The 56,885-nt window shown below is 71.0% G+C and carries 58 protein-coding genes and 1 pseudogene (2 of these 59 only partly in view); 48 read left to right on the plus strand and 11 right to left on the minus strand.

Annotated elements, in window-relative coordinates:
- From leuC to OG927_RS23685, 4 genes are all read left to right on the plus strand, one after another.
- On the plus strand, positions 1-219 hold the 3' portion of the coding sequence (leuC, locus tag OG927_RS23670; protein WP_056790997.1) for a 3-isopropylmalate dehydratase large subunit. 1,206 nt of this gene lie to the left of the window's left edge; the window shows 219 of its 1,425 coding nt (coding positions 1,207-1,425); the start codon falls outside the window, past its left edge; its stop codon occupies positions 217-219.
- A 5-nt stretch (positions 220-224) separates the two neighbouring features.
- Positions 225-818: a 3-isopropylmalate dehydratase small subunit gene (leuD, locus tag OG927_RS23675; RefSeq protein ID WP_124281083.1), complete on the plus strand. Its 594-nt coding sequence runs from the start codon at positions 225-227 to the stop codon at positions 816-818.
- 104 nt (positions 819-922) lie between these two features.
- Positions 923-1,150 carry an SCO5555 family protein gene (locus tag OG927_RS23680; RefSeq protein ID WP_056791003.1) on the plus strand — a complete coding sequence of 76 codons (228 nt, stop codon included), beginning with the start codon at positions 923-925 and terminating at the stop codon, positions 1,148-1,150.
- Positions 1,151-1,292: 142 nt separating this feature from the next.
- On the plus strand, positions 1,293-1,955 hold the full coding sequence (locus OG927_RS23685; protein ID WP_056791006.1) for an HU family DNA-binding protein: 663 nt from the start codon (positions 1,293-1,295) through the stop codon (positions 1,953-1,955).
- Positions 1,956-2,045: 90 nt separating this feature from the next.
- On the opposite strand, the gene OG927_RS23690 is transcribed toward OG927_RS23685, so the two are convergent.
- Together OG927_RS23690 and cofC are read right to left on the minus strand one after the other, a co-directional pair.
- Positions 2,046-2,249: a hypothetical protein gene (locus OG927_RS23690; protein ID WP_056791009.1), complete on the minus strand. Its 204-nt coding sequence runs from the start codon at positions 2,247-2,249 to the stop codon at positions 2,046-2,048.
- Between the two features lie 10 nt (positions 2,250-2,259).
- Positions 2,260-2,946 (minus strand): 2-phospho-L-lactate guanylyltransferase, encoded by a 687-nt coding sequence (cofC, locus tag OG927_RS23695; RefSeq protein ID WP_330321347.1) that lies wholly within the window; start codon positions 2,944-2,946, stop codon positions 2,260-2,262.
- Between the two features lie 145 nt (positions 2,947-3,091).
- Between cofC and OG927_RS23700 the strand changes: the two genes are divergently transcribed.
- The 3 genes from OG927_RS23700 to OG927_RS23710 are packed head-to-tail and all read left to right on the plus strand — an operon-like array spanning position 3,092 to position 6,055.
- Positions 3,092-3,844 (plus strand): lysophospholipid acyltransferase family protein, encoded by a 753-nt coding sequence (locus tag OG927_RS23700; protein ID WP_056791016.1) that lies wholly within the window; start codon positions 3,092-3,094, stop codon positions 3,842-3,844.
- Positions 3,841-4,851 (plus strand): NAD(P)H-dependent glycerol-3-phosphate dehydrogenase, encoded by a 1,011-nt coding sequence (locus OG927_RS23705; protein WP_056791019.1) that lies wholly within the window; start codon positions 3,841-3,843, stop codon positions 4,849-4,851. The genes OG927_RS23700 and OG927_RS23705 overlap by 4 nt, the downstream gene beginning before the upstream one ends.
- Before the next feature lie 34 nt (positions 4,852-4,885).
- Entirely contained in the window at positions 4,886-6,055 is a 1,170-nt protein-coding gene (locus OG927_RS23710; protein WP_056791022.1) for a D-alanine--D-alanine ligase family protein, read from the plus strand.
- Between the two features lie 46 nt (positions 6,056-6,101).
- Here OG927_RS23710 and OG927_RS23715 read toward each other — a convergent pair whose 3' ends face one another.
- Positions 6,102-6,590, minus strand: a complete 489-nt coding sequence (locus OG927_RS23715) for a DUF3515 domain-containing protein (protein ID WP_330320741.1) — start codon at positions 6,588-6,590, stop codon at positions 6,102-6,104.
- A gap of 20 nt (positions 6,591-6,610) precedes the next feature.
- Positions 6,611-6,844, minus strand: coding sequence for an Lrp/AsnC family transcriptional regulator (locus OG927_RS23720; protein ID WP_056791028.1), 234 nt, complete (start codon positions 6,842-6,844; stop codon positions 6,611-6,613).
- A gap of 319 nt (positions 6,845-7,163) precedes the next feature.
- On the opposite strand from OG927_RS23720, the gene OG927_RS23725 reads away from it, so the two are divergent.
- The gene (locus OG927_RS23725) at positions 7,164-8,135 is read left to right on the plus strand and encodes a thiamine-phosphate kinase (RefSeq protein ID WP_056791031.1); all 972 of its coding nucleotides are present in this window, start codon (positions 7,164-7,166) and stop codon (positions 8,133-8,135) included.
- 10 nt (positions 8,136-8,145) lie between these two features.
- Complete coding sequence (gene thiD / locus OG927_RS23730) at positions 8,146-8,952, plus strand: bifunctional hydroxymethylpyrimidine kinase/phosphomethylpyrimidine kinase (protein WP_056791034.1); 807 nt, start codon at positions 8,146-8,148, stop codon at positions 8,950-8,952.
- Positions 8,953-9,034: 82 nt separating this feature from the next.
- Here thiD and rpmB read toward each other — a convergent pair whose 3' ends face one another.
- Positions 9,035-9,220 carry a 50S ribosomal protein L28 gene (gene rpmB / locus OG927_RS23735; protein ID WP_003965989.1) on the minus strand — a complete coding sequence of 62 codons (186 nt, stop codon included), beginning with the start codon at positions 9,218-9,220 and terminating at the stop codon, positions 9,035-9,037.
- Positions 9,221-9,474: 254 nt separating this feature from the next.
- Between rpmB and OG927_RS23740 the strand changes: the two genes are divergently transcribed.
- From OG927_RS23740 to mutM, 9 genes are all read left to right on the plus strand, one after another.
- Positions 9,475-11,097, plus strand: a complete 1,623-nt coding sequence (locus OG927_RS23740) for a DAK2 domain-containing protein (protein WP_056791037.1) — start codon at positions 9,475-9,477, stop codon at positions 11,095-11,097.
- Positions 11,098-11,146: 49 nt separating this feature from the next.
- Entirely contained in the window at positions 11,147-13,360 is a 2,214-nt protein-coding gene (gene recG / locus OG927_RS23745) for an ATP-dependent DNA helicase RecG (RefSeq protein ID WP_330320742.1), read from the plus strand.
- Positions 13,361-13,450: 90 nt separating this feature from the next.
- Complete coding sequence (gene rsmD, locus OG927_RS23750) at positions 13,451-14,035, plus strand: 16S rRNA (guanine(966)-N(2))-methyltransferase RsmD (RefSeq protein WP_056791044.1); 585 nt, start codon at positions 13,451-13,453, stop codon at positions 14,033-14,035.
- 26 nt (positions 14,036-14,061) lie between these two features.
- Entirely contained in the window at positions 14,062-14,541 is a 480-nt protein-coding gene (gene coaD, locus OG927_RS23755) for a pantetheine-phosphate adenylyltransferase (protein ID WP_056791047.1), read from the plus strand.
- A 97-nt stretch (positions 14,542-14,638) separates the two neighbouring features.
- Positions 14,639-15,799: an ATP synthase subunit B family protein gene (locus OG927_RS23760; protein ID WP_330320743.1), complete on the plus strand. Its 1,161-nt coding sequence runs from the start codon at positions 14,639-14,641 to the stop codon at positions 15,797-15,799.
- Positions 15,800-15,959: 160 nt separating this feature from the next.
- On the plus strand, positions 15,960-16,625 hold the full coding sequence (locus tag OG927_RS23765; protein ID WP_330320744.1) for a YceD family protein: 666 nt from the start codon (positions 15,960-15,962) through the stop codon (positions 16,623-16,625).
- 2 nt (positions 16,626-16,627) lie between these two features.
- A complete protein-coding gene (gene rpmF, locus OG927_RS23770; RefSeq protein ID WP_003965982.1) occupies positions 16,628-16,801 on the plus strand; it encodes a 50S ribosomal protein L32 in 174 nt (57 codons plus the stop codon).
- Between the two features lie 19 nt (positions 16,802-16,820).
- Positions 16,821-17,645, plus strand: coding sequence for a ribonuclease III (gene rnc / locus OG927_RS23775; RefSeq protein ID WP_056791057.1), 825 nt, complete (start codon positions 16,821-16,823; stop codon positions 17,643-17,645).
- A gap of 78 nt (positions 17,646-17,723) precedes the next feature.
- Complete coding sequence (gene mutM, locus OG927_RS23780) at positions 17,724-18,581, plus strand: bifunctional DNA-formamidopyrimidine glycosylase/DNA-(apurinic or apyrimidinic site) lyase (RefSeq protein ID WP_056791060.1); 858 nt, start codon at positions 17,724-17,726, stop codon at positions 18,579-18,581.
- Between the two features lie 23 nt (positions 18,582-18,604).
- Here mutM and OG927_RS23785 read toward each other — a convergent pair whose 3' ends face one another.
- A complete protein-coding gene (locus OG927_RS23785; protein WP_124281078.1) occupies positions 18,605-19,015 on the minus strand; it encodes a winged helix-turn-helix transcriptional regulator in 411 nt (136 codons plus the stop codon).
- 462 nt (positions 19,016-19,477) lie between these two features.
- The gene (locus OG927_RS23790) at positions 19,478-20,401 is read right to left on the minus strand and encodes a CAP domain-containing protein (RefSeq protein ID WP_056791066.1); all 924 of its coding nucleotides are present in this window, start codon (positions 20,399-20,401) and stop codon (positions 19,478-19,480) included.
- A gap of 156 nt (positions 20,402-20,557) precedes the next feature.
- Here OG927_RS23790 and OG927_RS23795 point away from each other — a divergent pair, with 156 nt between their 5' ends.
- The 4 genes from OG927_RS23795 (at position 20,558) to OG927_RS23810 (ending at position 27,152) form a co-directional block, all read left to right on the plus strand.
- On the plus strand, positions 20,558-20,839 hold the full coding sequence (locus OG927_RS23795) for an acylphosphatase (RefSeq protein ID WP_330320745.1): 282 nt from the start codon (positions 20,558-20,560) through the stop codon (positions 20,837-20,839).
- A 438-nt stretch (positions 20,840-21,277) separates the two neighbouring features.
- On the plus strand, positions 21,278-21,490 hold the full coding sequence (locus OG927_RS23800; protein ID WP_056791072.1) for a hypothetical protein: 213 nt from the start codon (positions 21,278-21,280) through the stop codon (positions 21,488-21,490).
- Positions 21,491-21,793: 303 nt separating this feature from the next.
- Positions 21,794-25,480 (plus strand): AAA family ATPase, encoded by a 3,687-nt coding sequence (locus OG927_RS23805; RefSeq protein WP_056791075.1) that lies wholly within the window; start codon positions 21,794-21,796, stop codon positions 25,478-25,480.
- A 253-nt stretch (positions 25,481-25,733) separates the two neighbouring features.
- A complete protein-coding gene (locus OG927_RS23810) occupies positions 25,734-27,152 on the plus strand; it encodes a sugar porter family MFS transporter (RefSeq protein ID WP_056791077.1) in 1,419 nt (472 codons plus the stop codon).
- Between the two features lie 118 nt (positions 27,153-27,270).
- On the opposite strand, the gene OG927_RS23815 is transcribed toward OG927_RS23810, so the two are convergent.
- A complete protein-coding gene (locus OG927_RS23815; RefSeq protein WP_330320746.1) occupies positions 27,271-28,662 on the minus strand; it encodes a purine-cytosine permease family protein in 1,392 nt (463 codons plus the stop codon).
- A gap of 460 nt (positions 28,663-29,122) precedes the next feature.
- On the opposite strand from OG927_RS23815, the gene OG927_RS23820 reads away from it, so the two are divergent.
- Positions 29,123-29,890, plus strand: a complete 768-nt coding sequence (locus tag OG927_RS23820) for a dienelactone hydrolase family protein (protein WP_124281074.1) — start codon at positions 29,123-29,125, stop codon at positions 29,888-29,890.
- A gap of 943 nt (positions 29,891-30,833) precedes the next feature.
- A complete protein-coding gene (gene ftsY, locus OG927_RS23825) occupies positions 30,834-32,024 on the plus strand; it encodes a signal recognition particle-docking protein FtsY (RefSeq protein ID WP_124281073.1) in 1,191 nt (396 codons plus the stop codon).
- Between the two features lie 63 nt (positions 32,025-32,087).
- On the opposite strand, the gene OG927_RS23830 is transcribed toward ftsY, so the two are convergent.
- Positions 32,088-32,738 (minus strand): bifunctional DNA primase/polymerase, encoded by a 651-nt coding sequence (locus OG927_RS23830; protein WP_330320747.1) that lies wholly within the window; start codon positions 32,736-32,738, stop codon positions 32,088-32,090.
- Positions 32,739-33,166: 428 nt separating this feature from the next.
- Here OG927_RS23830 and nsdA point away from each other — a divergent pair, with 428 nt between their 5' ends.
- From nsdA to ffh, 5 genes are all read left to right on the plus strand, one after another.
- A complete protein-coding gene (nsdA, locus tag OG927_RS23835) occupies positions 33,167-34,642 on the plus strand; it encodes a transcriptional repressor NsdA (RefSeq protein WP_056791093.1) in 1,476 nt (491 codons plus the stop codon).
- Between the two features lie 337 nt (positions 34,643-34,979).
- A complete protein-coding gene (locus tag OG927_RS23840; protein WP_330320748.1) occupies positions 34,980-36,329 on the plus strand; it encodes an ammonium transporter in 1,350 nt (449 codons plus the stop codon).
- Positions 36,326-36,664: a P-II family nitrogen regulator gene (locus OG927_RS23845; RefSeq protein WP_014048583.1), complete on the plus strand. Its 339-nt coding sequence runs from the start codon at positions 36,326-36,328 to the stop codon at positions 36,662-36,664. Before OG927_RS23840 ends, OG927_RS23845 begins: the two co-directional genes overlap by 4 nt.
- Positions 36,665-36,696: 32 nt before the next feature.
- Positions 36,697-39,150 (plus strand): [protein-PII] uridylyltransferase, encoded by a 2,454-nt coding sequence (locus tag OG927_RS23850; protein ID WP_330320749.1) that lies wholly within the window; start codon positions 36,697-36,699, stop codon positions 39,148-39,150.
- Positions 39,151-39,338: 188 nt separating this feature from the next.
- Complete coding sequence (gene ffh, locus OG927_RS23855) at positions 39,339-40,889, plus strand: signal recognition particle protein (RefSeq protein WP_056791101.1); 1,551 nt, start codon at positions 39,339-39,341, stop codon at positions 40,887-40,889.
- Between the two features lie 68 nt (positions 40,890-40,957).
- Here the strand turns inward: ffh and OG927_RS23860 are convergent, their stop codons facing one another.
- On the minus strand, positions 40,958-41,827 hold the full coding sequence (locus OG927_RS23860; RefSeq protein WP_319099228.1) for a methyltransferase domain-containing protein: 870 nt from the start codon (positions 41,825-41,827) through the stop codon (positions 40,958-40,960).
- A 564-nt stretch (positions 41,828-42,391) separates the two neighbouring features.
- On the opposite strand from OG927_RS23860, the gene OG927_RS23865 reads away from it, so the two are divergent.
- From OG927_RS23865 to OG927_RS23950, 18 genes are all read left to right on the plus strand, one after another.
- A complete protein-coding gene (locus OG927_RS23865; protein ID WP_056791107.1) occupies positions 42,392-42,985 on the plus strand; it encodes a hypothetical protein in 594 nt (197 codons plus the stop codon).
- A gap of 157 nt (positions 42,986-43,142) precedes the next feature.
- A complete protein-coding gene (gene rpsP / locus OG927_RS23870) occupies positions 43,143-43,583 on the plus strand; it encodes a 30S ribosomal protein S16 (RefSeq protein ID WP_056791109.1) in 441 nt (146 codons plus the stop codon).
- Between the two features lie 2 nt (positions 43,584-43,585).
- Positions 43,586-43,825 carry an RNA-binding protein gene (locus OG927_RS23875; protein WP_014153811.1) on the plus strand — a complete coding sequence of 80 codons (240 nt, stop codon included), beginning with the start codon at positions 43,586-43,588 and terminating at the stop codon, positions 43,823-43,825.
- An 86-nt stretch (positions 43,826-43,911) separates the two neighbouring features.
- The gene (gene rimM, locus OG927_RS23880) at positions 43,912-44,541 is read left to right on the plus strand and encodes a ribosome maturation factor RimM (protein ID WP_056791114.1); all 630 of its coding nucleotides are present in this window, start codon (positions 43,912-43,914) and stop codon (positions 44,539-44,541) included.
- Complete coding sequence (trmD, locus tag OG927_RS23885; RefSeq protein WP_330321348.1) at positions 44,541-45,362, plus strand: tRNA (guanosine(37)-N1)-methyltransferase TrmD; 822 nt, start codon at positions 44,541-44,543, stop codon at positions 45,360-45,362. The genes rimM and trmD overlap by 1 nt, the downstream gene beginning before the upstream one ends.
- Positions 45,363-45,486: 124 nt before the next feature.
- Positions 45,487-45,837 carry a 50S ribosomal protein L19 gene (gene rplS, locus OG927_RS23890; RefSeq protein WP_056791121.1) on the plus strand — a complete coding sequence of 117 codons (351 nt, stop codon included), beginning with the start codon at positions 45,487-45,489 and terminating at the stop codon, positions 45,835-45,837.
- A gap of 45 nt (positions 45,838-45,882) precedes the next feature.
- Entirely contained in the window at positions 45,883-46,653 is a 771-nt protein-coding gene (lepB, locus tag OG927_RS23895) for a signal peptidase I (RefSeq protein ID WP_124281069.1), read from the plus strand.
- Positions 46,646-47,704, plus strand: coding sequence for a signal peptidase I (gene lepB / locus OG927_RS23900; protein WP_056791127.1), 1,059 nt, complete (start codon positions 46,646-46,648; stop codon positions 47,702-47,704). Before lepB (OG927_RS23895) ends, lepB (OG927_RS23900) begins: the two co-directional genes overlap by 8 nt.
- A complete protein-coding gene (lepB, locus tag OG927_RS23905; protein WP_056791130.1) occupies positions 47,622-48,497 on the plus strand; it encodes a signal peptidase I in 876 nt (291 codons plus the stop codon). The genes lepB (OG927_RS23900) and lepB (OG927_RS23905) overlap by 83 nt, the downstream gene beginning before the upstream one ends.
- 50 nt (positions 48,498-48,547) lie before the next feature.
- Entirely contained in the window at positions 48,548-49,321 is a 774-nt protein-coding gene (lepB, locus tag OG927_RS23910; protein ID WP_124281068.1) for a signal peptidase I, read from the plus strand.
- Positions 49,311-49,799: an NUDIX hydrolase gene (locus OG927_RS23915; protein ID WP_056791135.1), complete on the plus strand. Its 489-nt coding sequence runs from the start codon at positions 49,311-49,313 to the stop codon at positions 49,797-49,799. The genes lepB (OG927_RS23910) and OG927_RS23915 overlap by 11 nt, the downstream gene beginning before the upstream one ends.
- 63 nt (positions 49,800-49,862) lie before the next feature.
- Complete coding sequence (locus OG927_RS23920) at positions 49,863-50,171, plus strand: DUF2469 domain-containing protein (RefSeq protein ID WP_056791138.1); 309 nt, start codon at positions 49,863-49,865, stop codon at positions 50,169-50,171.
- Between the two features lie 302 nt (positions 50,172-50,473).
- Positions 50,474-50,833 carry a YraN family protein gene (locus tag OG927_RS23925; RefSeq protein WP_056791141.1) on the plus strand — a complete coding sequence of 120 codons (360 nt, stop codon included), beginning with the start codon at positions 50,474-50,476 and terminating at the stop codon, positions 50,831-50,833.
- Positions 50,833-52,455, plus strand: coding sequence for a YifB family Mg chelatase-like AAA ATPase (locus OG927_RS23930; RefSeq protein ID WP_056791144.1), 1,623 nt, complete (start codon positions 50,833-50,835; stop codon positions 52,453-52,455). The genes OG927_RS23925 and OG927_RS23930 overlap by 1 nt, the downstream gene beginning before the upstream one ends.
- Before the next feature lie 191 nt (positions 52,456-52,646).
- Positions 52,647-53,783, plus strand: a complete 1,137-nt coding sequence (gene dprA / locus OG927_RS23935; protein WP_330321349.1) for a DNA-processing protein DprA — start codon at positions 52,647-52,649, stop codon at positions 53,781-53,783.
- A 249-nt stretch (positions 53,784-54,032) separates the two neighbouring features.
- The gene (gene whiG, locus OG927_RS23940; RefSeq protein WP_056791147.1) at positions 54,033-54,869 is read left to right on the plus strand and encodes an RNA polymerase sigma factor WhiG; all 837 of its coding nucleotides are present in this window, start codon (positions 54,033-54,035) and stop codon (positions 54,867-54,869) included.
- 97 nt (positions 54,870-54,966) lie between these two features.
- Positions 54,967-55,521, plus strand: a complete 555-nt coding sequence (locus OG927_RS23945) for a TetR/AcrR family transcriptional regulator (RefSeq protein WP_330321350.1) — start codon at positions 54,967-54,969, stop codon at positions 55,519-55,521.
- Between the two features lie 29 nt (positions 55,522-55,550).
- A complete protein-coding gene (locus OG927_RS23950) occupies positions 55,551-55,682 on the plus strand; it encodes a hypothetical protein (RefSeq protein WP_274922806.1) in 132 nt (43 codons plus the stop codon).
- A 194-nt stretch (positions 55,683-55,876) separates the two neighbouring features.
- Here the strand turns inward: OG927_RS23950 and OG927_RS23955 are convergent.
- Positions 55,877-56,410, minus strand: a pseudogene (locus tag OG927_RS23955) (peptidoglycan DD-metalloendopeptidase family protein); the annotation flags it as partial.
- Between the two features lie 199 nt (positions 56,411-56,609).
- Here OG927_RS23955 and rpsB point away from each other — a divergent pair.
- Positions 56,610-56,885, plus strand: partial view of a 30S ribosomal protein S2 gene (gene rpsB, locus OG927_RS23960; RefSeq protein WP_056791153.1) — the 5' portion only. Its footprint extends 672 nt past the window's final position; the window shows 276 of its 948 coding nt (coding positions 1-276); it begins with the start codon at positions 56,610-56,612; its stop codon lies beyond the right edge, outside the window.

Below are 56,885 nucleotides of genomic sequence, written 5' to 3' on the forward strand. Positions count from 1 at the left end.
CGGCACGCGGGCTGCTCGATGTGTCTCGGCATGAACCCCGACCAGCTCGCCCCCGGTGAGCGCTCCGCCTCCACCTCGAACCGTAACTTCGAGGGCCGGCAGGGCAAGGGCGGACGCACCCACCTGGTCTCCCCGCAGGTCGCCGCCGCCACCGCCGTGCTGGGCCATCTGGCCTCGCCGGCCGACCTGTCCGACGTCCGTACGCCCGCCGGAGTCTAAGAGCCATGGAAGCATTCACCGCACACACCGGCCGGGCCGTCCCGCTGCGCCGCAGCAACGTCGACACCGACCAGATCATCCCCGCGCACTGGCTGAAGAAGGTCACCCGCGACGGCTTCGAGGACGGGCTCTTCGAGGCCTGGCGCAAGGACGAGAACTTCGTCCTCAACCGCCCGGAGCGCAAGGGCGCCTCGGTCCTGGTGGCCGGTCCCGACTTCGGCACGGGCTCGTCCCGTGAGCACGCGGTCTGGGCCCTGCAGAACTTCGGCTTCAAGACGGTCATCTCCTCCCGGTTCGCCGACATCTTCCGCGGTAACTCGCTGAAGAACGGTCTGTTGACCGTCGTCCTCGACCAGCAGGTCGTCGACGCGCTGTGGGACCTCGCCGAGGCCGATCCGACGGCCGAGATCACCGTCGACCTGGAGAAGCGGCAGGTCCTCGCCGAGGGAATCACCGCCGACTTCGAGCTCGACGAGAACGCCCGCTGGCGACTGCTGAACGGTCTCGACGACATCAGCCTCACCCTTCAGAACGAAGCGGACATTGCGACTTACGAGGCGGCCCGGCCGTCCCACAAGCCGCGCACCATTAACGCCTGAGCAGCGCTTTTCCCGAACTGCGCCCCCTGCCTTCCGGCAGGGGGCGCAGTCGCTTGTTGAGACCCCCTCGGGCGACAACTCGCCCCAGATGGCACAATCGGTGCATGGAACGCGACAGCCAACTCGAGCTCTATGGCCTCGTCGCCGACCGATTGAAGGAAGCGCACGCAAGGGTGCGCACACTGCAAGTCCCGGAGGGCGTAAGGATGGCGCTGTCCCGGAAGCTGCTGGTCGTCACGGCCGCGGCTAAGCACGATCTCCCTGACGCGGCAAGGCGTCTGGACCGGTTGATGAAGGACCTCGACGAGGGCCGATTCCCCGAAGGTGACTGACTCTGCGGAACAGCGCAGCGGTCGACTTCGTTGCGGCACTAGGGTGATTAGCCCGTTTCGTGTTTGATTTGCGGTATATATCTGCCTAACGTGCGAAAAGCCTGAACAGTATCGTTCCGGCAATGTCTCCGAAGGGGAAGACGTGAACAAGGCGCAGCTCGTAGAAGCGATTGCAGACAAGGTCGGCGGCCGTCAGCAGGCCGCGGACGCTGTCGATGTGGTGCTCGACGCGATCGTCCGTGCGGTTGTCGCGGGGGATCGTGTATCGGTCACCGGCTTCGGCTCGTTCGAGAAGGTCGACCGCCCCGCCCGGTACGCCCGCAACCCGCAGACGGGTGAGCGCGTCCGGGTCAAGAAGACGTCCGTGCCCCGTTTCCGTGCGGGACAGGGCTTCAAGGACCTGGTGAGCGGCTCGAAGAAGCTCCCCAAGAACGATGTCGCGGTGAAGAAGGCGCCCAAGGGCAGCCTCTCCGGCGGATCTTCCACGCGCACGACGGCGAAGGCGGCCGCCAAGAAGGCCACCGCCAAGAAGGCCACGGCGCGCAGGACCACGGCGGCGGCGGCGAAGAAGACCACGGCTGCTGCCGCGGCGAAGAAGACCACGGCGAAGAAGACCACCGCCACGGCGAAGAAGGCCACGGCGACGGCGAAGAAGGCGGCGCCGGCGAAGAAGGCGGCGACCACCAAGAAGGCGGTCGCCACCAAGACGGCGCCCGCCAAGAAGACCACGGCGAAGAAGGCGCCCGCGAAGAAGACCACGGCACGCACGACCACCGCCAAGAAGGTCACCGCACGTAAGAAGTGAGACCGGGCACCGCTCGTTCCTCACACGCGCCGGGCCGGGCTCCCCGAGGGGAGCCCGGCCCGCGGGCTGTCAGGGCACCGGGGGAGCGGCTCAGAACGTCTGCAGCGTCACCAGGGTGATGCGCATCGACGCGCCCGTGCCCTCGGTCTCGATCCGCACCCGCTGTCCCGGGCGCAACAGCCGCAGGCCGCCCGCGTCGAAGGCGGGGGCGTCGAAGTCCACCGGGGTGCCGTCGTCGAGCAGGACACTGCCGGTGCGGTTCTCGGAGTCGTACGTGAACGAGGTCGCCTGCATGGGCGGAACCCTATCGGTCCGCGGCGGGCGCCATCGAGGCGCTCAGCCCCGCGGTGTACGGCCCCACACCCAGCGTCAGCGCCTCCCGCAGATCGTCACCCGTGTCCACGTCCCTGCGGACCGAGTCGAGACCGGGAGCCGTGATCTCCACCGCGCCCGACGCGAGATGCCCGGCACGGGACGGCCCGCCGAAAACCGGCCGCAATTCCGTACCCGGCGCCGCCGAAAGGAAAGTGGTGCCGATTCCCTGTGCATCGGAGACGAATGCGCGAGGGAATGCGGAGGAGAAATCGAGCACGCGCGCCAATTCCTCCGGGCGCAGCGCCGGGAGATCCGCGTTGAGAGCGGCCACCGCGGCGCCGGGACGACGGGCGCGCACCGAGCGGACGCCGTGCTCCAGAGCCGCGTTGAGCCCGGCGGCCGGCGCGTCCGCCACCGTGCGCGCACCGAGCGCGGCCAGCGCCGCACCGGCCGCCGGGTCATCCGTGACGACCACCACATCCCGCACCGCCCGGCAGTACAGGGCGGCGGACACCGTGTCCTGGGCGAACGCCAGGGCGAGTCGCGGACGCAGATCCTCGCCCGCCGCCCGCCCCAACCTGCTCTTGGCCCGTGCGAGCGGTTTCAGCGGGACGACCAGGGACCAGGAACCGGTCGGGTCGGTGTTCGTGGCGATCTCCCCCTCCGTACGCGTCAGGACTTATTCTCGCCTGCCGGTGCGACAACCCGGAGGTCCGCCCCCGCACGTGAGGCGTACGGTGTTCTCCACACAGCAGGGCCTGGGGGCGCGAGATCGCCGCGGTAAGCCGGGCAGAGGTCAGTTCCTAGAGAAAGGCATCCGAGTGTCCCGCCGTAGAATCGGCTTCTGGTACCGGCTGGCGGCCGTCATCGCAAAACCCCCCCTGGTGGTTCTGTTCAAGCGCGACTGGCGCGGAATGGAGCACATTCCCGCCGACGGCGGATTCATCACCGCGGTCAATCACAACTCGTATCTGGACCCGCTTTCGTATGGGCACTTCCAGTACAACACCGGCCGTGTCCCGCGGCTCCTCGCGAAGGCCGGACTGTTCAGGACGCCCTTCGTCGGAATGATCCTCCGCGGCACGGGACAGATCCCCGTCTACCGCGAGACGACCAATGCGCTGGACGCTTTCCGCGCCGCCGTCGCCGCCATCGAGCGGGGTGAATGCGTCGCCTTCTACCCGGAGGGCACCCTGACCCGCGACCCCGACATGTGGCCGATGGCCGGCAAGACCGGCGCCGCCCGTGTCGCGCTGTTGACCAAGGCGCCCGTCATTCCCGTCGCGCAGTGGGGCGCCAACCTCGCGATGCCGCCGTACGCCAGGGAGGAGAAGCTCCGGCTGTTCCCCCGCAAGACCCTCCAGGTGCAGGCGGGACCCCCGGTCGACCTCTCCCGTTTCCACGGGATCGAGCCGACGCCCGAGGTGCTGCGCGAGGCGACCGAGGTCATCATGGCCGCGATCACCGCCCAGCTGGAAGAGGTGCGCGGCGAGAAGGCACCCGTGGCGCTCTACGATCACCGCAAGGCCCGTGCTGAACAGCGGCGCAAGGCAGAGGGAAAGGGACCCACGTGACGCACCCCGCAAAAGCGGCCGTCTTCGGAACCGGCTCATGGGGTACGGCATTCGCCATGATCCTCGGTGACGCCGGATGCGAGGTCACCCTCTGGGGCCGCCGCGCCGAGGTCGCCGACGCCATCAACACGACCCGTACCAACCCGGACTACCTGCCGGGAATTGAGCTTCCGGACTCCGTCCGGGCCACCACCGACGCCGCCGAGGCGCTGCGCGGTGCCGACTTCGCGGTCCTGGCCGTGCCCTCGCAGACGTTGCGCGCCAACCTCGCGGACTGGGCACCGCACCTGGAGTCCCGCACCGTGCTCGTCTCCCTGATGAAGGGCGTCGAACTCGGCACGGCCAAGCGGATGAGCGAGGTCATCCAGGACGTCACCGGGGTCGCCCCGGACCGCATCGCCGTCGTCACCGGTCCCAACCTGGCCAAGGAGATCGCCGAGCGGCGCCCCGCCGCGGCCGTCGTGGCCTGCTCGGACGAGTCCGTGGCGCAGCGCCTCCAGGCCGCCTGCCACACCCCGTACTTCCGGCCCTACACCAACACCGACGTGGTCGGCTGCGAACTCGGCGGCGCCGTCAAGAACGTCATCGGCCTCGCCGTGGGCATCGCCGACGGCATGGGCCTCGGCGACAACACCAAGGGCTCGCTCATCACCCGCGGCCTCGCCGAGACCACCCGCCTGGGCGTCGCCATGGGCGCCGACCCGCTGACCTTCTCCGGACTCGCCGGTCTAGGCGACCTGGTGGCGACCTGCTCGTCCCCGCTGTCGCGCAACCACACCTTCGGCACCAACCTCGGCCGCGGGATGACGCTCCAGGAGACCGTCGCCGTCACCAAGCAGACCGCCGAGGGCGTCAAGTCCTGCGAATCCGTGCTGGATCTGGCGCGCAGGCACGGCGTCGACATGCCCCTCACCGAGACCGTCGTCGGCATCGTCCACGAGGGCAAGCCGCCGATGGTCGCGCTCAAGGAACTGATGGCGCGCAGCGCCAAGCCCGAGCGGCGCTGACTCCGCCCTTACCAGCAGGTACGCTCGTCGCGATATGAGCAGCCAGAACCTCCCCCAGAGCCCTGAGAGCGCCGTGAGCCCCGAGCAGCGCCGCAAGCCGCGCGTGGCGGTCGTGTTCGGCGGCCGGAGCTCCGAACACGGAATCTCGGTCGTCACCGCCGGTGCCGTGATGAGCGCCATCGACCGGACGAAGTACGACGTCCTGCCGATCGGCATCACCACGGACGGCCGTTGGGCCCTCACGGCCGACGATCCGGCCCGCATGGCCATCGCGGACCGCCGGGTACCGAACGTGGACCAGCTGGCCGACTCCGCAGGAGCCGTGGCGCTCTCCGTGGACCCCGGCAACCGCGAGGTCGTGTACAGCGAACCGGGCGCGGTTCCCACGGTGCTCGGCGAGGTCGACGTCGTCTTCCCCGTGCTGCACGGCCCGTACGGCGAGGACGGCACGCTCCAGGGATTCCTGGAGCTGTCCGGTGTGCCGTACGTCGGCGCCGGCGTCCTCGCCTCGGCGGTCGGCCAGGACAAGGAGTACATGAAGCGGGTGTTCATCTCCTTCGGGCTGCCGGTCGGCCCGTACGAGGTCGTCCGTCCCCGTGAATGGGAGTCGGACCGCCCCGCCGCCCGTAAGCGCATCATGGAGTTCGCGGCCGAACACGGCTGGCCGCTCTTCGTGAAGCCCGCCCGGGGTGGCTCCTCCGTCGGCATCACCAAGGTCGACGACGCCGCCGGACTCGACGAGGCGATCGAGGAGGCCCGCAGGCACGACCCGAAGTTCCTCGTGGAGTCCCTGCTGCGCGGCCGCGAGATCGAGTGCGGTGTCCTGGAGTTCGAGCACGGTCCGCGCGCCAGCGTGCCCGCCGAGATCCCGCCGGTCACCGCGCACGACTTCTACGACTTCGAGGCCAAGTACATCGACTCGGCGGCCGGCCTGGTGCCCGCGCCGCTCACCGAGGAGCAGACCGCCGAGGTCCAGCGCCTCGCCGTCGAGGCCTTCGAGGCCACCTCCTGCGAGGGCCTGGTGCGCGCCGACTTCTTCCTCACCGAGGACGGCACGTTCGTCATCAACGAGATCAACACCATGCCCGGCTTCACGCCCATCTCGATGTACCCGCGCATGTGGCAGGAGAGCGGCGTGAGCTACCAGGAGCTGGTGGACCGGCTCATCCAGGCGGCTCTCGGCCGCTCCACCGGGCTCCGCTGACCCGGACTCCCGTGCCCCTCTCCCCGCACACCGGCGGGGAGAGGCACTAGAGACTCTCGGGAATCGTCTTTCCGACGGGTACGGCGAACGCGGACAGCGGAGTGATGTCATGGGCGTACTCCACCCCGAGCGTCACCTCGACATACGCCTTGCGGTACGTGGTCGTGAACCGCGGACCGGCGCCATCCCGCTGCTCCAGCAGCCAGTTGACGCCGTCCGCGTCGATCCCCTTGGACTGGGCATCGTCCATCTTCGCGGGCCGGGGGACGCCGCAGCGCAGTACGATCGCCCCGTCCCCCCAGCCGGCTGTCAGCACCGAATCCGGTCCGGGATCACTCCGTTCCAGACCAGTGATGGTCTTCGGCAGCTCCATGTGCAGCTCCCCGCAGTACGCGGCGGCCTCCGACGACGGTGTGGGAACCGTGACCGAGGGCTGCGCACCGGCGAGGGAGCAGCCCGCCGCGGTCAGGGCGACCAGGGCGGCGGACGGACCGAGAAGTGCGGAGCGGCGGGACCGGGGGCGGGTGTGCGTCACCGGACCAGCGTAGACGGGGGTCAGAGGTGAACGACCGGGCAGGTCAGGGTCCGTGTGATGCCGTCCACCTGCTGGACCTTGGCGACCACCATGCGGCCGAGCGCGTCGACCGTGTCGGCCTGCGCGCGCACGATCACGTCGTAGGGGCCTGTGACGTCCTCTGCCTGGATGACTCCCGGAAGCTTGGCGATGGTCTCGGCGACGATCGACGCCTTGCCCACCTCGGTCTGGATAAGGATGTACGCCTGTACCACGGAACCTCCAGGGCGGCCACGAGGATCATGTGGGGGAAAGGGACGCCACGTTATCGCGTCGCCGAGGGCCGCGGGGAGACCTGCGGGCCGGTTGACGCCCCAGCGTGGCGCTCGCACCACAGAAGTTGACGTATCTCTTGACGGTACCGACAGCAGTGAGGGCTCGCGACCGCAAGCCCGCCGGAGCGGAAGAGGGACAGCGATGCCCGTACGTCCCGGGGCTGCCGGCTCCCGTCGTCGGCCTGTCGGCGGTCCGGACCTCCGGCCGCTGAAGCAGCCCGGACAGGTGTCCGGTGCGATAAATGAGAGGTGAGACTCGGTGAAGGGAACCGTGGGCGAGTTGGGGGAGTTCGGGCTCATCAGAGAGCTCACTTCCCGGCTCACCACCACTCCGGCGGTACGGCTGGGACCCGGCGACGACGCCGCGGTCGTGGCCGCTCCCGACCGCAGGGTCGTGGCCAGTACGGACATCCTGCTGGAAGGGCGGCACTTCCGCCGCGACTGGTCGACGGCGTACGACGTCGGCCGCAAGGCGGCGGCACAGAACCTGGCCGACATCGCGGCCATGGGCGCCGTGCCCACCGCGCTGCTCCTCGGACTCGTCGTACCCGCCGACCTCCCGGTCACCTGGGCCGCCGAGCTGATGGACGGGCTGCGTGACGAGTGCCAGGTCGCCGGTGCGGCGGTCGTCGGCGGTGACGTGGTCGGCGGCGACACCATCACCGTGGCGATCACCGCGCTCGGCGACCTGCGCAACCACGAACCCGTCACCCGGGGCGGCGCACGGCCCGGTGACGTCGTGGCCGTCACGGGCTGGCTCGGCTGGTCCGCCGCCGGGTTCGCCGTGCTATCCCGCGGATTCCGCTCGCCCCGTGCCTTCGTGGAGGCACACCGGCGCCCCGAACCGCCGTACCACGCGGGCCCCGCGGCGGCCGGACTCGGTGCCACGGCCATGACCGACGTCAGTGACGGGCTCGTCGCCGACCTCGGGCACATCGCCGACGCCAGCCAGGTCCGGATCGATCTGCGCTCCGGACTCATCGACATCCCCTCGCAGATGTCCGACATCGGGCAGGCCGTCGGCGTCGACCCGCTGCAGTGGGTGCTCACCGGGGGAGAGGACCACGCGATCGTGGCCACGTTCCCGCCGGACGTGAAGCTCCCGGCCCGCTGGAAGGTGATCGGCGAAGTCCTCAACCCCTCCGCGCTGCCCCAGGTCACCGTCGACGGGGCGCCCTGGACGAGCAAGGGCGGCTGGGACCATTTCGGGTCCATCGAGGACGCCCAGTAGATTCCGGGGCATGACCGCACCCCTCGCCGTACCGCCCCGTGTGCTCACCGTCGCCGGATCCGATTCCGGCGGCGGTGCCGGCATCCAGGCCGACCTCAAGACGATGCTGGCGCTCGGCACCCACGGAATGAGCGTGCTGACCGCGGTGACCGCGCAGAACTCACTGGGCGTGCAGGGCGCGTGGGAGCTCCCCGCCGAAGCCGTACGCGCCCAGTACCGCAGCGTCGTCGACGACATAGGCGTCCAGGCCGTGAAGACCGGAATGCTGGCATCGGCCGTACTCGTGGACACCGTCGCCGGACTCCTCGCGGAGACGGACGCACCCGTCGTCGTCGATCCCGTCGGGATCTCCAAGCACGGGGACGCCCTGCTGGCCGCCGAGGCCCTCGACTCCGTACGCGAACGACTGCTGCCCGTCGCGACGGTGGCCACCCCGAACCTCGACGAGGTGACCCAGCTCACCGGTCTCACGGTCACCGACGAGCCGGGCATGCGGCGGGCCGCCGCCGCGATGCTCTCCTACGGGCCGCGGTGGGTGGTCGTCAAGGGCGGTCATCTGCCGGGCGAGGCCGTGGACCTGCTGACGGACGGCAGCGAGGAACACTGGCTGCGCGCCCCGAGGCACGACAATCGGCACACCCACGGCACGGGCTGCACCCTGGCTTCAGCGATCGCCTGCGGACTCGCCCGCGGCCAGGACGTGCCGACGGCGGTGCGGGCGGCGAAGGACTACGTCACCGGTGCCATCGCGGCGGGATTCGCACTGGGCGGCGGCATTGGCCCCGTCGACCACGGCTGGGCGTCCCGCACCCGCTGACCGCACAGGGCACAGCAAAAAGCCGGTCCACCGAGGTGGACCGGCTTTTTGGGCAACCGGAAGGCTGCGCTACGACGAGACGTCAGCGCGCGACCTTGCCGGCCTTGATGCACGAGGTGCAGACGTTGAGCCGCTTCGGCGTCCGACCGACCACGGCACGCACGCGCTGGATGTTGGGATTCCAGCGACGGGACGTACGGCGGTGCGAGTGCGAAATGCTGTTGCCGAAGCTCGGCCCCTTGCCGCAAACGTCGCAGTTGGCAGCCACGGGTCACTCCAAAGACTTCAGATGCACTTACAGTGAATTCCGGCGCGCCGGAATCATTTTACTGAAGTGGCGGTACCGGAGGAATGGCCCGACTCTCGCCGGGCAACCGAAGCAGCATACAACGCCTGCGTCGGGGATACGAAACTACCACGGTTGGCCGGGCCGCCGGCCCCACCCCTGTCCCCGCCCGGGGCACCGCGCGAGGACTACTCTGCGGTGCAGCCAGCCCCCGGCCGCCCCAAGGAGGACCCACGGTGCCGCAGTCCCCCGACGCCCTGGACGCCGTCGCGGTGCGCACCTGGTGCTCACTGGCGCTGGAGGCCCTGGGACGCGAGCGCGAGGCGATCGACGCGATCAACGTCTATCCCGTCGCGGACGGGGACACCGGCACCAACCTCTACCTGACCGTGGAATCGGCGGCGGCGGCCGTCGAAGCCGTCTTCGAGGCCCACGCGACCGGTTCCACCGTGCCGGCCCCCGCCGACGCCGTACGCGCCATGGCGCACGGCGCCCTGATCGGCGCCCGCGGGAACTCCGGCACCATCCTGGCCCAACTGCTGCGCGGCATGGCGGGCGTACTGGCCGAGGCCGGTGACGCGGATCACCTGCGCACCGCCCTCGCCGAGGCCGCCGCCGCCGCCCGGCTGGCCGTGGCCCACCCCGTCGAGGGCACGGTGCTGACCGTCGCCACCGCGGCCGCCGAGGCCGCCGGGGGCACCGAGGCCGGCGCCGGCCTCACCGCCGTGCTCGACGCCGCCTGTGAGGGGGCGCGCGCGGCCCTGGCCGCGACGCCCGGCCAGCTCGCCGTCCTCGGCCGCGCGGGCGTCGTGGACGCGGGCGGACAAGGGCTCGTGACCGTGCTCGGGGCGCTGCTGGAAGCGGTCGGCGGACAGGCCCCGCCGCGCACCCCGCAGCCGGCCCCCGACACCCTGCCCAGGACCGGCGACTGCGCCCCGGAGGGCCCGGACGACGGTCCCGCCTTCGAGGTGATCTACCTGCTGGAGGCCCGCGACGAGGCCGTCGGCCGGCTGCGGAGCCGGCTGGACGCGCTGGGCGACTCCCTCGTCGTGGTCGGCGGCGACGGCCTGTGGAACGTCCACGTCCACGTCGACGACGCCGGGGCGGCCGTGGAGGCCGGGGTCGAGGCAGGCCGGCCCTACCGGATCCGGATCACCCACTTCGCCGCCGACCGTGTCCGGGCGCGCCGGGAGCCCGCCCAGCGCGCCGTCGTCGTGGTGGTCCCCGGCGACGGGCTCTCCGTCCTCTGCACGGAGGCCGGCGCGACCACCGTGCTGGCCCGCCCCGGGGAGCCGCCCGCCAGCGGCGAACTGGTCGACGCGATCCGCCGGGCCCACGCCCGCGAGGTGGTCCTGCTGCCCAACGACGCGGACCTGCGCCACACCGCCGCCGCGGCCGCCGAGCAGGCCAGGGCGGAAGGCGTCCGCGTCGCCCTCGTGCCCACCCGCGCCGCGGTCCAGGGCATCGCCGCGCTGGCCGTCCACGAACCGGACCGCAGCTTCGACGAGGACGTGGTCGCGATGACCGCGGCGGCCGGCGCCACCCGGTACGCCGAACTGGCCGTCGCCGAACGCCAGTCCTGGACCATGGCCGGCATCTGCCAGGCCGGCGACATCCTGGGTCTGATCGACGGGGACGTCGCCGTCATCGGCGAGGAGGTCCCCGGCACCGCCCGTACGGTCCTGGACCGGATGCTGTCGGCGGGCGGCGAGCTCGTCACCCTGGTCCTGGGCGAGGACGTCCCCGACGCCCTGGCCGACGCACTGCGGGAACACGTCAGGGAGGGACACCCGGCCGTCGACACCGTCGTCTACCGGGGCGGCCACCAGGCGGCGCCCCTGCTGATCGGCGTGGAGTAGCCGGTGCCCGGTGCGGCGCCCTTCGGCGGTGTCAGTGCAGTGGTGTGCAATGGACCACGTGTCCGCGTTCGATGAACCCCTCAAGAAGCTGCTCGGCGGAGCCACCGCGAAGGTGATGGCCGAGCACCTCGACCTGCACACGGTCGGCGACCTGCTGCACCACTACCCCCGGCGCTACGAGGAGCGGGGCCGCCTCACCGCACTGACCGAACTCCCGCTGGACGAGCACGTGACGGTCGTCGCGCAGGTCGCCGACGCGCGGATCATGATGTTCAACAACGGCCGCGGCAAACGCCTCGAGGTCACCCTCACCGACGGCAGCGGCAGGCTCCAGCTGGTCTTCTTCGGACACGGCGTCCACAAACCGCACAAGGAGCTGCTCCCCGGCCGGCGCGCGATGTTCGCGGGCAAGGCCTCCGTGTTCAACCGGAAGATGCAGCTCGCCCACCCCACGTACCAGCTCCTCGACGCCCAGGACGAGGACGAGGCGACCGAGGCCGTCGACGCCTTCGCCGGGCAGCTCCTGCCGATCTACCCCGCCTGCAAGCAGCTCGACTCCTGGCGGATCGCCAAGGCCGTCGACACCGTCCTGCCCAGCGCGCAGGACGCCGTCGACCCCCTGCCCGCGACGCTCCGGGACGGACGCGGATTCGTCCCGCTCCCCGAGGCACTGCTCAAGATCCACCGCCCGCGCACCAGGGCGGACGTCGAGGCCGCGAAGGAGCGCCTCCGGTGGGACGAGGCCTTCGTCCTCCAGGTCGCGCTCGCCCGCCGCCGCTACGCGGACACGCAGCTGCCCGCGGTGGCCCGCAGATCCGTCCCCGGCGGGCTGCTCGACGCCTTCGACGCCAAGCTGCCCTTCACGCTCACCGAGGGCCAGCACAAGGTCACCGCGGAGATCTTCGGTGACCTGGCGACCGAGCACCCGATGCACCGGCTGCTGCAGGGCGAGGTGGGTTCGGGGAAGACGATGGTGGCCCTGCGCGCGATGCTCACCGTCGTCGACGCGGGCGGCCAGGCGGCGATGCTCGCCCCCACCGAGGTGCTCGCCCAGCAGCACCACCGCTCCGTCACCGAGATGATGGGCGAACTCGCGGAGGGCGGGATGCTCGGTGGCTCCGACCGGGGCACCAAAGTGGTGCTGCTCACCGGGTCGATGGGAGTCCCCGCCCGCCGCCGGGCGCTGCTCGATCTGGTGACCGGCGAGGCCGGGATCGTCATCGGCACGCACGCGCTGATCGAGGACAAGGTGCAGTTCCACGACCTCGGCCTGGTCGTCGTCGACGAGCAGCACCGCTTCGGCGTGGAACAGCGGGACGCCCTGCGCTCGAAGGGCAAGCAGCCGCCGCACCTGCTCGTCATGACGGCCACACCCATTCCCCGTACGGTCGCGATGACCGTCTTCGGGGACCTGGAGACCTCCGTCCTCGACCAGCTCCCGGCAGGCCGGTCTCCCATCGCCAGCCACGTCGTGCCCGCCAAGGACAAGCCGCACTTCCTCGACCGTGCCTGGGAGCGCGTCCGGGAGGAGGTGGAGAACGGCCACCAGGCGTACGTGGTCTGCCCCCGCATCGGGGACGACGCCGACGAGGCCGCGGAGAAGAAGAAGGGGAAGAAGGAGGCCGCCCCGGAGGACGGCGCGGAGAAGCGCCCGCCCCTCGCCGTGCTGGAGATCGCCGAACAGCTCCGCAAGGGCCCGCTGGCCGGCCTCCGCGTCGAAGTGCTGCACGGCAGGATGCACCCCGACGACAAGGACGACGTGATGCGCCGGTTCGCCGCCGGCCGGGCCGACGTCCTGGTCGCCACCACCGTCATCGAGGTCGGGGTGAACGTCCCGAACGCCACCGCGATGGTGATCATGGACGCCGACCGTTTCGGCGTCTCCCAGCTGCACCAGCTGCGCGGCCGTGTGGGGCGCGGCTCGGCCCCCGGGCTCTGCCTGCTGGTCAGCGAGGCCCACGAGGCGAGTCCCGCCCGGGCCCGGCTCTCCGCCGTCGCTGCCACGCTCGACGGCTTCGAACTGTCCCGGATCGACCTCGAACAGCGACGCGAGGGCGATGTCCTCGGCCAGGCGCAGTCCGGCGTCCGCTCCTCGCTGCGGGTGCTGAGCGTCATCGACGACGAGGAGGTCATCGCGGCGGCCCGCGAGGAGGCCGTCCGCGTCGTCGCGGACGACCCCGCGCTGGAGCGGCTCCCCGAGCTGCGCACCGCGCTGGACGCGCTCCTGGACAAGGACAGGGAGGAGTACCTCGACAAGGGGTGACCGGGGGCGGATCCGCACCGACGCCATATCGTGGGGGCACGGCACGCGTCCCGTCCTGCGTGCCGCCCGCGACCCGAGGACCACACACCCATGACCCGCGTGATCGCCGGCTCGGCCGGTGGACGCCGCCTGGCCGTACCGCCCGGCACCGGCACCCGCCCCACCTCCGACCGAGCGCGCGAGGGACTCTTCTCCACGTGGGGAGCGCTCCTGGGCACCCTCGACGGCATCCGTATCGCCGACCTGTACGCGGGATCCGGCGCCGTCGGCCTGGAGGCGCTCTCCCGCGGGGCGGTCCACGCGCTGCTCGTCGAGGCCGACGCCGGGGCCGTGCGCACCATCCGTGACAACGTCCGCACGCTGGGTCTTCCGGGTGCCGAGGTCCGGGCGGGCAAAGCGGAGCAGATCGTGACAGGACCGGCGCCGGCGGACCCGTACGACGTGGTGTTCCTGGACCCGCCGTACGCCGTCACCGATGGCGATCTTGGCGAGATACTGCTCACACTCCGTGCTCAGGGGTGGCTCACGGCCGATGCCCTCGTCACGGTGGAACGGAGCACCAGAGGCGGAGAATTCGACTGGCCCGAGGGATTCGAGCCGCTGCGGGCCCGTCGCTACGGCGAGGGAACGCTTTGGTACGGTCGCGCCGCCTCTACGTGCGAAGACGCACGATGACCGCATCGGAGAGGGAGGGAACCACGTTGCGCCGCGCCGTCTGTCCGGGGTCGTTCGACCCCATCACCAACGGGCATCTCGACATCATTGGCCGAGCCTCGAAGCTGTACGACGTCGTGCACGTCGCCGTGATGATCAACCAGTCCAAGAAGGGGCTGTTCACGGTCGACGAGCGGATGGAGCTGATCCGCGAGGTCACCGCCGACTGCGGCAACGTCGAGGTCGAGTCCTTCCACGGCCTGCTGGTCGACTTCTGCAAGCAGCGCGACATCCCGGCGATCGTGAAGGGCCTGCGCGCCGTGAGCGACTTCGACTACGAGCTGCAGATGGCCCAGATGAACAACGGGCTCTCGGGGGTCGAGACGCTCTTCGTGCCGACGAATCCGACCTACAGCTTCCTGTCGTCCTCGCTGGTCAAGGAGGTCGCCACCTGGGGCGGCGACGTGTCGCACCTGCTGCCGCCCCCGGTCCACACGGCCCTCGTGGAGCGGCTCGGCCAGAAGTGAAGTGCTGACCGACCGTCACCAGGTGTCGGACGGGAGGCGCCTGGCCTTACAGTCGTCCCGTCCGTCTCCAACAGCAGCAGAGAGTGGCGAGCACACGGTGGACGTGCAGAAGAAGCTCGACGAGATCGTCGAAACGGTCGGGAACGCCCGCTCCATGCCCATGTCGGCATCCTGCGTGGTCAACCGCGCCGAGCTGCTCGCGATGCTCGAGGAGGTCCGGGAGGCCCTGCCCGGCTCGCTCGCCCACGCCCAGGAGCTCATCGGCGGCCGTGAGCAGCTCGTCGAGCAGGCCCGGCAGGAGGCCGAGCGGATCGTCGAGTCGGCCCGGGCCCAGCGGGGCTCGCTGATCTCCGACACCGAGATCGCCCGGCAGTCCCGGGCCGAGGCCGACCGCATCCTGTCGGAGGCCCGCAGGGAGGCCGACGAGGTCCGCGGCGAGGCCGACGAGTACGTCGACAGCAAGCTCGCCAACTTCGAAGTGGTCCTCACCAAGACCATCGGCTCCGTCGACCGGGGCAGGGAGAAGCTCCTGGGCCGCAGCGACGGGGTCGACGCGCAGGGCTACGAGGACCCGGACTTCGCCGAGGCGCCGGAGCGCAGCGCGGACCCCGAGACGCTCAAGCGCCGCGCGGACGACTACGTCGACGCCAAGTTCGGTGCCTTCGAGGCCGTACTGGCCAAGACCCTGGAAGCGGTCGGCCGCGGCCGGCAGAAGCTCCACGGCAGGGTCGCCTCCGACGACCTGGGCGCGCACATGGCGGCCCAGGACGCCGCGGGAAACCACCTGCGCACCAGTGACGAGGACCACTGGGCGGGTCTGGCCGAGCTGTCCACCCCGGAACCGCAGCACGTTCCCCAGCAGCCCGGGTACGCCGAGCCCGCACAGCCGGACTATGCGCCGGTGGCGGACTACGCGCCGGTGGCGGACTACCAGGACGCCGCGCAGACCGGTTTCCCGGCGCAGGCCCAGCCCGAGCCGCAGTACGCGCAGACGTACGCCTACCAGGACCAGCCGCTCCAGGCCGACCCCTACGCCGGCTACCAGCAGCAGCCCGACCCGTACGCCGGTTACCAGCAGCAGGGCTACGACCCGAACCAGGTGCACGGGCAGCCCCAGCAGGAGTACGACTGGCAGCAGCAGCAGCAGCAGGCCCAGGCGCCCGCGCAGCAGGGCGGGAGCACGCTCGACGAGACCAGCCTGTTCGACACCAGCATGATCGACCTGGAACAGCTGCGCCGGTACGAACAGGGTCGCTGAGCCGGAGCGGAGCCGGGCTGCCGCAGGGCGGAAGGACCGGATTGGGAGCTGGGCGGTACGTCCAGTATCCTGGATCCTCGGTCGCGCGTATGTCCGCGATCCCGGCTGCCCGCTTTCCCTTCGGATCGGGGGCGGTCCGTCCGGAAGCTGCACATTGCACATGAGTTCGAAAGCAGGAAAAGCCCTGAACGGTCACCTCGACCACCGCAACCCCCTCGTGTTCGATACGCGCGAGTTGGGTCGGCGTCCCGGTGCCCTGAAGCGGCTCACCCGCTCGGTGGAAGCGCCGAAGGACCTCGGTATCGACGGGGTCATCGGCGTGCCGGAGAACGCGCCCCTGGAGCTGGACCTCCGACTCGAATCCGTCATGGAAGGGGTGCTTGTCACAGGCACCGCCCGTGCGACGGTCGAGGGGGAGTGCGTAAGGTGTCTGGAGCCGCTGCGCCTTCGGGTCGAAGCGGACTTCCAGGAAATGTTCTCGTACCCTGACGCCGATGACCGGAACCGCAGCAGGACCGCGGATCCGGTCGACGACGCCGAGGACGACGAGGACAGGTTCTTCCTCGAGGACGGCTTGTTCGACCTCGAGTCTGTGCTGCGTGACGCGGTGGTGCTCGCACTGCCGCTGCAGCCGGTGTGCAAGGAGACCTGTGCCGGTCTGTGTTCCGAGTGCGGAATCAGGCTGGACGAGAATCCGGGCCACCACCACGATGCCGTCGATGCTCGTTGGGCGGCACTGCAAGGACTCGCCGAGACCGTTCAGGACGGCGAGAAGGACAACATGGGCGGCGCCGAACCTGGCGTCGACGAGAAGCAGGAGAAGTAGCCGTGGCTGTTCCGAAGCGGAAGATGTCGCGCAGCAACACGCGCCACCGCCGGTCGCAGTGGAAGGCTGCGGTCCCCACCCTGGTTTCGTGCGAGCGTTGCCAGGAGCCGAAGCTCCAGCACATTGCGTGCCCGAGCTGCGGCACCTACAACAAGCGCCAGGTCCTCGAGGTCTGAGCGGCTGGTGAGAGGCACGATGTCTGAGTTGTCCAGCGCCAAGAAGCAGGCAGACAACGTCAACACAGCCTCGTCCCACACGCTTCTGGAAGGGCGGCTCGGGTATCACCTCGAGTCCGCCCTTCTGGTGCGTGCGCTGACCCATCGTTCGTACGCATACGAGAACGGCGGTCTCCCCACCAACGAGCGGCTCGAATTCCTCGGGGATTCGGTGCTCGGCCTGGTGGTCACGGACACGCTGTACCGCACCCACCCCGACCTGCCCGAAGGCCAGCTGGCCAAGTTGCGGGCCGCGGTGGTCAACTCACGTGCACTTGCGGAAGTGGGCCGCGGCCTCGAACTCGGCTCCTTCATCCGGCTCGGCCGCGGTGAAGAGGGCACGGGTGGCCGGGACAAGGCTTCCATCCTCGCCGACACCCTTGAAGCGGTGATCGGCGCCGTCTATCTCGACCAGGGCCTCGGCGTGGCCTCGGAGCTGGTACACCGGCTCTTCGACCCGCTGATCGACAGGTCCTCGAACCTCGGTGCCGGCCTGGACTGGAAGACCAGTCTCCAGGAGCTCACCGCGAGCGAGAGCCTCGGAGTCCCCGAGTACCTCGTCACGGAGACCGGCCCGGATCACGAGAAGACCTTCACTGCTGCTGCTCGCGTCGGTGGTGTCTCGTACGGCACCGGCACCGGCCGTAGCAAGAAGGAAGCGGAGCAGCAGGCGGCGGAATCCGCCTGGCGCGAGATCAGCGCCGCCGCGGAAGCACGGGAGGCCGCGGCGAAGACCGCTGCCGACGGAGGGGCCGCCGACACCCCTGCCGACCCGTCGCCGCACACGGACGCAGCTCCTGCCTGAACCACCCGAGAGCCCCCCGGTGCCCTGTGCGCCGGGGGGCTCTCGCTGTCTTCCCCCGTGCCGAAGGAGAGTCCCGCCGTGCCCGAACTGCCCGAGGTCGAAGTCGTACGGAGGGGCCTGGAGCGCTGGGTCGCCGGGCGGACCGTCGACGAGGTCGAGGTCCTGCACCCGCGTGCGGTCCGGCGGCACCTCGCGGGCGGTCCGGACTTCGCGGCCCGGTTGCGCGGCATGCGCTTCGGCACGGCGATGCGCCGCGGCAAGTATCTCTGGGTGCCGTTGGACGAGGCGGAGGCCTCACTGCTCGGGCACCTCGGCATGAGCGGCCAACTGCTCGTGCAGCCCGCCAAGACCCCTGACGAGAAGCACCTGCGGATCAGGATCCGCTTCGACGACAGCCTCGGCACCGAACTGCGCTTCGTCGACCAGCGGACCTTCGGCGGGCTGTCGCTCCACGAGAACACCCCCGACGGACTCCCCGACGTCATCGCGCACATCGCCCGCGACCCGCTCGATCCGTACTTCGACGACGCCGCGTTCCACACGGCGCTGCGCCTGCGCCGGACGACGGTCAAGCGTGCCCTGCTCGACCAGTCCCTGATCAGCGGGGTCGGCAACATCTACGCGGACGAGGCCCTCTGGCGCAGCAGGCTGCACTACGAGCGGCCGACCGCCACGCTGACGCGGCCGAGGACGGCGGAGCTGCTCGGCCATGTCCGGGACGTGATGCGCGAGGCACTCGACCAGGGCGGCACCAGCTTCGACAGCCTGTACGTCAACGTGAACGGTGAGTCCGGCTACTTCGACCGGTCGCTCGACGCCTACGGCCGGGAGGACGAACCCTGCCACCGCTGCGGGACGCCGATGCGCCGCAGGCCGTGGATGAACCGGTCCAGCTACTTCTGCCCACGCTGCCAGCGGCCGCCGCGCGCGGGCTGACGTGTCCGGCGGGACGCACCGGCTCAGGCCCCGCGGGCTCCGTCGTACCGCCCGCGGGCATCGAGCACCTCGGGCATCCGGCCCTCCACCAGTTGGATGAGCCCCAGCAGCCGGCCGGCGACCTCGTGACCCAGGGGGGTCAGCTCGTAGTCGACGCGCGGGGGATTGGTGGGCTGGGCCTCGCGGTGCACCAGCCCGTCGCGCTCCAGCGCGTGCAGCGTCTGGGAGAGCATCTTCTCGCTGACGCCGTCGACGCGGCGGCGCAGCTCGTTGAACCTGAGCCGGTTCCCGGACAGCGCGCCGAGGGTCAGGCTGCCCCAGCGGCCGGTGACGTGCTCCAGCGTTCCCCGCGAGGGGCACTGCCGTGCGAAGACGTCGAAGGGCGGGGCGCTGCCGTCGTGCTCCGTAGCCGCCTCTGCCTCTGTCTCGCTCATGCTCGTCAGCTTACGCCTGTGCAGCGCTCACTCGTAGTGAGCGCTGCACAGGCGTAAGTATCGCGCCGGTGCCCCGTACCGATGCTCCGGACGGCGACGGGCGGCAGCACGTGGCCCCCCGACTCCTTCGGGACGAAGGCGGCCGGCCCGCCCGGACCCAGCCCTCCGACTGGCCGGACACCGGAGGGAACACCTTCTGGCCACCACCGGCGACATGCGGCCGGGAGACTGCGGCGGCGTGCCCTTCTTCCCCTGCCGCCGGTGCCCCGGCCTCCTGTGGGACCGGGGCCTCGACTGCCACTGACGGCGGACGCCACCCGTCACCTGATCCGAACCGGACCCCGACGCGGGGCGGGCCCCGGACATGGCTCCGGCCGCCCCGGTCGCCGATGACGGCTCCGGGGCGGCCGGAAAAGCTGAGAGATCGTCGACCCTGCGGGGGCCTCACGGGCCCGCTGAGGGCTAGAAGCCGAAGTCCTGCGTCCACCAGGGGCCGCCGGAACCCATGTGCACACCTACGCCGAGCGTCGTGTAGTCGCAGTTGAGAATGTTCGCGCGGTGGCCGTCGCTGTTCATCCAGGCGTCCATGACCGCCTGTGCGTCGGCCTGGCCGCGGGCTATGTTCTCGCCACCGAGACCTTCGACGCCGGCCTTCGCGGCACGGTCCCAGGGGGTCGCCCCGTCGGGGTCGGTGTGGTCGAAGAAGCCGCGGGCCGCCATGTCCTCGCTGAAGGCCTGGGCGAGCGCGGTCAGGGAGGCCCGGGCGGTGACCGGGCTGCAGCCGGCCTTCGCGCGCTCCTGGTTGACCAGGGCGATCACGGCTGCCTGCGCGGAGGTGCCGGCCGGGGCCTCCGCCGTACGGCTGGGCGAGGCGGACGAGGTCTTCGGAGCGGTCGGAGCCTTGGTGGCCGGGGTCGAACTCTTCTGCGACTCCGTGGCCGGCGCCGTGGTCCGGTCCGGCTTCTCCTTCTTCTCCACCTGTTTCGAAGCGGAGGCCGAGGGCTTCTTGCCCGGGTCGGCAGAGGCGGACTTCGAGGGCGCCGCGGAACGATCGCCACCCCGCGTGGCCTCGGCGGAAGCGGAAGCCGACGCCCGGTCGGTCGGCTCCGCCGAGGAGCCGCCCTGGGTCAGCAGGTCGGGGGCGCCGCCCGCGCGGACCTGGTCGGCGGCGGGGCCGCCGCTGACGCTGTAGGTGTCGCCACCGGGCAGCAGACCGGATGCGACGGCCACCGCACCCACGGCCACTGCGGCGGAAACGCCGAGAAGCCCGGTGCGCAGGGGCACTCCGGCCCGCTTCTTCCGCCGGGCACCGCGGTGCCCGCCTGCCGCGCCGTCCGGCTGCTGCTCAGCGGCGGGGGCTGCGCCTGCGCGTCGATGGCGTCCCATGCGCTGTGCCTTCCTCGTGCTCGGCGGCGCCGCTGCGACGTCACCGTGTTCACCGTCGGTCTCACCCGTTCGGGTGAGGCTATTGCGACGGGACTGTACGCCATGACGTATTGGGCCCATGTGCTCCTCGAGCAATTGGTTGGTTAGCGTTCGAGCATGAACGAAGACGCACGGCTCGTCGTCTGGGTACGCGGCCGAGTACAGCAAGTAGGATTCCGCTGGTTCACCAGGGCAAATGCTCTGAAGATCGGAGGCCTCACCGGCTTTGCCCTCAATCTCGACGACGGCAGGGTGCAGGTGGTGGCCGAGGGGCCGCGTGACAATTGCCACCGTCTGCTCGAGTGGCTCGCGTCCGACGACACACCCGGCCGCGTGGACGGCGTGACTGAGATCTGGGACACGCCGCGCGGGGTTTATGACGGATTCGCGATCCGCTGAGGCGGCCCGGTAAAGGGTGCGTGGATCCGCTCCGTATCCGGCGTGCGGCGGGGGGTGACGGGGAAGGCCGGGAAGACCGCGCACCCGAAATGACCTGCGAAACAACCCGGTGGCGGGGCGTGGTTGCGAAGACGTGTATGTCGTGCCAGGCTGCGGCATTGACGAAGATCTCCACGCCCTACGGGACCCTGCAGGAGAGTCGCGCCGCATGATCGACCGGCCGCGCACCCCCGGGACACCCGCCACCACGGCGTGTGATCGTGTTGACCGTCAAACTTTTTGGTGAGACGCTGAAAACCCCGCGCACCTTAGCTGTTTGGCAGAGCTGGTTGGCAGCATAACCGCAGTGGCGACAGAGCACTGCCGAGCACCGCGGGTGCGATTCCCTCACGACCCACACCGCATCGGTCGGTCACTCAGTGTGGAGGACCATCCATCATGGCAAAGGCGCTTCTCGGTTACGTCGGCGGTTCCGACCCGCGACTCCTCGCCGAGATGCGACGGCTCCAGCAGCGCGTCCAGGACCTGGAATCCGAGCTCGTACGGATCCAGGACGAGAACGACGCGCTCAACGCCGCCGCTCAGCACCAGGACTCGCTGCTCGACAGCATCGACATCGACGTACCTCAGGCGGAGCCCGCGCTGACCTGACCCACTGCCCCGCCGGGGCATGTCGGGCTGCTCGGGATCACCACCGGAATGTCCTCGTCACGGATCGCTGTCACGGAACACAACCGTCGTCCTCGAAAACCGGGGACTGCTCGTGATCCACCTGTTCGCGATCCGTCACGCAGGACTGTGCGAGATTCAACTGCGCGAGATCACAAGGGACGCCACGGCGTCCCTTTTTTCTTTCCCCCCGGCCTGCCCCCGACGTATTGCTCTTGGCTTACCGTCTGATGTGCCCTGCACCTTCATCAGCGAAACCGAGAGTGAAAGGTAGAGTCCGGCGGCGTGCACCTCAAGGCCCTGACCCTGCGTGGTTTCAAGTCATTCGCTTCCGCCACGACGCTGCGGTTCGAACCGGGGATCACCTGCGTCGTCGGTCCCAATGGGTCCGGAAAATCCAATGTGGTGGACGCGCTCTCCTGGGTCATGGGCGAACAGGGGGCCAAAAGCCTGCGCGGCGGCAAGATGGAAGACGTGATCTTCGCCGGTACCACCGGCAGACCGCCGCTCGGCCGGGCCGAAGTGTCGCTGACCATCGACAATTCCGACGGCGCTCTGCCCATCGAGTACGCCGAGGTGACGATCACCCGGATCATGTTCCGCAACGGCGGCAGCGAATACCAGATCAACGGTGACACCTGCAGGCTGCTCGACATCCAGGAACTCCTCTCGGATTCCGGTATCGGCCGTGAGATGCACGTCATCGTCGGCCAGGGCCGGCTGGACGCCGTACTGCACGCCGATCCGATGGGGCGCCGCGCCTTCATCGAGGAGGCGGCGGGCGTGCTCAAGCACCGCAAGCGCAAGGAGAAGGCGCTCCGGAAGCTCGAGGCGATGGGAGCCAACCTCGCTCGCGTCCAGGACCTCACCGACGAACTCCGGCGCCAGCTCAAACCCCTGGGACGGCAGGCGGCTGTGGCCCGGCGGGCCGCCGTCATCCAGGCCGATCTCCGGGACGCCCGGCTGCGGCTGCTCGCCGACGACCTGGTGCGGCTGAGGGAGGCGCTGCGCAGCGAGATCGCCGACGAAGCGGCCCTCAAGCAGCGCAGGGAGGCCGCGGAGGCCGATCTCAAGGCGGCACTCGCCCGCGAGGCTGACCTGGAGGACGAGGTGCGGCGCCTGGCGCCGCGGCTGCAACGGGCCCAGCAGTCCTGGTACGAACTCTCGCAGCTGGCCGAGCGCGTGCGGGGCACGGTCTCGCTCGCCGACGCCCGGGTGAAGAGCGCCACCGCCGCACCGGAGGAGGAGCGGCGCGGCCGGGACCCCGAGGACATGGAGCGCGAGGCCGCCCGCATCCGTGAGCAGGAGGCGGAGCTCGGGGCTGCGCTCGAGGCGGCGGAACACGCGCTGGAGGACACCACGGCGCACCGGGCTCGGCTGGAAGGGGAGTTGGCGGCCGAGGAACGCAGGCTCAGGGACGCCGCCCGTGCCATCGCCGACCGGCGCGAAGGGCTCGCCCGGCTGAACGGACAGGTCAACGCCGCCCGTAGCCGCGCCGGTTCGGCGCAGGCGGAGATCGACCGGCTGGCAGCGTCCCGCGACGAGGCGGGGGAGCGGGCGGCCGCTGCGCAGGAGGAGTACGAGCAGCTCAAGGCCGAGGTCGCGGGGCTGGACGCGGACGACGCGGAGCTGGCGGAACAGCACGACACGGCGAAGCGCGAGCTCGCGGAGGCGGAGGCGGTGTTCGGCAGGGCACGGGAGGAGGCCACCGTCGCGGAACGCAAGCGTGCCGCGGTCGCCGCCCGTCACGAGGCGCTCTCGCTGGGACTGCGGCGCAAGGACGGTACAGGGGTGCTGCTCGGTGCGGGGGACCGGCTGCCGGGGCTGCTCGGGCCGGCCGCGGAGCTGCTCACGGTGGCTCCGGGGCACGAGGTGGCGGTGGCGGCGGCGCTGGGGACCGCGGCCGACGCGATCGCGGTGCGCGATCCGGCCACGGCCGCCGAGGCGATCCGCCTGCTCCGGAAGCGGGACGCGGGGCGTGCGGCGCTGCTGGCGGCCGGCGCGGGAGGTGGGCAGGTGCCCGCTCAGGGTGCCGAGCCGGACCGCGTGCCCGCAGTGGGCCAGGCTCCGGTGCCGGGGCAGGGCTCCCCGCACGGTGCAGCGGACGGGGAGGCGCGGCAGCAGCGAGCGGTGGCCGCCACCGCTCCGGCCGTCGTCGCCGAAGGACTTGCTGCTCCGGCCGTCGCCTCGCTGGTACAGGGCCCCGCCGAACTGATGGCGGCCGTGAGGACGCTGGTGCGCGACATGGTCGTCGTCAGCACCCTGGAGGACGCCGAGGACCTGGTGGCCGCCCATCCCGGGCTGACCGCGGTGACCGGCGACGGCGATGTGCTGGGCGCGCACTTCGCGCACGGCGGATCCGCCGGGGCGCCCAGCCTCCTGGAGGTGCAGGCGTCCGTGGACGAGGCCGCCGCCGAGCTGGCCGATCTCGCCGTACGGTGCGAGGACCTCGCCGGGGCCCAGGGGCTCGCCGCCGAGCGGCGCCGCGAGGGGGCCGCCCGTGTGGAGGTGCTGGGGGACCGGCGCAGGGCGGCCGAACGGGAGAAGTCCACCGTGGCCCAGCAGCTCGGCCGGCTGGCCGGGCAGGCACGGGGCGCCGCCGGGGAGGCCGAGCGGACGGCCGCGTCCGCGACCAGGGCCCAGGAGGCGCTGGAGCGCGCCACCGAGGAGGCCGAGGAACTCGCGGAACGGCTGCTGGTCGCGGAGGAGACCCCGGTCGAGGAGGAACCGGACACCTCCGTGCGGGACCGTCTCGCCGCGGACGGCGCCAACGCCCGCCAGACCGAGATGGAGGCCCGCCTCCAGGTCCGTACCCACGAGGAACGCGTCAAGGGACTCGCCGGGCGGGCCGACGCGCTGGACCGGGGGGCCCGCGCCGAGCGCGAGGCCCGCACGCGTGCCGAGCAGCGCCGGGCCCGGCTGCGGCACGAGGCAGCCGTGGCCTCCGCCGTGGCGTCCGGGGCCCGGCAGCTGCTCTCCCACGTCGAGGTCTCCGTCGTACGGGCCGGGGAGGAACGGGCCACGGCCGAGGCGGCGAAGGCCGAGCGCGAACGAGAGCTGGCGGCCGAACGCGGCCGGGGCCGCGGCCTCAAGAGCGATCTGGACCGGCTGACCGACTCGGTGCACCGGGGCGAGGTGCTCGGTGCCGAGAAGCGGCTGCGCGTGGAACAGCTGGAGACGAAGGCGCTGGAGGAGTTCGGCGTGGAGCCGGCCGGCCTCGCCGCGGAGTACGGGCCGGCCCAGCTGGTCCCACCGTCCCCGGCGGCGGACGGGGAGGAGCTGCCGGAGGACCCGGAGCACCCGCGCAACCAGCCGCGGCCGTTCGTCAGGGCCGAGCAGGAGAAGCGGCTCACGTCGGCCGAACGGGCGTATCAGCAACTCGGGAAGGTGAATCCGCTCGCCCTCGAGGAGTTCTCGGCGCTGGAGGAGCGGCACAAGTTCCTCTCCGAGCAGCTCGAAGACCTGAAGAAGACCAGGGCCGACCTGATGCAGGTGATCAAGGAGGTGGACGAACGGGTCGAGCAGGTCTTCACCGAGGCGTTCCGGGACACCGCGCGTGAGTTCGAGGGGGTCTTCTCCCGGCTCTTCCCCGGAGGCGAGGGCCGGCTCGTCCTGACCGACCCGGACGACATGCTGACGACCGGACTGGACGTCGAGGCGAGGCCGCCGGGCAAGAAGGTCAAGCGGCTCTCACTGCTGTCGGGCGGCGAGAGATCCCTTACGGCCGTTGCCCTCCTGGTGTCCATCTTCAAGGCCAGGCCGAGCCCCTTCTACGTCATGGACGAGGTCGAGGCAGCCCTCGACGACACCAATCTGCAGCGTCTGATCCGGATCATGGAGGAGCTCCAGGAAAGCTCCCAGCTCATCGTGATCACGCATCAGAAGCGGACGATGGAGGTCGCCGACGTGCTCTACGGCGTCTCGATGCAGGGAGACGGAGTCTCCAAGGTGATCAGCCAGCGACTGCGCTGAGGGTCGGTCGCGCCGAGAACGGCGTGGTCATGCACTCTTCACAGAATCTTCAACACTTGGACGTGCCTTCATGGCGACACCGGGTACGTGTGGGTCCAGCTCGGCATCCACCCGGGTGTTGACTTCGAAACTTGAACGCATAACCTCAGCAATGTTGTTTTTACCTTCAAGTGGTGGTCGGCCGTCAGTTGTGCGCCACTGGGAGGGTTCACCCCCCACGCCTGACGTTGCGGCCAGGTATCAGGAGTCTCATGTGACCAGCACAGCGCGCGGACCGGAGTCCGGATCCCGGGATGCCCACCCGGACCATCTCGGCCATGTCATCTTCATCACGGCAGCCGCGGCCATGGGCGGCTTCCTCTTCGGGTACGACAGTTCCGTCATCAACGGCGCTGTCGAGGCCATCCGCGACCGGTACGACATCGGCTCCGGGACGCTGGCCCAGGTCATCGCCATCGCCCTGATCGGCTGTGCCATCGGGGCGGCCACGGCGGGACGCATCGCCGACCGGATCGGCCGTATCCGCTGCATGCAGATCGCCTCGGTGCTGTTCACCATCAGCGCCGTGGGATCCGCCCTGCCGTTCGCCCTGTGGGACCTCGCCATGTGGCGGATCATCGGCGGCTTCGCGATCGGCATGGCCTCGGTCATCGGTCCGGCCTACATCGCCGAGGTCTCGCCGCCCGCCTACCGCGGCCGCCTCGGATCCTTCCAGCAGGCCGCCATCGTCATCGGCATCGCGATCTCGCAGCTGGTCAATTACGGCATCCTGCAGATCGCCGACGGCGACCAGCGCGGTGAGATCGGCGGCCTCGAGGCCTGGCAGTGGATGCTCGGTGTCATGGTCGTGCCCGCCATCCTCTACGGGCTGCTGTCCTTCGCGATCCCCGAGTCGCCGCGCTTCCTGATCTCTGTCGGCAAGAAGGACCGGGCCCGGAAGATCCTGGAAGAGGTCGAGGGCAAGAACGTCGACCTCGACGCACGGGTGAACGAGATCGAAACGGCCATGCACCGCGAGCACAAGTCGAAGTTCAGCGACCTGCTCGGGAGCCGTTTCGGCTTCCTGCCGATCGTCTGGGTCGGTATCGGACTGTCCGTGTTCCAGCAGCTCGTCGGCATCAACGTCGCGTTCTACTACTCGGCGACGCTGTGGCAGTCCGTCGGCATCGACCCGACCGACTCGTTCTTCTACTCCTTCACCACGTCGATCATCAACATCATCGGCACCGTGATCGCCATGATCCTCGTGGACCGGGTGGGCCGTCGGCCGCTCGCGCTCGTCGGTTCGGTCGGTATGGCCGTGGCGCTGGCCTTCGAGGCATGGGCCTTCTCCGCGGACCTGGTGGACGGCAAGCTTCCCAACACCGAGGGCACCGTAGCCCTGATCGCCGCCCACGTCTTCGTGCTCTTCTTCGCACTGTCGTGGGGTGTCGTCGTCTGGGTCTTCCTCGGCGAGATGTTCCCGAACCGCATCCGCGCCGCCGCGCTCGGCGTCGCCGCGTCGGCGCAGTGGATCGCCAACTGGGCCATCACCGCGAGCTTCCCGAGCCTGGCCGACTGGAACCTGTCGGGCACCTACATCATCTACACCTGCTTCGCCGTGCTCTCGATCCCCTTCGTGCTCAAGTTCGTGAAGGAGACCAAGGGCAAGGCGCTGGAGGAGATGGGCTAGTCCCCGCTGCCCCTCTCCTCGGTACCGGGCGCTGCCCCGGTCCGGCCCATGCCGGACCGGGGCAGCGCTGCGCCGGGGTACGGGTACGGGCGGGCCGTGGCGGCGCGGCGCGCGGCGTTCAGAAGACGGCGGGTTCTGTGGTTCTGCCCTCGGAGGGGCGCGGCAGCAGCGCGTACACACCCGCCGCGACCACGATCGTCGCGGCCCAGCCCAGCCCGTCCCGCCCGATCCAGGTGTCGGCCAGTGGTCCGGTGAACCACCCGGCCCCGGTGAAGAGCAGCCCCACGACGAGGGCCGAGGCCCAGGCGGTGACGGCCTGCCAGCAGTAGCCGGACGTGTACCAGTAGGCGCTGCGGGGTGTGGTGTCCAGGAGCGCTGCGGCGTCGTACGTCCGTCCGCGCAGCAGATCCACGCCGAAGACCCCGATCCAGGCGGAGACCGTCACACCGAGCAGGGTCAGGAAGGAGACGAACGTGTCGATGAAGCTGGTCGCCACCATCATCAGCAGCCCGCCGAGGAGCAGGCTGATCGTGGCGTTCACGCCCACGGCCCAGGCGCGGGGGATCGCGAAGCCCAGCGTCTGCGCGGTGAATCCGGCGGAGTACATCGACATCGCGTTGATCAGCACCATGCCGACGACGGCGAAGAGGAGGTACGGCACCGAGATCCACACCGGCAGCAGCGCACCGATGAACGCCACCGGATCCTTCGCGACGGCCAGCTCCGGTGCGCCCACCGCCATCACCGCGCCCATCAGGACCATCGGCACGACCGTCACCAGGGCTCCGCCCATCGCTGCGGCGACCATCGCCCGGGCGGACGCGGAACGCGGCAGGTAGCGGGCGAAGTCCGGAGCCGAGGGAACCCAGCTCAGGCCCCCGGCGGCCACTGTCCCGATCCCCGCGACCAGCATCGCCACCGGGCCCGCCGGCCGGTCCAGGACGGTCCTCCACGGCGTCGAGCCGATCAGATGGACCAGGACGAGGACACCGGCGCCCCCGAACAGGTACGCGGAGAGGGGGCAGCACACGGCCAGCGCCCGGATTCCGAGCCCTGAGACCAGGAAGCTGCACGCGACGAAGACGGTGAGGGTCACCAGCATCAGTGTGCTCGTGGTCCGGACGTCGAACAGCAGGTCGAGCACGGCCAGAAGGGCGTAGGAGCCGGTGACCGCGTTGAGCGTCTCCCAGCCCCACCGGGCCACCCACAGCAGGGCGCCGGGCAGGAGGTTGCCGCGCTGTCCGAACACCGCACGGGAGAGCGCCATGCCCGGGGCGCCGCCACGCTTCCCGGCGACCGACACGAGGCCGACGAGGCCGAAGGACAGCGCCGGTGCCGTGACCGCGACGGCGAGCACCTGCCACAGGTTCAGCCCGTTGAAGACCGTGAGCCCGGCGCCCACGGTCAGCAGCAGCACCGTCATGTTGGCTGCCACCCAGGTGGGGAAGAGGCTGCGGACCCGGCCGGAGCGCTCGGAATCGGGGACGGGATCCAGGCCACGGTTCTCCACGGACAGCAGCGTACCTTTACCCTCAAAAGTGCACATAAGCCCTCGTGGTGGCCCGCGCGGTCCGCCGCGACCGCGCCCCGGAGCACGGCGACTGACGGCGTCGGGTATCGAGGCTCAGCCGGCACGCGGGCGGTTGCCAGGTGGCCTCTGCTGCCTCGGCGCGGGATTCGCCACCGCCATGACGTCGGCCCGTCCCTCGGGATCGCCGTCGCTGACGGCATGACGCTGCTGAGAACATGGGCTGCCGCGGCCCGGACCGCGGGCGCGACCCGGGCAACGTCCGCCTCGGCAACGGGTCCCACCCCGGGTGTGACCGAGGTGCGCGCCGAAGGGGCACCGAGATGGTCTTGAAGCTCTGAGCGCTGCGCTTGCCCCTCTGGTCCGGAGGGACACGCACGCTGCTCTGCCAGCAGCAGAACACCAGCAAAACCGGGCTCGACGATCACTACAGTCCAGTCCCATGACGACGATCACGACGCGTGGTGTCGCGTATCCGGCCGACGGTCTGACGATGATCGGGTACCTTGCGCTCCCGGCCGGTGTCGACCGCCGGCCTGCGGTGCTGCTCGGACCGGAGGGCATGGGGCTCAGCGACGTCGAGCGCCGCCGGGCCGACGCTCTCGCCGAGCTGGGATATGTGGCGCTGGCCTTCGACCTTCACGGTGGGCGCTATCTGGGCGACCCCGAGGAGATGCTTGCCCGTTGCCTGCCGCTGCTCGCTGATCCCGACCGGATGCGGGGCATCGGCCATGCGGCGCTCGACGTGTTGCGCACCGAACCGCGGACCGACCCCGACCGGATCGCCGCCATCGGCTACGGCACCGGGGGCGCCGTCGGGCTGGAACTCGGGCGCGATGGCGTCGGCCTGCGCGCGATCGGGACAGTCAACGCGACCACCACGGGCCGACCGGGTGAGGCGGCGCGCATTCGCTGCCCGGTGTGGGCCGGGGTCGGGTCGGAGGACCCGATCATGCCGCCCGCGCGACGGAACGCGTTCACCGCCGAGATGCAGGCCGCGGGCGTCGACTGGCGCCTCACGGTCTACGGCGGCGCCTTGCACGCCTTCCACCACCCGCCGGTCGGCCACCCTGTGGTCCCCGGCGTCGGCTACCACCCACGGCACGCGCAGCGGGCCTGGCGCGATGTCGTCGACCTGCTCGCCGAGTGCCTGCCCGTGACGGAGGATCCGGGGCATGACCCAGGTGAGGATGCCGGCGCCGGGCACTGACGGTCCCCTCCCCTCACGTCCGCACAGCAGAACCGCATGCGGGCGGATGCTCGATCGCACAAGCACGTCCGCACTGCCGCAGTGAATACCGGATCTCCTGCGACGGAACCCTGTCGTGACCGTCGCGGCATGCGGCGGTCCGTTCCGGCCGTCGGGGCGAGGCGTACGCGTCTACTGCGGCTTCCCTGTGCCGACCTCGTGCGAAGTCACATCAAGATCGACTCATCGCCCCTTCGGCGCGTATCCCGGCTGGACCCCACCCCGAGGGTCCTCGCCGGACTCGCAGCCCTCGCCCTGCTACCGGCATCGCTGCCGCCGACGCAGTCGGCCCACCGCGAAGTGCCGACTGGCCAGCTGTCACCCGGGTCGCCCGTTCACCGGTAAGGGCTCCCCGGTGGCGTACAGGTGCAGGACGTCGTGGCCGGTCCCGGCCTCGTCGACGTGCGCGGGCGGCGCTGCGGAGCCTCAGGCCCTCCCCGGACGGCGGCGGGCGCCCGGCCGTAGCCGTCCGGGGAGGGCGGGCCACCCCGGCATCACCGCGTTCGTGAGCAGGGTGCCGCACCGTGAGCGCCTCGGTGGCGAACTCGTCCACGTGCGCGGCCGTTCATGGCCCGGGTGCAGCAGGGGCACACCGGACGCCGGACCACAGGTGAGCCGATCCGTCATGGGCCGCCTCGCACACATCGCGAAAAACTCGCAGGTTCCGCGAACGCCGCTGGTCAGGGCAAGGACACGCGCGGTCATGACCTTGTGTCGATGGAGACCGAAGGGGCGGACGCAGCCCTGCGTCGACGTGCACACACACGCTCGACTGCACCAGAGACGCAGATCAGAGGTGTTCTGCCGGAGGGACTCAGGGGGGTCGTGATTGCCCGTACGCGTACAGTCACGGGTTCGCACCTTCTGCGATTCCCCACCTTTCGTGGCCGATACTGGACAGGTTATGGAAATCGTCATCCTTGCTGTCATCATCGCCCTGGTCGCGGTCGGCCTGATCAGCGGGCTCGTGGTCAGCAGCCGCAAGAAGAAGCAGCTGCCGCCCTCGGCGCCGTCGAGCACGCCGACCATCACTCCTCCCGCCGAACCCCACGTCGGTGAGGAAGCCGAGGCGCCGCGCGACGAAGCGCGGCGCACCATCGAGGAGGCCGGGACCCCCGTCGGGGAAGCCCCGGTGGTCATCGAGCCGGAAGTCCCCGCGCTCGAGGTGCCCGAGCCCACCGCGGGCCGTCTCGTGCGGCTCCGCACCCGGCTGGCCCGCTCGCAGAACTCGCTGGGCAAGGGGCTGCTCACGCTCCTGTCGCGCGACAACCTCGACGAGGACACCTGGGAGGAGATCGAGGACACGCTCCTCACGGCCGACGTCGGCGTCGCCCCCACCCAGGAGCTGGTGGAGCGGCTCCGGGAGCGGGTCCGGATCCTCGGCACCCGTACACCCGACGGGCTGCGCGCGCTGCTGCGCGAGGAGCTCGTCGCCCTGCTCGGCCCCGACCTCGACCGTGCGGTCCGGACGGAGGGCGGCGCCGAGACGCCCGGTGTCGTGATGGTCGTCGGGGTCAACGGCACGGGCAAGACGACCACGACGGGCAAGCTGGCCCGGGTGCTCGTCGCCGACGGCCGCAGCGTCGTGCTCGGCGCCGCCGACACCTTCCGCGCCGCGGCTGCCGACCAGCTCCAGACCTGGGGCGAGCGGGTCGGCGCCCGTACGGTCCGCGGGCCCGAGGGCGGCGACCCCGCGTCGATCGCCTTCGACGCCGTGAAGGAGGGCATCGCCGAGGGTGCCGACGTGGTGCTCATCGACACCGCAGGCCGGCTGCACACCAAGACGGGCCTGATGGACGAGCTCGGCAAGGTCAAGCGGGTCGTGGAGAAGCACGGGCCGCTCGACGAGATCCTGCTCGTCCTGGACGCCACGACCGGGCAGAACGGACTCGTTCAGGCGAGGGTGTTCGCCGAGGTCGTCGACATCACCGGCATCGTCCTCACCAAGCTGGACGGCACCGCCAAGGGCGGCATCGTCATCGCCGTCCAGCGCGAGCTGGGCGTACCCGTGAAGCTCATCGGCCTCGGTGAAGGGCCGGACGACCTGGCTCCGTTCGAGCCGGAGGCCTTCGTCGACGCGCTGATCGGCGACTGACCGCACATACCGTGTACGGCACAAGGGCGGTGGACCCCGAGGGGGTCCACCGCCCTTGCGTCGTCAGGAGCGGTGGCATATGTAGGCCAGGGTGCCGAGCAGTAGCCGCGCCTGCGGAGGTGTCACGGCCGTGCCCGTCACCGGCGGGCGCAGCCAGCGGACCGGGCCGAGGCCGCCCAGGTCGGAGGGGGGAGCGGTGATGTACGAGCCCGGGCCGAACGCCCGCAGATCCAGGTCCGCGTCGTCCCAGCCCATCCGGTAGAGCAGCCCGGGCAGGCCGTTCGCGGCCCCCGGGGCGACGAGGAACTGTGTCCGGCCCGTCGGTGTCACGGCGACCGGGCCCAGCGGCAGGCCCATCCGCTCCATCCGGACCAGCGCGTGCCGGCCCGCGGGCTCGGCGACGTCGAGCACGTCGAAGGTGCGGCCCACCGGAAGCAGCATCGAGGCGCCCGGCACCTCTGCCCAGACCTCCGCGGCGACGCCGGGCGCGGCGCCCGCCGGGACCTCGCGGGCGAAGTCCAACGGATGGGCACCGGGGGCGGCGCACCCGGCGTCGCCGCACGAGCAGACGCCGGCCGCGGCCCGCGCGCCCGGAGCCACTGCCCATCCCCAGAGTCCTGTGTACTCCGCCACCGCGGTCGCGCCGGCTGCCGCGCGGTCGCGCCGCCGCGAGCCGGAACGCATCTCGCGGATGCCGCCGATCGTGAAGCCCATGCCCCCTCCAACGGGTCCGACTCACCGGTGGTTACGACCCGGAGTCCCTGAGCATCCTGTGCCGTCGCCACGGACCGGACGGCGCATTGAGCGGGCTCCAGGAGGGTGCGTGATCCCGCCGCGCGCCCCTGAATGCTTCACTCCGCTTGTTCCTGATCGCGGCATGTCAAGTGAATCGCGGACGGCCCGGAGCGGGTTCATCCGAAGGGGTGGCGAATGGTGGCGTTTCCACGATCGCCCTCGCCGGAGCGGTGATCGTAGGATTACCGTCGGTACCCGGACCCTGCAATTGCATGCGCGCTCACGGGTATGCCCCGGGCAACCCGCTCCTCTGTTCGGTGGCGCGCAACGTCCGTACGGGCAGCGCTGATGCACGGCATTCTGATAGAGGTTCGCGCGACAGGTTTCAGCGGGATGGGGGCGTTCCAGTGAGTGGCAGCGGCGCAGGCGAGACGAGTGCCGGGAGGCGCCCCAACGGGCAGTTGGGATCGTGGTTCGTGCGCAGCGGCTGGTCCAAGGGCGAGCTCGCGCGCCAGGTGAACCGGCGGGCACGCCAGATGGGCGCCCACCACATCAGCACCGACACCTCCCGGGTGCGGCGGTGGCTCGATGGGGAACAGCCCCGCGAGCCGATCCCGCGCATCCTCTCCGAGCTCTTCTCCGAACGCTTCGGAGCCGTCGTCGCGGTGGAGGACCTCGGGCTGCGCACCGCCCATCAGTCGCCGTCGGTCGCCGGGGTCGACCTGCCCTGGGCGGGCCCGCAGACCGTCGCGCTGCTCAGCGAGTTCTCCCGCAGCGACCTCATGCTGGCCCGGCGCGGCTTCCTCGGCAGCTCCCTCGCCCTGGCAGCGGGCCCCACCCTCATCGAGCCGATGCAGCGCTGGCTGGTGCCCGCCCCCCCCTCGGGGCGGCCGGAGCCGGTGCCGGCGGCGGCCGGGAGCCGGCCCTCGCGGCTCTCCCTGCCCGAGCTCGACCTGCTGGAGTCCACCACGGCGATGTTCCGCCAGTGGGACGCCCAGTGCGGGGGAGGACTGCGCCGCAAGGCCGTCGTCGGTCAACTCCACGAGGTCACCGACCTGTTGCAGGAACCCCAGCCCGAGGAGACCGCCCGCCGCCTCTTCCGGTGTGCGGCCGAACTGGCCGAGCTGGCGGGCTGGATGAGCTACGACGTGGGCCTCCAGCCCACCGCCCAGAAGTACTTCGTCCTCGCCCTGCACGCGTCCAAGGAGGCCGGGGACAAGCCGCTGGGCTCCTACATCCTGTCCAGCATGAGCCGCCAGATGATCCACCTCGGGCGGCCCGACGACGCCCTCGAACTCATCCATCTCGCCCAGTACGGCAGCCGCGAGTGCGCCACCTCGCGCACCCAGGCCATGCTGTATGCGATGGAGGCGCGCGCATACGCCAACATGGGCCAGCCCAGCAAGTGCAGAAGAGCGGTCAGGATGGCCGAGGACACCTTCGCCGACGCCGTCTTCGACGACGAGCCCGAGCCCGACTGGATCCGCTTCTTCTCCGACGCCGAACTGCACGGCGAGAACGCCCACTCCTACCGTGACCTGGCGTACGTCGCGGGCCGGAGCCCCACGTACGCCTCACTCGCCGAGCCCGTCATGGCCCGCGCCGTGGAGCTCTTCGGCGACGACGACGAGCACCAGAGGTCCTACGCGCTCAATCTGATCGGCATGGCCACCGTGCACCTCCTCCAGCGGGAACCCGAGGAGTCGACCGTGCTGGCCACCAAGGCCCTGAAGATCGCCAAGAAGGTCAGGTCGGAGCGCGTCAACACCCGGCTCCGCAAGACCGTCGACACCGCTGCCAGGGACTTCGGCGACATTCCCGAGGTCGCCCGGCTCACCGACCTGCTCACCGAGCAGCTCCCGGAGACCGCCGAAGCGGTCTGACCGGCCCTCCCGCCACCAGCCACGGCAGCCATCCCGTACATCCCGACTCGGCTCCCCCATCGCCAGGTCAGCGGGTGGCTGCCGTGGCCGGTTCACGTCCTCGGCATCCCAACCGCACCGTATGCGGCGCAACCGGCATGGTAGGCAGCACACCGGGTCCGACGCCCGCGGTTCATTCGGACGTAACACTTCACGCCCCTTCGTCACTGCGGTGAAACACCGTGCGGCATTCGTGGAAACCGCGCTGCGCGAATCTCATGGCGCATAACCGGCCCGCACCTTTTCACCGTGGTCCCGCACCCCCGCACGTGGCCGCACCGACGACGAGGAGACGCCGATGCCCCCAGGCATCACGACGCTTGCCGCAGACGCCCCCGAGCTGTCTGCCGCCAACACAGGGTTCATGCTCATCTGCTCCGCGCTGGTGATGCTCATGACCCCGGGTCTGGCCTTCTTCTACGGAGGCATGGTCCGCGTCAAGAGCACCCTGAACATGCTGATGATGAGCTTCATCAGCCTCGGGATCGTCACGATCCTGTGGGTGCTCTACGGATTCAGCCTCGCCTTCGGCACGGACGTCGGCTCCGTCATCGGCTGGAGCTCGGACTTCGTCGGGTTCAGCGGAATCGGCGTCACCGAGCTCTGGGACGGCTACACCATCCCGACCTACGTCTTCGCGGTCTTCCAGCTGATGTTCGCCGTGCTCACCCCGGCCCTCATCAGCGGCGCCCTCGCCGACCGGGTCAAGTTCACCTCGTGGGCCCTGTTCATCACCCTCTGGGTCACGGTCGTCTACTTCCCCGTCGCCCACTGGGTGTGGGGCGCGGGCGGCTGGCTCTTCGAGCTGGGTGTCATCGACTTCGCCGGCGGTACCGCCGTCCACATCAACGCGGGTGCAGCGGCCCTCGGTGTGATCCTCGTCATCGGCAAGCGGGTCGGCTTCAAGAAGGACCCGATGCGGCCGCACAGCCTGCCGCTCGTCATGCTCGGTGCCGCCCTCCTGTGGTTCGGCTGGTTCGGCTTCAACGCCGGCTCGTGGCTCGGCAACGACGACGGCGTCGGCGCCGTCATGTTCGTGAACACGCAGGTCGCCACCGGTGCGGCCGTCCTGGGCTGGCTCGCCTACGAGAAGATCCGCCACGGCTCCTTCACCACCCTGGGCGCCGCCTCCGGCGCCGTCGCCGGACTCGTCGCCATCACCCCCGCGGGCGGTGCGGTCAGCCCGCTGGGCGCCATCGCGGTCGGCGTCATCGCCGGTGTCCTGTGCGCCATGGCCGTCAGCCTGAAGTACAAGTTCGGCTACGACGACTCCCTGGACGTCGTCGGCGTCCACCTCGTCGGCGGCATCATCGGCTCCCTCCTCGTCGGCTTCTTCGCCACCGGCGGAGTGCAGTCCGACGCCAAGGGCCTCTTCTACGGCGGCGGCCTCGAGCAGCTCGGCAAGCAGGCCGTCGGAGTGTTCGCGGTCCTCGCGTACTCTCTGGTCGTCTCCGCGGTCCTCGCCCTCATCCTGGACAGGACGATCGGGATGCGCGTCTCCGAGGACGACGAGATCTCCGGAATCGACCAGGTCGAGCACGCCGAGACGGCCTACGACTTCAGCGGCGCCGGCGGCGGAGCGGCCCCGCGCAACACTCCGGCCCCCGGTGCCCCGGCAACCCCGACGAACAAGAAGGTGGACGCATGAAGCTCATCACCGCAGTCGTGAAGCCGCACAGGCTGGACGAGATCAAGGAGGCCCTCCAGGCCTTCGGCGTCCAGGGCCTCACGGTCACGGAGGCCAGCGGTTACGGGCGGCAGCGCGGACACACCGAGGTCTACCGGGGCGCCGAGTACACCGTCGACCTCGTACCGAAGATCCGCATCGAGGTCCTCGTCGAGGACGAGGACGCCGAACAGCTCATCGACGTCGTCGTCAAGGCCGCCCGGACCGGCAAGATCGGTGACGGCAAGGTCTGGAGCGTCCCGGTCGAGACCGCGATCCGCGTACGGACCGGCGAACGCGGTCCGGACGCACTCTGACCGACGGTTCCCGTGAACGGAAAGGCAGCTGGGTGACGAGCACCGAAGTGACCACCGAATCCGAGGACTCGGGACCCAGCGGCTACGCGGCGGCCCGGCTGCGTCTTCTCCAGGAGAAGACGCAGTCCGGGCCGCCGCGCCGTGCGGCCCTCGCACGCCTCACCGACGACTGGCTGACCGCGCTGTTCACGGCGGCCGCCGAGGAGTCGGGCGTCCGGGGCGCCGCCCTCGTCGCGGTCGGCGGGTACGGCCGCGGCGAACTCTCCCCGCGCAGCGACCTCGACCTCCTGCTCCTGCACGACGGCAGCGCCGACGCCGGAGCCATCGCCTCCCTCGCCGACCGCATCTGGTACCCCGTCTGGGACCTCGGCCTGGCCCTCGACCACTCCGTACGCACCCCCGGCGAGGCACGCGGGACCGCGGGGGAGGACCTCAAGGTCCAGCTCGGCCTCCTCGACGCACGCCCCGTCGCCGGAGACCTCGGACTGGTCGCCGGCCTGCGCACCGCGATCCTCGCCGACTGGCGCAACCAGGCACCCAAACGCCTCCCCGCCCTCGACGAGCTCTGCCGGGAACGCGCCGAACGCATGGGCGAGCTCCAGTACCTCCTGGAACCCGACCTCAAGGAGGCCCGCGGCGGTCTCCGCGACGCCACCGCACTGCGCGCCGTCGCCGCCTCCTGGGTCGCCGACGCCCCCCGCGAAGGACTCGCCGAAGCCCGCCGCACCCTTCTCGACGCGCGCGACGCCCTCCACCTCAGCACCGGCCGGGCCACCGACCGCCTCGCCCTGCAGGAACAGGACCAGGTCGCCGGAGCGCTCGGCCTCCTCGACGCCGACGCCCTGCTGCGCCAGGTGTACGAGGCCGCCCGGACCGTCTCGTACGCCACCGACGTCACCTGGCGCGAGGTCAACCGCGTGCTGCGCGCCCGCTCCGTGCGGCCCCGGCTGCGGGCGATCCTCGGCGGCGGCGCCAAGGCCGCCCCGGAGCGCACCCCGCTCGCCGAGGGCGTGGTCGAGGCCGACGGCGAAGTCGTCCTCGCCCGCACCGCCCGCCCCGAGAAGGACCCCGTCCTCACCCTCAGGGCCGCCGCCGCGGCGGCCGAGTCCGGGCTGCCGCTCTCCCGCCACCTCGTACGCCACCTCCGGACAGCCGCCCAGCCGCTGCCCGTGCCGTGGCCCGCGGAGGCCCGCGAGGAGCTCGTCACCCTGCTCGGCGCCGGTGAATCCACCGTCGGCGTCTGGGAAGCCCTGGAAGCGGAAGGCATCATCACCCGGCTGCTGCCCGACTGGGAGCGGGTCCACTGCCGTCCGCAGCGCAATCCGGTCCACACCTGGACCGTCGACCGCCACCTCGTCGAGACGGCCGTGCGCGCCGCCTCCCTCACCCGCCGCGTCGGCCGCCCCGACCTCCTCCTGGTCGCGGCCCTGCTCCACGACATCGGCAAGGGCTGGCCCGGGGACCACTCCGTCGCCGGTGAGGTCATCGCCCGCGACATGGCCGCCCGCATCGGCTTCGACAAACAGGACGTGGGGGTCGTCGCCACCCTCGTACGACACCACCTGCTGCTCATCGAGACCGCCACCCGGCGTGACCTGGACGACCCCGCGACCGTCCGCTCCGTCGCCGACGCCGTGGGCAGCGCCTCCACCCTGGAGCTCCTGCACGCCCTCACCGAGGCCGACGCGCTGGCCACCGGCCCCGCCGCGTGGAGCTCCTGGCGCGCCTCCCTGGTCACGGACCTGGTCAGGCGGGCCGCCTCGCTCCTCGCGGGCGAGGAGCCCGCCGCACCGGAACCGCTCGCCCCCAGCGCCGAGCAGGAACGCCTCGCCGTCGAGGCACTGCGCACCGGCGAACCGGTCCTGTCCCTGCACACCCAGCCCGAACCCGCCTCCGGGGACGGCGAACCGGAACCCGTCGGCGTGGAACTCCTCATCGCGCTGCCCGACCGGCCCGGAGTGCTCCCCGCGGCGGCCGGCGTCCTCGCCCTGCACCGCCTCACCGTCCGCGCGGCGGACCTGCGGGCCGTCGAGCTCCCCACCGAGCTGGGCGAGTCGGCCGGTCTGCTGGTGCTCAGCTGGCGGGTGGCCGCCGAGTACGGTTCCCTCCCGCAGGCCTCCCGGCTCCGCGCCGACCTCGTACGCGCCCTGGACGGCTCCCTCGACATCCGGGCCCGCCTCGCCGAACGCGAGGCCGCCTACCCGCGGCGGCGCGGGGTCAAGGCGCCGCCGCCCAGAGTCACCGTCGCGGCGGCGGGCTCGCGGCTCGCCACGGTGATCGAGGTGCGCGCCCAGGACGCCCCCGGACTGCTGCACCGGATCGGCCGGGCGCTGGAACAGACCGCCGTACGGGTCCGCAGCGCACACATCTCGACGCTGGGCGCGAACGCGGTGGACGCCTTCTACGTCACCGACGCGGACGGTGCGCCGCTGGCCGGGGAGCGTGCGGCGGCGCTGGCCAGGGAGGTGGAGAAGGCGCTGGCGTGACCCTGGGCGCCGGGCCGTCCACGCCCGGGGGCGGCCCCCGGCACCGGCCGTTCGTCACGAGAGGTGGCCTTCGGTACCGGGCCGTTCACCACGAGAATCGGGCGAGGTCTTTGCGTTCGGCGGGGTCCGGATACCCTGGAGGGCGATTGACCTGCCACCACCCCCGACCCTGAGGACCGACGAGCGCCGTGTTCGATACTCTCTCCGACCGCCTTGCCGCGACTTTCAAGAACCTCAGGGGCAAGGGCCGCTTGTCCGAGGCGGACATCGACGCCACGGCTCGCGAGATCCGAATCGCCCTGCTCGAGGCCGACGTCGCGCTGCCCGTCGTCCGGTCCTTCATCGCCAACGTCAAGGAGCGGGCGCGGGGGGTCGAGGTCTCCCAGGCGCTGAATCCGGCGCAGCAGATGATCAAGATCGTCAACGAGGAGCTCGTAGGCATCCTCGGTGGCGAGACCCGGCGGCTCCGGTTCGCCAAGACCGCGCCGACCGTGATCATGCTCGCGGGTCTCCAGGGTGCCGGTAAGACGACCCTCGCCGGCAAGCTCGGTCTCTGGCTCAAGGGCCAGGGCCACTCCCCGCTGCTCGTCGCCTGCGACCTCCAGCGCCCCAACGCCGTCAACCAGCTGAGCGTCGTCGCCGACCGCGCGGGTGTCGCGGTGTACGCGCCGGAGCCCGGCAACGGCGTGGGCGACCCGGTCAAGGTCGCCAAGGACTCCATCGAGTTCGCCAAGGCCAAGGTCCACGACATCGTCATCGTCGACACCGCCGGCCGTCTCGGCATCGATGAGGAGCTGATGCGGCAGGCCGCGGACATCCGCGACGCCGTCAGCCCCGACGAGATCCTCTTCGTCGTCGACGCGATGATCGGCCAGGACGCGGTCAACACCGCCGAGGCCTTCCGCGACGGCGTCGGCTTCGACGGCGTGGTGCTCTCCAAGCTCGACGGCGACGCCCGCGGCGGTGCCGCCCTGTCGATCGCCCATGTCACGGGCAAGCAGATCATGTTCGCCTCGAACGGTGAGAAGCTCGAGGACTTCGACGCGTTCCACCCCGACCGCATGGCGTCCCGCATTCTCGACATGGGTGACCTGCTCACCCTGATCGAGCAGGCGGAGAAGACCTTCAGCCAGGAAGAGGCCGCCAAAATGGCCTCCAAGCTGGCGTCGAGCAAGGGCAAGGACTTCACGCTCGACGACTTCCTGGCGCAGATGGAGCAGGTCAGGAAGATGGGCTCCATCTCCAAGCTGCTCGGGATGCTGCCCGGCATGGGGCAGATCAAGGACCAGATCAGCAACATCGACGAGCGGGACGTGGACCGCACGGCCGCGATCATCAAGTCGATGACACCGCACGAGCGTGCCGAGCCCACGGTGATCAACGGCTCGCGCCGGGCCCGTATCGCCAAGGGTTCGGGCGTCGAGGTCTCCGCGGTGAAGAACCTCGTCGAGCGGTTCTTCGAGGCCCGCAAGATGATGTCGAAGATGGCCCAGGGCGGCGGCATGCCGGGGATGCCCGGGATGCCGGGCATGGGCGGCGGTCCCGGCCGTCAGAAGAAGCAGATCAAGCAGGCCAAGGGCAAGCGCAAGAGCGGCAACCCGATGAAGCGCAAGGCCGAGGAGCAGGCGGCCGCGGCCCGCCGCGAGCAGGCGGCGGCGCAGGGCGGTGCCTTCGGGCTGCCGGCCCAGGAGGACAAGAACTTCGAGCTGCCGGACGAGTTCAAGAAGTTCATGGGCTGACCGGCCTGCCGGCATGACGAAGGGGCGCCCGCTCGCGGGCGCCCCTTCGCCGTTCCGCACCGTTCTCGTCAGGTGACGCACACCAGGTAGCGGAAGACGTTCGGCATCCAGACCGTGCCGTCGGGCCGCAGGTGCGGATGCAGCGCTTCCGCGACCTCCTTCTCCGCCTGGGAGCGGTCCGTCGCCCGGATCGCCGCGTCGAACAGCCCGGTCGACAACAGGCCGCGCACGGCGCTGTCCAGGTCGGCGTAGCCGAACGGGCAGGAGACCCGGCCGGAACCGTCCGGCTTCAGCCCGGCCCGCGCGGCCACCTCTTCGAGGTCGTCCCGCAGCGGCGGGCGCCAGCCGCTCCCGGAGCGCGCGGTGCGCGACGACTCGGCGAGCCGGGCCGCCACCCGGAGCACCGGGGCCGTCGCGCAGCGCTCCGGCGGCCCCCATCCGGTCAGCACCACGGTGGCCCCTCGCGCGGCCAGCGGCACGGCGGAGGTCAGGGCGGGTGCGAGACCGTCACAGTCGCCGGCGGCGCAACCGATCGGATCGAACGCGGTGAGCAGGTCGTAGGGCGCCTCTCCGGCGGGCGCGGCCGCCGACGGGACGTCGTCCACGAGCCTGGCCCGCGCCCGCGGCGCCGTCCCGGCCGGTTCCTGTCCCGCGCCGGACGCGAAGCGCTCGCGCGCCAGGGCGAGACGTTCACGGTCGGTGTCGCAGCCGGTGACGTGTGCCCCCCGGGACGCCGCGATCAGCAGCGCGAGCCCGGAACCGCAGCCGAGGGAGAGCATCCGGGTGCCGGCCCCGACTTCGAGCCGCTCGAACACGGCTTCGTAGAGCGGCGCCAGCATGCGCTCCTGGATCTCGGCCCAGTCGCGGGCACGGGTACCGGCGTCCACCGTGGCGGTCGAGTCCGCATACCTGTGGTGCCGGACGAGCGTGGGTGTCATGGGATGCGCCCCAATCCGCCGAGAGGTCGGTCGTGCCCGAGTGAGGTCCCCCATGTGTACGTGCGCCGTGCTCTGTGCGGCAGGTGGTGCGCATGCCGCGTTCCGTGATGCGTGTGCCGCGTCCTGGGCGCCCGCATCCCCCCGTATGCCAGAGAACTCCGCATCCGCGGTCCCGTCCAGGGGTCGGGTGGCATTGCTTGCGTGCTCCGGTCGTGCGCCCCCGGCTCCGGGTCGTGACGGCGGGCGCCGGGACCGGTGCGCCCGAGGCTCGCTCCTCACAGTCTTACCCGACATGCGGGGGGCGGCACGTCGAGGGCTCCGGCCCCGCCGGGCTCGGGTTCGTGCCGGCTGCTCCATGCCGGGTAATGTCGCCCACGAAGGCCCTTCTACGGTCCGGCGCGTACGACACGCTACGTACCGTCTTGATGCGAGCTGTGTGACTTCTCCGCAGATCTGCGCACCCGCCCTCGTCCGAGCGCATCAGCGGCAACTGACTGGTACGTGCAAATTATTTGGGATGCCCCGGAATAGGAACACCGGAGCCCTCAGGCTCGTTATCACGACGTGAGCACGACACCACCTGTACTTGCCGCAGAGCTGGCACAGGCGTGGGCCGACATTCAGCGGTACCACTCCGAGCTGCCCGATCTTGCCGCGCCAGAGTCCCTGATCGGAGAGTCCTCGTCCGCCTGTGGCGCCGAGCTCTCCTTCGAACGACTGCTTCACGAGGCAGTCCACGGCATCGCCGCCGCACGAGGTGTCCGGGACACCTCGCGGGCGGGCCGCTACCACAACCGGCGTTTCCTCGCGATCGCGGAGGAGCTGGGCCTCGACCATGCCGAGGAGCCCCACCCCAGCAGCGGATTCTCGCTGGTGACGCTGAACGCGGAGGCCAAACGCAGATACCGCCCGACGACGGAACGGCTCCAGCGTGCGCTCAAGGCGCACACCGTGGCCACCGCCGCCGACACCAAGCGCTCCTTCCGCGGCCCCGCCGCCCGGCACGGCTCCTCCGGGGGAGGTGTGCGGGTCAAGGCCGTCTGCGACTGCGGGCGCAACGTCCGGGTCGTGCCCTCGGTCCTCGCCCAGGCGCCGATCGTCTGCGGCGGCTGCGGCAAGCCCTTCCGTATCCCCGAAGCAGCGGTCGCGGTGGGGTGACCCGATGTGGTGTGGCACAATGGCTAGCTGTACTCGACAGTCGCATAGGACCCCTCTCTCCTCCGGCTGACGCGTCCATCGGGCACTCCGAGTACCGCAACCCCACGTGGCATCTAGTTGTGCCCAACCACGTCAGAGACCAGGAGACACCACTTCCGTGGCAGTCAAGATCAAGCTGAAGCGTCTGGGCAAGATCCGTTCGCCTCACTACCGCATCGTCGTCGCCGACTCCCGCACCCGCCGTGACGGCAGGGCCATCGAGGAGATCGGCCTGTACCACCCGGTGCGGAACCCCTCGCGCATCGAGGTCAACGCAGAGCGCGCGCAGTACTGGCTCTCCGTCGGCGCCCAGCCGACCGAGGCCGTCCTCGCGATCCTGAAGCTCACCGGTGACTGGCAGGCCCACAAGGGTCTCCCGGCCCCCGCGCCGCTGCTGCAGCCGGAGCCCAAGGCTGACAAGCGCGCCCTGTTCGAGGCTCTCACCACGGACGGCGACGAGGCCAAGGGTGAGGCCATCACCCAGAAGGCCAAGAAGTCGGACAAGAAGGCGGACGAGGCGGCCGACGCTGCTGCGTCCACCGAGTCGACCGAGGCCTGAGCATGCTCGAGGAGGCTCTTGAGCACCTCGTGAAGGGCATCGTCGACAACCCCGACGATGTGCAGGTCGCCTCGCGTGACCTGCGCCGTGGACGCGTGCTCGAGGTCCGGGTTCACCCGGACGACCTCGGTAAGGTGATCGGCCGTAACGGCCGCACCGCGCGCGCCCTGCGTACCGTCGTGGGTGCCATCGGCGGCCGTGGTATTCGTGTCGACCTCGTCGATGTGGACCAGGTTCGCTGAAGAGTTGAACACCGGCCGGGGCCGGGGAGGGCTTTCGAGCCTTCCCCGGCCTTTGTCGTCCCTACACCACCACCGGGAGAAGTAGCGTGCAGTTGGTAGTTGCGCGGATCGGTCGCGCCCATGGCATCAAGGGCGAGGTCACCGTCGAGGTGCGCACCGACGAGCCCGAGCTCCGGCTCGGGCCCGGGGCCGTCCTGGCCACGGAGCCGGCGGAGACGGGGCCCCTGACGATCGAGACGGGCCGGGTGCACAGCGGCAGGCTGCTGCTGCGGTTCGAGGGCGTACGGGACCGCACGGCGGCCGAGGCACTCCGCAACACCCTGCTGATCGCCGACGTGGACCCGGCGGAACTCCCCGAGGACCCCGAGGAGTTCTACGACCACCAGCTGATGGACCTCGACGTGGTCCTCGCCGACGGCACCGAGATCGGCCGGATCACCGAGATCACGCACCTGCCGTCCCAGGACCTCTTCATCGTGGAGCGTCCGGACGGCAGCGAGGTGATGATCCCGTTCGTCGAGGAGATCGTCGGCGAGATCGACCTCGAGGAGCAGCGGGTCGTCATCACGCCGCCCCCCGGCCTGATCGACGAGAGCGAGGCCGTCGTCGCGTCCACCCGGGACGCGGAGGACGGCGACAGCGACGGAGCGGCAGAGGAGGCCCCGGGAGCCGGGGGCGACGAAGCTGCCGGCGGGACTGCGAAGGGCGGCGCGTGATGCGGCTCGACGTCGTCACGATCTTCCCCGAGTACCTGGAACCGCTGAACGTCTCGCTCGTCGGCAAGGCACGCTCCCGAGGCCGCCTGGACGTACACGTCCACGACCTGCGCGACTGGACGCACGACCGGCACAACACGGTGGACGACACCCCGTACGGCGGCGGCCCCGGCATGGTCATGAAGACCGAGCCCTGGGGCGAGGCCCTGGACGACGCGCTGGCCGAAGGCTACGAGGCCGGGGCGCACTCCCCGGTACTCGTGGTGCCGACCCCCAGCGGGAGGCCGTTCACGCAGCAGCTGGCCGTCGGGCTCTCGGAGAGGCCGTGGCTGATCTTCGCCCCCGCCCGGTACGAGGGCATCGACCGCCGGGTGACGGAGGAGTACGCCACCCGCATGCCGGTCGTGGAGGTGTCCATCGGGGACTACGTCCTGGCCGGCGGGGAAGCCGCCGTCCTGGTGATCACGGAGGCGGTGGCCCGGCTGCTGCCCGGAGTGCTCGGCAACGCCGAATCGCACCGGGACGACTCCTTCGCGCCCGGAGCCATGGCCGACCTGCTCGAAGGCCCCGTGTACACGAAGCCGCCCGAGTGGCGCGGGCGCGGTATCCCGGACGTCCTGCTCAGCGGCCACCACGGCAGGATCGCCCGCTGGCGCAGGGACGAGGCGTTCCGCAGAACCGCCCTCAACAGGCCCGACCTCATTGAGCGTTGCGACGCCGCGGGCTTCGACAAGAAGGACCGCGAGATCCTCTCCATCCTCGGCTGGTCTCCCGAGCCCGGTGGACGATTTTGGCGCAGGCCCGAGGCCGTGGAAGAATAGGTCCGCTGTACGTCCGGTGTGCGCCCCTGCCACAGGGGGAAAGACGCCCGCCCGATGTGATCAGCATCCGAACTTCACCCTCTCCCGTCGATGACCTGTGGCATCGGCGAAGAAAGCAGACAACATGGCTTCCCTGCTCGATGGCGTCAACGCCGCCTCGCTCCGTACCGACCTCCCGGCGTTCCGCCCCGGTGACACGGTCAACGTCCACGTGCGCGTGATCGAGGGCAACCGCTCCCGTATCCAGCAGTTCAAGGGCGTCGTCATCCGCCGCCAGGGCTCGGGCGTCAGCGAGACCTTCACGGTCCGCAAGGTCTCCTTCAGCGTCGGCGTCGAGCGCACCTTCCCGGTGCACAGCCCGATCTTCGAGAAGATCGAGCTCGTCACCCGCGGTGACGTCCGTCGCGCCAAGCTGTACTTCCTCCGTGAGCTGCGCGGCAAGGCCGCGAAGATCAAGGAGAAGCGCGACCGCTGATTCACCTCCGGCGTCCACAGCGCGGCCGGATAGAATCCGGCTCCGATGGACACGGAAGCACAGCACATGGAGCGCGACCCCTCCTCCGCCCCCGCAGACGGGGCGGAGGAGGGGTCGCGCTTCACGCATGTCCCCGATCGTTCCGCCGACTCGATGTCCTGGGGGCGGGCCGTCTTCCTCGGCATGCTCTGCACCGTCGCCCTGCTGCTGTTCAGCGCATTCGTGCTGCAGCCCTTCCTCATTCCGAGCGGCTCGATGGAACCCACGCTGAAGGTGGGGGACCGCGTGCTCGTCAACAAGCTGGCGTACCGTTTCGGCTCCGAACCACAGCGCGGCGACGTGGTGGTCTTCGACGGCACCGGCTCCTTCGTGCAGGAGACGCCCGAGGGGGACGCCGTCACCGCGCTGCTGCGCGGGGCGGCCGCGTCCCTGGGGCTCGCCGAACCCGCCGAGACCGACTTCGTGAAGCGGGTGGTGGGGGTGGGGGGCGATCGCGTGGTCTGCTGCGACGAGCGGGGGAGACTCGGGGTGAACGGCCGCTCGGTGGACGAGGAGTACCTGCACCCGGGCGACAAGCCGTCGGAGGTCGCCTTCGACATCGTGGTGCCCGACGGCACGCTGTGGATGATGGGCGACCACCGGGGCAAGTCGCGCGACTCCCGCGACCACCTGGGGCAGCCGGGGGGCGGCATGGTGCCCGTCGACCGGGTGATCGGGCGCGTCGACTGGCTCGGCTGGCCACTCGGCAGGCTCGGCTCCCTGGAGGGGACCGGCGCCTTCACCGGCATACGGCCGCCGGGCGCCTCGCATGGGTAACCGGGGGCGCAGGCGGGGAGTGCCGGACACGGATGTTCCGCTGCCCACGGGGAGCCGGCCGACCACGGCCCGCTCGCTGCCGACCCGGGCCGAACGCCGGAAGCTGGCACGCAGGGTGAAGCGCCGCCGGCGCAGGTCCGCGATCAAGGAGATCCCTCTCCTCGTCGTGGTGGCGCTGCTGATCGCGCTGGTGCTCAAGACCTTCCTCGTCCAGGCCTTCGTGATCCCGTCCGGGTCGATGGAGCAGACCATCCGGATCGGCGACCGGGTGCTGGTGGACAAGCTGACACCGTGGTTCGGCTCCGAACCGCAGCGCGGGGACGTCGTCGTGTTCAAGGACCCCGGCGGCTGGCTACAACAGGAGAACGTCGACACCGAGGACCCGCCCGTCGGCATCAAGCAGGCCAAGGAGCTCCTGACGTTCATCGGGCTCCTGCCCTCCGACGACGAGCAGGATCTGATCAAGCGTGTGGTGGCGGTCGGGGGCGACACCGTGAAGTGCTGCGGCTCGGACGGCAAGGTCACCGTCAACGGGGTACCGCTCGAGGAGCCCTACCTGCATCCCGGCAACGAGCCGTCCGCGCTCCAATTCGAGGTAAAGGTTCCGCAGGGCCGCATCTTCGTGATGGGCGACCACCGGTCCAATTCCGCGGACTCCCGCTTCCACCTCGACGAACCGGGCAAGGGCACAGTCTCGGAGGACGAGGTCGTGGGACGGGCCGTCGTGATCGCCTGGCCGCTCGGCCACTGGCGGAGGCTGGAGGAACCCGGGGCGTTCGCCTCGGTCCCCGACGTGAGCGCCGGGACGGCGGCGGAAGCGGTCCCGTCGAATAGTGTGTCCTCCCAGGATCGCAACGGAATGGTCCTGCTCCCGACCCCTGCGGAACTCCCGCTCGTTATGGGAGTGGTGGGCCTGCGCCGAATCGTGCGCGGGCGGTGGCACGGAGTGAGGAGTGGATGTGGGGGATTTGGCGGTCGGCGCACGATCCGGACACGACGAACCCGAGGACCGGCCTGCGAACGGCGGGATCCCGGCGGAGGCGGAGGGTGACGACGACTCCCGGAGCGGCAGCACGGCGCAGAAGAAGCCGCGCTCCTTCTGGAAGGAGCTGCCGCTCCTCGTAGGCATCGCGCTCATTCTCGCGCTGCTGATCAAGACGTTCCTGGTGCAGGCGTTCTCGATCCCCTCGGACTCCATGCAGAACACGCTGCAGCGGGGCGACCGGGTGCTGGTCGACAAGCTGACGCCGTGGTTCGGCTCGGAGCCGGAGCGCGGTGAGGTCGTCGTCTTCCACGACCCCGGCGGCTGGCTCGAGGACACCGTGACTCCCGAGCCGAACGCGGTGCAGAAGTTCCTGAGCTTCATCGGGCTGATGCCGTCCGCGGAGGAGAAGGACCTGATCAAGCGTGTGATCGCGGTCGGCGGTGACACGGTCCAGTGCAAGAAGAACGGGCCGGTGACGGTCAACGGCAAGGCGCTGGACGACAAGTCGTTCATCTTCGAGGGCAACAGCGCGTGCGACGACGAGCCGTTCGGGCCGATCAACGTGCCCGAGGGCCGGATCTGGGTGATGGGTGACCACCGCCAGAACTCGCTGGACTCCCGCTACCACCAGGAGCTGCCCGGACAGGGCACGGTGTCCACCGACGAGGTGGTCGGACGGGCCATCGTCATCGCCTGGCCGGTCAACCGCTGGGCGACCCTGCCGGTCCCGAGCACGTTCGACCAGCCCGGGCTGAACGCCGCGGCCGCCGTAGCGCCGGCAGCACTGGGTGTAGCGGGGGCGCTGCCCCTCGTGTTCTGGCGCCGTCGGAGGCTGACCAGCGGGCGTACCGCCGGGTAGGGTGCCGACTCGGATCAGCGATTGTCGATCTCCGACGGGGGAGCGCTGGGATGAGTGGAACAGGACGTACGGAGGGCGGCCGCGGCCGGCTCGGCACCATGGTGTCGAACCTGGCCGTGGCCGTCGGCTGTGTGCTCTTCCTCGGCGGTTTCGCCTGGGGAGCGGTGGTGTACAAGCCGTACACCGTGCCCACGGACTCGATGTCCCCCACGGTGAACCCCGGGGAGCGGGTGCTCGCGCAGCGGATCGACGGCGCCGACGTACGGCGTGGTGACGTCGTCGTCTTCACGGATCCCGTCTGGGGCGACGTGCCGATGGTGAAGCGGGTCGTCGGAGTGGGCGGCGACAAGGTCGCCTGCTGCGAGGACGAGGGCCGGATGACCATCAACGGCGAGCCCGTCGAGGAACCGTATCTGCAGGCGAAGGGCGGGGCCGCGCCCGGCCCGGACGACGGCGGGGCCCCGGCCTCCGTCCAGAACTTCACGGCTGTCGTGCCCGAGGGGCAGCTCTTCCTCCTGGGGGACGAGCGCGCGACCTCCCTGGACTCCCGGGTCCACCTGGAGGACCCGGGGCACGGCTCCGTGTCGCGCAGCGCCGTGGAGGCACGGGTGGACGCCGTGGCATGGCCCATGAGGGGCATGCTCGACCGGCCGGCGGCCTTCGCCGCACTGCCCGGTGGAGTGTCGTCCAGCGGGCCGCTGCCGCTTCAGGTCGGGGCCCTGGCGGCCGGTGTGCTCCTCATCCTCGGAGGAGCCGCCTACGGGCCGCTCGCGGCCCGCTCCGCCCGCCGGAGCCGGCCGGGAGTGTCCCCCGGTGGCCGCTGAGGCGCGCAAGGTCGCACGCGTCCTGCTCCTGGACCCCGACGACCGGATCCTCCTGCTCCACGGATTCGAGCCGGCGGACCCGGCGACGAACTGGTGGTTCACACCGGGCGGCGGCCTGGAGGGCGACGAGAGCCGGGAGGCCGCGGCCCTGCGTGAGCTTGCCGAGGAGACGGGCCTCACGGACGTCGAGCTCGGCCCCGTGGTGTGGACGCGGACCTGCTCCTTCCCGTTCGACGGGCGGCGCTGGGACCAGGACGAGTGGTACTTCCTGGCTCGAACGGCACGGACCACCACGCATCAGAGGGGCCTCACGGAACTGGAGCGGCGCAGTGTTGCCGGTCTGAGGTGGTGGACTTCCGCCGAACTTCTCACGACGCGTGAGACGGTGTACCCGACCAGGCTCGCCGGGCTGCTGCGCACGCTGCTCGACGAGGGTCCCCCACGCGTTCCGCTGGTTCTCGCCCCCGAAATCGCCTAATCGGCGAGGGGTGCGGACGGCTGACGCACAATGGGGGGACGCACGGCTGAAGGGGAACATGCCATGAGCGCCGAGGACCTCGAGAAGTACGAGACCGAGATGGAGCTGAAGCTCTACCGGGAGTACCGCGATGTCGTCGGTCTGTTCAAATTCGTGATCGAGACCGAGCGGCGCTTCTACCTCACCAACGACTACGAGATGCAGGTGCACTCGGTCCAGGGCGAGGTCTTTTTCGAGGTGTCCATGGCGGACGCGTGGGTGTGGGACATGTACAGGCCCGCCAGGTTCGTCAAACAGGTGCGCGTGCTCACCTTCAAGGACGTGAACATCGAGGAGCTCAACAAGAGCGATCTCGAACTTCCGGGCAGCTGACCGGCGCTCGCGCCGGTCGACACCTCCCGGGTCGGCACCCCCGCGCCGGTCGACGTCCCTCGAGTCCTTCGGCGCACCGCCTGCGATCCGCGTCGGTCCGGCGTCGTACATGCTTCGTGCCGCGTCGGTCCGGTGTCGCTCGCCGGCCCGCTGTCGTGTGACCGGGGGCGTCGCTCCGGGCGCCGTCCGGGGGCCGTCTCACTCGTCCGTGTGGCCGGGATATACACAACGACCGGGTTATCCACCAAGATCCAACAGATCGGGCGGGGCACGTCAGAGTCGGCACCGGAGGTGGTGCCGATATGAACGCACGGGGGGCACTCGGGCGGTACGGCGAGGATGTGGCGGCGCGGCTGCTGGCCGACGCAGGCATGTCCGTGGTGCAGCGCAACTGGCGCTGTCGCACGGGAGAGATCGACATCGTGGCCAGGGACGGCGACGCGGTGGTCGTCTGTGAGGTGAAGACCCGCAGGGCGGGCTCCTTCGAGCATCCGATGGAGGCTGTGACGCCCGCGAAGGCGGACCGACTGCGCCGGCTCGCCGAGATCTGGCTCGACCGGCACGGCGGGCCGCCGCCCGGCGGTGTCCGGATCGATCTGGTCGGCGTGATCCTGCCCCGGCGAGGGGCGCCGGTCGCCGAGCACGTGCGGGGCGTGGCCTGATGGGGTTCGCGCGGGCGTGTTCGGTGGCGCTGGTGGGCGTCGAAGGTGTGGTGGTGGAGGTCCAGGCCGATCTCGAACCCGGCGTGGCGGCGTTCACCCTGGTCGGGCTGCCGGACAAGAGCCTCGTGGAGAGCCGGGACCGGGTCAGGGCCGCCGTCGTGAATTCCGGGGCCGAGTGGCCGCAGAAGAAGCTCACGGTGGGGCTCTCCCCGGCCTCCGTACCGAAGAGCGGATCGGGTTTCGATCTCGCTGTCGCGTGCGCCGTGCTCGGGGCGGCGGAGCGGATCGACCCGGCGGCGATCGCCGATGTGGTGATGATCGGGGAGCTGGGCCTGGACGGCCGGGTGCACCCGGTGCGCGGGGTGCTGCCGGCGGTGCTCGCGGCCGCGGAGGCGGGATACCGCCAGGTCGTCGTTCCCGAGCACACCGCGGGGGAGGCCGCGCTCGTGCCGGGCGTCTCCGTCCTGGGTGTACGGAGCCTGCGCCAGCTGATCGCCGTGCTCGGTGACGAACCCGTTCCGGACGAACCGGTCGCCGACCGGGGCCGTCCCGACGCCGTGCCCTCCGGGCTGATGGTTCCGGGTGCGGGCGTCGGTGCGGGACTCGCCCTGCTCGGCTCCGGAGCCACGGGGCACCGGCCCGACCTGGCCGACGTCGCGGGTCAGGCCAGAGCGCGCAAGGCGCTGGAGGTCGCCGCGGCCGGCGGGCACCATCTGCTGCTGTCGGGCCCGCCCGGTGCGGGCAAGACCATGCTGGCCGAGCGGCTCACGGATATCCTCCCGCCGCTGACCCGGCAGGAATCCCTCGAGGTGACGGCGGTGCACTCGGTGGCGGGCATCCTCCCGCCGGGCGAGCCCCTGGTCACCAGGGCGCCGTACTGCGCACCGCACCACTCGGCGACGATGCAGTCGCTCGTCGGGGGCGGCAACGGCCTGCCGAGGCCCGGAGCGGTGTCCCTGGCACACCGGGGCGTGCTCTTCCTGGACGAGGCCCCGGAGTTCTCCGTGCGGGCGCTGGACGCGTTGCGTCAGCCCCTGGAATCCGGACAGGTGGTGGTCGCACGGGCTGCGGGGGTGGTGCGGCTGCCCGCCCGCTTCCTGATGATCCTTGCCGCGAACCCCTGCCCGTGCGGCCGGCACACGCTGGCCGGTGCGGGCTGCGAATGCCCGCCCTCCGTGGTCCGCAGGTATCAGGCCCGGCTCTCCGGGCCGCTGCTGGACCGGGTGGATCTGCGGGTCGAGGTCGAACCGGTCGGCCGGGCGGACCTGATGGGGCGCGGAGGCCGGGGCGAATCCTCGGCCGAGGTCGCCGCCCGGGTACGCCAGGCCAGGGTGCGGGCCGCGGAGCGGCTGGCGGGCACCCCCTGGACCACCAACAGCGAAGTGCCTGGCCATGAGCTGCGCACCCGGCTACTGGCGGCCCCCGGAGCGCTGATGGCCGCCGAGCGGGACATGGAGCGGGGCCTGCTCACCGCCCGGGGCCTGGACCGGGTCCTGCGCGTGGCGTGGACGCTGGCCGACCTGAGAGCCGCCGACCGCCCGGACGCCTCGGACATCGCGGTGGCCCTGGAGCTGCGGACAGGCATTCACCGAGGGGTTCCCATGGAAGCGGGCACGCGGTGAACGGCCCACCGGTCGGCGGCGGCCCCCCGGCTGACTCTACGCGCGGCGTCAACGGCCCACCGGCCCCCGCCGGTCCACCGGTCACCACCGGCCTGCCGGCAACCGCCGGACCGCCGGATGTCGACGGCGCGCCGGACGTCGACGGCGCGCCGGACGTCGACGGCGCGCGGGCCGTCAGCGACCGTGAGCGGCTGGCGCGCGCCGCCCTGACCCGTGTGTTCGAGCCGGGCGACGAGCGAGGGGGCGGCTGGCTCCGCGAGATCGGGGCCGTCGAGCTGATACGGCGTCTGAACTGCGTGGACGGCTCCGCCCAGACGCTCAGAGGGATGACCGCCGCGCGGCTGGGCGGTTACCGGCTGCGGGCCGCGACCGCCGACCCCGGCCGGGACCTGGCGGACATGGCCGCGGTGGGCGGGCGGTTCCTCTGTCCGGGTGACAGGGAGTGGCCCACCCAGCTCAACGACCTCGGGGACGCCCGGCCCATCGGGCTCTGGGTGCGCGGGTGGCCCGACCTGCGGCTCTGGGCGCTGCGTTCGGTCGCCGTGGTCGGCGCCCGGGCCTGCACACCGTACGGCGCGCACATGGCGGCGACCCTCGGTGCGGGACTGGCCGAGCGGGGCTGGGTGGTGGTGTCCGGCGCGGCGTTCGGGGTCGACGGTGCGGCGCATCGCGGAGCGCTGGCCGCCGGCGGGGCGACCCTTGCCGTGCTGGCCTGCGGGGTGGACGTCTGCTACCCCCGGGGGCACACCGAGCTGATCGGACGGATGGTGGAACAGGGACTCGTCATCGGCGAGTTGCCGCCTTCGGAACACCCGACGCGCAGCAGGTTCATCCTTCGGAACAGGGTGATCGCCGCACTCACGAGGGGGACCGTCGTCGTGGAGGCCGAATACCGCAGCGGTTCGCTGGTCACCGCCCGGAACGCGCAACGTCTGGGCCGCTTCACGATGGGTGTCCCGGGTCCCGCCACCAGCGGACTCTCGGCGGGTGTCCACGAGCTCCTCCGGGGTGAGGGCGTCCTGGTCACCGGCGCCGCCGAAATCTCCGAGCTGGTGGGAGAGATGGGCGACCTCGCCCCCGAAGGACGAGGCCCCGTTCTGCCCCGGGACCTGCTCGACGACGTATCCGCACGGGTCCTGGACGCGCTGCCCCGGAAGGACACGATGGGCGGGCGGGACGTGGCGCGGGCAGCGGGTACGTCGACGGACGAAGCGCTCGGACGGTTGTACGAACTGCACTCACTGGGGTTCGTCGAACGCGAGGGCGACGGATGGAGGTTGACGCCGGGACCCACACGCAACGGGGACGCGCGGCGAGGCGGTAGTTGACCCGGGGCATTCGGGTGAAAAGGTGATGCCGACGACCTCGGCGGTGCCTGGTCGGGCCTCCGGAGCCGGATTTCGGCGACGGACCGGAGGGCCGGCCCTGCCCGGTGGCGTCGGAAATGAAACGGAATCACACAGCGCGGATCCACGCTCCAGCGCGCACCGCAACACTTCAGTCACGCTACGCTCACAAGGAATCCGCCCCAGAGACACGTCCCCAGCACTTCACGGCAGAACGGCTCAAGGCACCACATGCCCCAGCACACCTCCGGGTCTGACCGCGCGGCAGTACCACCGGCTGCGCGTGGCACTGTGCGCCCGCCCGGCCCTTCCTCGCTCGACGAGTTGTGGCGTTCCTACAAGACCACGGGGGACGGGCGGCTGAGGGAGCAGTTGATCCTCCACTACTCGCCCCTGGTCAAATACGTGGCCGGCCGGGTGAGCGTGGGTCTGCCGTCCAATGTGGAGCAGGCGGACTTCGTCTCGTCGGGGGTCTTCGGGCTGATCGACGCCATCGAGAAGTTCGACATCGAGCGCGCCATCAAGTTCGAGACGTACGCCATCACCAGGATCCGCGGCGCGATGATCGACGAACTCCGGGCACTCGACTGGATCCCGAGGTCCGTGCGCCAGAAGGCGCGCAACGTCGAGCGTGCCTACGCCACGCTGGAGGCGCAGCTGCGGCGTACGCCCTCGGAGGCCGAGGTCGCCGCCGAGATGGGCGTCGCCCTGGAGGAACTGCACGCTGTTTTCAGCCAGTTGTCCCTCGCCAATGTGGTGGCCCTGGAGGAACTGCTGCACGTCGGCGGTGAGGGCGGCGACCGCCTGAGCCTGATGGACACCCTGGAGGACACGGCAGCCGACGACCCGGTCGAGGTCGCCGAGGACCGGGAGCTGAGACGGCTGCTCGCCCGTGCCATCAACACGCTCCCGGAACGCGAGAAGACCGTCGTCACCCTCTACTACTACGAGGGCCTCACCCTCGCCGAGATCGGCAACGTCCTCGGGGTCACCGAGAGCCGCGTCAGCCAGATCCACACGAAGTCGGTGCTGCAGCTCCGCGCGAAACTGGCCGACGCCGGACGCTGAGCCGGGGCGGCTTCGGCCACCCGATCGCAGACACGCACATCCCACCGCACAGCTGCCGCCGTAGAGTGGAGGCGTGCCCAGGATTCGAGCGGCCTCCGTGGCCGAGCACCGGACCATGCAGCGCGGCGCCCTCCTGGATGCCGCGCGCTCCCTGCTGTCCGAGGGCGGTACGGAGGCGCTGACCTTCCCCGCCCTCGCCGAGCGCACGGGCCTCGCCAGGTCCTCCGTCTACGAGTACTTCCGCTCCCGCGCCGCCGTGGTGGAGGAGCTCTGCGCCGTCGACTTCCCCGTCTGGGCCGCCGAGGTCGAGAACGCGATGGCCCGGGCCGGTGCGCCCGAGGAGAAGATCGAGGCGTATGTGCGCCGGCAGCTCGATCTGGTCGGGGACCGGAGGCACAGGGCCGTCGTCGCGATCTCCGCGAGCGAGCTGGACGCGGGCGCACGGGAGAAGATCCGGGCCGCGCACGGCGGGCTGATCGTCGTGATCGTCGAGGCCCTGGGCGATCTGGGCCACGCCGAGCCGAGGCTCGCCGCGATGCTGCTGCAGGGCTCCGTCGACGCGGCGGTGCGCCGCATCGAGCTGGGCGCGGAGGAGCCCGCCGTGGTCGCCGACGCCGCCGTGGCCATGGTTCTGCGCGGCGTACGGGGCTGAGCCCGGCCTGCCCCCGCGCGGACCTCGCTGTGAGCAGCACCGCGAGCGGCCCGTACCCCGCGGTGCCGTACGCCACGGTGCCGTGCCTCGGCGTCCAGGGCCCCGCGGTGCCGTGGTCCACCGCGCGGTACCCGTCCGCCCCGTACCTCGTCGAGCCGTGACCGGACATGTCGTGACCGGACATGTCGTGACCGGCCGTCCGCCGGGCGGCGGGTGGGCGCGGCAGCGGTACGCCGAACACCGGCAGCAGCCTGGACGGCCCTCTGCGCAGCAGCGACGGGGGGAGCAGGGACAGCGGATCGAGGTAGACGTCACCGCGCCGCAGCCCCCAGTGCAGACAGCCGGCGGCGCAGTGCGACGGCCCTGGGCCGGCCACTGCGACCGGCTGCCCCGCGGTCACCTCGTCGCCCGTCCCGACCTGCGCGCGCACGGGCTCGTACGTGAAGCGCAGCGGGGGATCACCACTCCCGGCCACCTCGACGGAGAGGACCCCGCGCCCGGCCACCTGCCCGGCGAACACGACCGTGCCGGAGGCCGCCGCCAGCACGGGAGCTCCCGCCGGGGCGGCGAGATCGACGCCGCGGTGGCCAGGCCCGTACGGACCGGGCGGCGGTTCCCACCCCCGTACGACGAGGGGCCGTCCGGCGAGCGGCCAGGACCGGTCGCCGGACGGTTCCGTCATCCGCGGCACGGCCGCCGCCCGGGCGCAGGAACCTCCCAGCAGCACCGCGAGCAGTGCTGCCAGTGCGGCGGGTCGTGCCCACCGTCCGGATCCGGGCAGGCGGGTGGTCGCTCCAGGTGTGCGGTCCATGACGTAACGATCTCCCGGCAACCCGTGCCGCGGGGGACCATGGTCCGGATCTGTGGACGACGGAGCGGTTGTGGACATCGCCGTCACCCGGCACCCGACGGGTCCCGTACACTTCTTCTGGCGATCCGGGTCACCGGGTCGACTTCGCACGCCCCGCCACCTCCTTCTCTACGGGGGTGGCCGCGCCCCTCGGTCCCTCGTGGCACGGCGCGTCGGGGCGTCAGGCGCGACAGCGAACCCGCGGTCGCGATAACCGAGCACCTCAAGGAGTACGGCCATGGCCGTCGTCACGATGCGGGAGCTGCTGGAAAGCGGCGTCCACTTCGGTCACCAGACCCGTCGCTGGAACCCGAAGATGAAGCGCTTCATCTTCACCGAGCGCAACGGCATCTACATCATCGACCTGCTCCAGTCGCTGTCGTACATCGACCGCGCCTACGAGTTCGTCAAGGAGACCGTCGCCCACGGCGGCTCCATCATGTTCGTGGGTACGAAGAAGCAGGCGCAGGAGGCCATCGCCGAGCAGGCGACGCGCGTCGGCATGCCGTACGTC

It is taken from the genome of Streptomyces clavifer (genome assembly GCF_036345975.1).
GTDB lineage: Bacteria > Actinomycetota > Actinomycetes > Streptomycetales > Streptomycetaceae > Streptomyces > Streptomyces clavifer.

What these genes read in the sequence shown, in the direction of transcription:
- rsmD (WP_056791044.1), top strand. Translation starts at nt 13,451, where the DNA reads ATGACCCGCGTGATCGCCGGCTCGGCCGGTGGACGCCGCCTGGCCGTA.
- trmD (WP_330321348.1), top strand. Translation starts at nt 44,541, where the DNA reads ATGCGGCTCGACGTCGTCACGATCTTCCCCGAGTACCTGGAACCGCTG.
- OG927_RS23765 (WP_330320744.1), top strand. Translation starts at nt 15,960, where the DNA reads ATGAGTTCGAAAGCAGGAAAAGCCCTGAACGGTCACCTCGACCACCGC.
- OG927_RS23925 (WP_056791141.1), top strand. Translation starts at nt 50,474, where the DNA reads ATGAACGCACGGGGGGCACTCGGGCGGTACGGCGAGGATGTGGCGGCG.
- recG (WP_330320742.1), top strand. Translation starts at nt 11,147, where the DNA reads ATGGACCACGTGTCCGCGTTCGATGAACCCCTCAAGAAGCTGCTCGGC.
- OG927_RS23710 (WP_056791022.1), top strand. Translation starts at nt 4,886, where the DNA reads ATGAGCAGCCAGAACCTCCCCCAGAGCCCTGAGAGCGCCGTGAGCCCC.
- whiG (WP_056791147.1), top strand. Translation starts at nt 54,033, where the DNA reads ATGCCCCAGCACACCTCCGGGTCTGACCGCGCGGCAGTACCACCGGCT.
- OG927_RS23820 (WP_124281074.1), top strand. Translation starts at nt 29,123, where the DNA reads ATGACGACGATCACGACGCGTGGTGTCGCGTATCCGGCCGACGGTCTG.
- OG927_RS23930 (WP_056791144.1), top strand. Translation starts at nt 50,833, where the DNA reads ATGGGGTTCGCGCGGGCGTGTTCGGTGGCGCTGGTGGGCGTCGAAGGT.
- OG927_RS23845 (WP_014048583.1), top strand. Translation starts at nt 36,326, where the DNA reads ATGAAGCTCATCACCGCAGTCGTGAAGCCGCACAGGCTGGACGAGATC.
- rnc (WP_056791057.1), top strand. Translation starts at nt 16,821, where the DNA reads ATGTCTGAGTTGTCCAGCGCCAAGAAGCAGGCAGACAACGTCAACACA.
- OG927_RS23920 (WP_056791138.1), top strand. Translation starts at nt 49,863, where the DNA reads ATGAGCGCCGAGGACCTCGAGAAGTACGAGACCGAGATGGAGCTGAAG.
- OG927_RS23860 (WP_319099228.1), bottom strand. Translation starts at nt 41,827, where the DNA reads ATGACACCCACGCTCGTCCGGCACCACAGGTATGCGGACTCGACCGCC.
- OG927_RS23785 (WP_124281078.1), bottom strand. Translation starts at nt 19,015, where the DNA reads ATGAGCGAGACAGAGGCAGAGGCGGCTACGGAGCACGACGGCAGCGCC.
- OG927_RS23795 (WP_330320745.1), top strand. Translation starts at nt 20,558, where the DNA reads ATGAACGAAGACGCACGGCTCGTCGTCTGGGTACGCGGCCGAGTACAG.
- lepB (WP_124281069.1), top strand. Translation starts at nt 45,883, where the DNA reads ATGGACACGGAAGCACAGCACATGGAGCGCGACCCCTCCTCCGCCCCC.
- OG927_RS23830 (WP_330320747.1), bottom strand. Translation starts at nt 32,738, where the DNA reads ATGGGCTTCACGATCGGCGGCATCCGCGAGATGCGTTCCGGCTCGCGG.
- OG927_RS23840 (WP_330320748.1), top strand. Translation starts at nt 34,980, where the DNA reads ATGCCCCCAGGCATCACGACGCTTGCCGCAGACGCCCCCGAGCTGTCT.
- ftsY (WP_124281073.1), top strand. Translation starts at nt 30,834, where the DNA reads ATGGAAATCGTCATCCTTGCTGTCATCATCGCCCTGGTCGCGGTCGGC.
- OG927_RS23690 (WP_056791009.1), bottom strand. Translation starts at nt 2,249, where the DNA reads ATGCAGGCGACCTCGTTCACGTACGACTCCGAGAACCGCACCGGCAGT.
- lepB (WP_056791127.1), top strand. Translation starts at nt 46,646, where the DNA reads ATGGGTAACCGGGGGCGCAGGCGGGGAGTGCCGGACACGGATGTTCCG.
- leuD (WP_124281083.1), top strand. Translation starts at nt 225, where the DNA reads ATGGAAGCATTCACCGCACACACCGGCCGGGCCGTCCCGCTGCGCCGC.
- OG927_RS23680 (WP_056791003.1), top strand. Translation starts at nt 923, where the DNA reads ATGGAACGCGACAGCCAACTCGAGCTCTATGGCCTCGTCGCCGACCGA.
- OG927_RS23800 (WP_056791072.1), top strand. Translation starts at nt 21,278, where the DNA reads ATGGCAAAGGCGCTTCTCGGTTACGTCGGCGGTTCCGACCCGCGACTC.
- OG927_RS23875 (WP_014153811.1), top strand. Translation starts at nt 43,586, where the DNA reads ATGCTCGAGGAGGCTCTTGAGCACCTCGTGAAGGGCATCGTCGACAAC.
- thiD (WP_056791034.1), top strand. Translation starts at nt 8,146, where the DNA reads ATGACCGCACCCCTCGCCGTACCGCCCCGTGTGCTCACCGTCGCCGGA.
- rplS (WP_056791121.1), top strand. Translation starts at nt 45,487, where the DNA reads ATGGCTTCCCTGCTCGATGGCGTCAACGCCGCCTCGCTCCGTACCGAC.
- OG927_RS23790 (WP_056791066.1), bottom strand. Translation starts at nt 20,401, where the DNA reads ATGGGACGCCATCGACGCGCAGGCGCAGCCCCCGCCGCTGAGCAGCAG.
- lepB (WP_124281068.1), top strand. Translation starts at nt 48,548, where the DNA reads ATGAGTGGAACAGGACGTACGGAGGGCGGCCGCGGCCGGCTCGGCACC.